Source organism: Otoolea muris (assembly GCF_943193115.1).
GTDB lineage: Bacteria > Bacillota > Clostridia > Lachnospirales > Lachnospiraceae > Otoolea > Otoolea muris.
In genome coordinates this window covers 56,250-113,920 of sequence record NZ_CALPCY010000008.1, presented here as the reverse complement: position 1 = coordinate 113,920, position 57,671 = coordinate 56,250, and the positions used below count along the sequence as shown (strand labels likewise).

Here is a 57,671-nt window from a genome sequence, read left to right as displayed (position 1 = left end):
TCCACTTTTTGACAAAAAAAATGCCGCTGCAGGGGAAACCGCAACCAAGCCTGTCAAAGGTACACTGCAAAGCCTTATTGAACGAGCGCCAACAGTGATTTCCGACCTCCAGATACGTTTCAGAAAATATTCAAGTTTGGACATAAGCAATATTACAACAAGGCTTAATAAAATTCCAAAAACTATTACACAGGCTATTGTAGGAGCCGCGCCAAAGCGTTCTGCAAGCTTTTCAAGCATAATTTTTACCTCTCAACTATAATCCCATAAATAAGTAAAAACACACCCTCCCCCGGAATCAGATGGACTTTAACAGACGTAATCTTTTACAAAACATCCCATATACCCCAGGCAGCGCGGAAAATCATCTCCGTATGGGCTGATCATAACCGAAACAGGAAGCCGCGGCAAATGTTCGTTTCACAGCTTCCTGAATAATTGATACATATAGCAAACTCCTGTTTTTAAAGAATGTCAACGTCTACCCGTTTTTAAGCGGGGGCTGCTGGTAAAGCTTACGTTCAATCTGCCGCCGTTCAATCGCGATCTGTTTCAATACAGCCTCCTCTTTCGCAACGGCCTCAATCCGTTCTAATATGGAGAGCTGGTCAAAAAGATATCCGTTATATTCTTTTTCGGTTGTTGGCATACTGTTTTCACCTCCTCCTGAGCGGCTGAAAAGAAGCCTTGTCTCTGCACTTGTATTATACCACCTTTCATCGTTAATTGCTATCCCTTCCGCAGCACCATTTCTGGCGCCGTGTAAAAATATTTTGCAAATACATATTTTTATCCCCCGTTTTCTTTCAATAATCCTGTCTGTAATTCCAATTCATACACTCTATATTACCCCAAAAGTGGTTATCGTTATTTTCCACTTCCATAAAATCAATTTCTGAAGGTAAAAACTTACGTATCTTTTTAATATCTCCGGCATCATAACTTATGTTATTTAAAACATTTATGGAATGCTTTTCTAAAATTACGCTCAAATTGTATCCGTATTTTTTAATATGCGCATTGCTGCAGTCAAATCCTGCCAATACTAAATGATATAATAGTAACCCGGCATTCCATACGCTGACATGGCCACCGACAATAAGTTCTTCAAGAGGCGGAACAGTAATTGCCAGAATACCATTTTCTTTTATCAAAGAATGAATCTTTTTCAAAAAATTGTGAGGGTTAAGCTGGTGTTCCAGCACATGTGCGCACCAAACGCAATCCCACTGTTGCGTACTTTCAAATTTGTTGATATCCTCTACAATAAGACTTATTTTGCTGTCCTTTTTTCTTCTTTTAAAATATATGGAATCACCATAATCTATTGCGGTAACAGCTTTTCCATTTTTTAAAAAAATTTCACTGTGCAGGCCCTGCCCGCATCCTATATCTAAAACAGAATCAAACCGGAAATTTTTCAGCAAAAAGTCAAGCGCCTCATCAGCGCTTAGCGGAGCGCAAATTGAACCCCAATTATTTTTTATGTGATAATCAAATGTAGCCATAGATGACGTCTCCGATACACCTACAATATCGCGCAGGTTATCTAACATTGATTTTTTATATAAAAAACTGGATACAATGAAAAAAGCATTTTTATTATCACATTCTTCGTAGCGGATTGCTGATACTCCATCCCCATTTTTGTCAATAAATTTTTTCACGGGTATTTCATTTTCATTCAAAAGCTTTGCAAGCTCCTGCCCATGTTCACCTGCGCCAACAATGTAAAGATCTATTCCGGCATTGCTGATTTCCTTACATTTATGAATAAAATCCTCTTTATTACTAAACTCCATTTTTTCTCCTTTTTAAGTTAATGTACTCTCGGAATCTCGCTGTGCCTGATTTTGTGAGATGATTTTTTGTCAGATGTGCACAAATTTATGAGGCGTACGTGGAGCGTACGTTGATTAAATTTGGGTGCATCTGGCGGAAAATCAGCCGCAAAAGCAGGTGCAGAGAGATTCCGAGAGTACATGTTACTATAAACTTACTTAGAGCTCCGTTTTTCAGCCATTTTATTGTAATCGCCTACGGAAAAGAAACCATTGCCGCATTCCTCCCCGCAGAGGAATATTTTTACTCAAAATGCCCCTTTCAAAAACCTTCCGGAAGATCCTCACCGCTGATGGCCCCTGCGTCCATGGCTGCTATCTTTTCTTCCGGAATCCCGCATTCCAGCAGAGATTTCCGGATCTCATCCACAATATCCCGATCCAGCACCGCGATCGCCACGTAGTCAAACTCTGCCTCAAGAAGCCCCTGCATGCCCTGCACCATATGGCCCTCCAGCATCCGGCCCCCGCTGTAGCTGTCCGCCCAGCAGGCCAGCTCGTACTCCTCTGACTGAGCAAGCATCCTTATTATCTGCACCCCAACCGTCCCCGCCCCGTACACAGCCACCCGGCTGCCTTTTTTCACCTGGGGGTACGGGTACAGAAACTCACGCGGCCTTTCCAGAAGGATGCTGTAATCACAGTTCATGATATACCAGATTTCCAGAAACACCATATGTAAATACAGCTCGCGGCTGCAGCCGTGCGCGGCCATCTGTTCCTTCGCGATCCGGAACCAGATCTTAAGCCCCTCAAGGGACGCCCTGTTCAGCGTATGCGTGATCGAGTCCTCCCGCATCACATAGTGGTATCCCGCTTCCTTCATCAGGAACACAGTCTTTGCCTTTGGCATACAGAGGATGAGGTGCGCATGATCCTCTCCCATCGATATCCGGTCATCCATTTTCGCACGCATTCTCTGAAACAGTTCCCGCTTAAATCCCCAGCACCAGAGCGTCCCGCGCAGCGGACGCCTGAAACAGCAATCCGTACGGATCAGCAGAGGAAACAGTTTTTCCATCACCTCTGCGCCTTCATATAGGCCCTCCGGTATATCTGACTGAATGAAGGAGCTCCTGCCCTCATATTCCTTGTAATACCCCTCCATATACACCATGTCAGCGCCCGTCCTGGCTCCCCGCTCTGCAAAATTCCGCATCCGGTCCGGCTCGATCCAGTCATCCCCGTCCACGCTGCACACATAATCCCCTGACGCCTGCATGGCCCCGGCTGTCCTGGCGCTGACCAGGCCGCCGTTTTCTTTGTGAATCACGCGTATCCGGCTGTCTCTGCCGGCATAGCGGTCACAAATACCTCCGGAAGCGTCCGACGATCCGTCGTCAACCAGGATGATTTCAATATTCCTGTATGTCTGATTGATAAGGCTTTCTATACAGCGTTCTATGTACCTCTCTATGTTGTATACAGGCACAACAATACTTATCCTGCTGTTCTCCATCCGCCTGTCCTCCCGCTTTTGCTAACAGTTCAGACAGGCTGGACTGTTACAGCTTTTGCGTATCCGGCAATGACGATTTTCCGCCCCCGGCCTGAATTTTCCAGGCCGGTTCCTCATGTATCCGGAAATCCGTCCCGCAGCTTCTTATATAATTCATATCTCATCCAGATATACAGCGCGCTGTTCATATACTGCGGTTCACAGCCATGCCTGAAATCCTCGTCTGCAAAACGCAGCTCTTTTGGCAGGGAAAGCTCCATCACCTTCACCCCGGCCGCCCTGCACCGGCTGAGGAAATCATCCTCCATCTCAGCAAACATCTCGTTGTTTCGCCGTATTTCCTCAATTCCGTCAAATTCCCGCGTGCTGTCCATGTTCCCGTACCGCTCGGACATCCGGTTCCTGACTAACACAACCGAAACCAGTTCCCGTTTGGAGCTCAAAGCTTCCTCCAGCTTCCGGCGCGCCCGTCTCCACAAATCCATAAACTCCGGCGTCCCGCTTGCAATCCTTCGCTTCACTGGCGGCGCGCCCTCCGCGCCCAGATATGCCTCGCTTTCCGTCATGTATGCGCCTCCCTGCATCTCAAGAACCGGGTTGCGCTCTTCCAGGAAATCCATAAACAAAATGGTCTTTTCCGTCAACTGGCTGATGGCTTCTGCAAAAGCCCCGCTTATATCCTGTTCCACCTGCCGCTTCCTGAGACGGTTATCGTGCCTTACCTCAACAGCCTCATGGTACGACATGGCTGCCGCCAGGCCGGAAAAAGCGAAATGCTCCAGCTTTTTTAAGGGCGCGGTCGTGCTCTGTACGATCCAGCGCAGCGCAAAGCTCCCCATACAGATGTGTCTTTTAAATTCATACAGATGCCGACAGCCAAACTGCTCCTCCAGAAAATCCTTTCTGATTCCCTGTAATAACCGCAGGGCTTCCTCATTTCCCGCCTCTCTTGCGAGCTGTTCCCGCCAGAACACATCATGCGCAATATAGGCTTCAATCGCCAGGCGGTACCGCTTAAAGATCCCCCTCTCCCGGGCCTGTGAAAGGCCAAATTCGAGGGTTCTTCTAAAATCTCCCAATATGCGGATCATGACGTCATGTGACAAATCATCCTTATGGTTGCGCCTGTAAAACACGCCGATTTCCGGAATCAGAACGATTTTCTCCGTTTCGGGGACCAGCACAATATCGTATCCCCAGTCCTCATAACTGAAAATCTCCGGCTGGAACAGTTGCTTTTTTAACAGCCATTCCCTGTTGAAAATTTTTTTCCAGACCACGGGCGCTTCCCCCAGGAGAACCATGATGCGTCCCAGGTCGCCCGTATATGTCCCGGCAGGAAGCGTGGTCGTTTTTTCAATTTTTTCGTTATCTGCTTCAAAATAGCCGATACTGGAGACGTAATCCGCCCCGGTCTCCCCGATCGCCTGGCACAGGGTTTCGATAAAATCTTCCTTAAGCCAGTCGTCTGAGTCCACATAGACGACGTAATCGCCTGACGCCATGCGAAGCCCCTTATTCCTCGCCGCGCCGAGCCCCTTTCGCTCGTCATTGATAACCAGCCGTATCCTTTTATCCCGTTCGCTCCAGCATCTTAAGCGTTCCAGGCTGTCATCCGCTGACTCGTCATATATGACGAGAATTTCCTGCTCCCGGTACGTCTGGCCGCAGATGCTTTCCATACACTGATCGATATATTCCCCCACATTGTAGACAGGGACAATCACACTCACCTTTTTCATCTTACTGTCTGTCTCCCCTCTGTCGGACTGTAAACCGCGATATCAGCATACAACCGAAAACCCCAGCTTCCTCCCGTCTTCCTCAAACATCCGCACCGTCTCCAGGGAAAATTCCTCCAGATCCTTCCCCAGCTCCTTAAGCTTTGAGAGGATGCCCCCGGTCACGGTGATGATATCCGCCCCGCTCCGCTCGGCTTGGATGACGTTGAACACCTCGCGGCAGCTTGCCCATAAACTCCAGACCCCTTTTTGCCGGCAGAGCTGCGCGGCCCGCTTCATGATCTCTTCCGGATCCGTTCCCGTGTCCGCGATCCTGCCCGCAAAGACGGAAACAATGCCCGGGACGCCGTCCTCCAGCGCCTCCAGCACGCCTTCCACCTGCCGGATGCTGAACACGGCCGTCACATTCAGGCGCACGCCCTCCTTTGACAGCTCCGAAATCAGCGGCGCGCTCGACTCCCCGCGCGTGTTTGTCACCGGGATCTTTACATAGACATTTTTCCCGTACCCGGACAGCGCCAGCGCTTCCTTTTTCATGCTCATGAAATCATCTGCAAATACCTCAAATGAGATCGGCCTGTCCGGGATCACTTCCACAGCCCGCTTTGCAAATTCCGTGTAATCCCTCACGCCGGCTTTCCTCATCAGCGTCGGGTTTGTCGTAAATCCCTTTATCCACCCGTTTTGGGCCGCTTCTTCCATTTCCCTGATATCCGCGCCGTCCGCAAAGACGGCGATCTTCAAATCTTCAACCTTCACTTTTTTGTCCCCTGTCTGCTAATGTCAGGTAACCGCTCTGGCTTCTCCTCCCGGTTACGTTTATCACGTCCCGCCTCTTCTTTGGCTCAGGCAATCGCATTCACCAGAAGATGCCAGATGATTCCCTGCCATCCTTCCGCATGCGGCGTTATCCTCTCATCCGCTATCACCGGAATGCGGATGCATGCGTCTGACACCTGTCCGGCGTATCCCCCGTCCCTTGAAACGATGGATATGATCCCCGCCTTCCTCTCTCCGGCCAGTTTCAGCGCCTCCACGATATTGCCCGACGCCTTCTCGTTTCCGCCTCCCACGGATAAAACAAGGACGATGTCCCTTTCTGACAGCCGGGACGTTTTCAGCCATTCCGAAAAGGTCGTATGCCATCCCTCGTCGTTCGCCCTTGCGCTGAACTCGGATACATTGTCCGTGGGGGCGTAGGATTCGATCCCGCCTATCTTGCGGAAATCGTTTACCGCATGGGACGCGTTCGCCGCGCTTCCCCCCACGCCAAGGATGAACAGCCGTCCGCCCCGCTCCCTGGCCGCTGTCAGAAGCCGCGCGCCCTTTTCTATCTCCTCCTGCGAAATCTGCCCTGCTATCTGAATCGTTTCTTTCAGGTAGTTTTCGATATATTCTTTATACATTTGCTTCCTTTCTTCACCGTTCCCCGGAACGTATTTGAAACATGTCCTTAAGTATCCTCCCTTAAGATTCCCTCCAGCTCACGGATGTCTTTCAGCACCCGGTCCGGCCGGTTCCCCTCAAGACGGTGGCACACGTCGCATTTATACTCCCCTAAAAGGGCTGTCTTTAAGCCCGCCCTTTTTCCCGCCAGGACATCCGTATAGGAATCGCCTGCCATCCATGAGTGTTCCATATCGATGTTATATATTTTCAGTATATCTGTGATCAGGCCCGCCTTTGGCTTGCGGCACCCACACCGGCGGATCAGGAACGGGGCCTGCGTCCTCCTGTCTCCCGCCGGGTGATGGGGACACAGGCTGGAGGCTTCCACGCGGATTCCCTTCTCCTGCAGATCACGCGCCATCCATGTGTTGAGATCATACAGAGCTTTTAAGGATACCTTTCCCTTTGCCGCCGCCGGCTGGTTTGTGACAATAAAAAGCAGATATCCCATGTCGGAAACCGCTTTCAGCGTGGAGATGACATCCTCCCTGTACCGGAATTCCTCTTTTGTGAACGGGGAGTCAAGCTGCTCTGTCTCCTCATGAAAGCAAAATTCATTGATCACCCCGTCCCGATCCAGAAACAGCGCCCGGTTTGCCCGGCAAAACCGCTGCTTTGCATAGGCCGCGAATTCATCCCGCGAGGCCGGGCTCCCAATCTCATAAAACCGTTTACAGACTTCCTGGCCCGCCAGCTTCCCTGCCTTTGAAAGGGCGGTCAGAACCTCTGACAGATCGCACGGTTTCCCCGGTTCAATACCTGCCAGAACCTCCTTTGACAGCATGGATACGCCATAATCGATATACTGCATATCTGCGCTGCGCTCTGCCTTGTCGTACAGAAAGAGCGTCCCGTCCCGGAAGATCACGTTGCTCGTATCATACCGGCCCTCATTTTTAAGGACCGCCATCACGCCGGCTTTCCCCGCCTCCCTTTCCAGGCGGCTCCGGTATACAAGCTCCCGGTAATCCATATCCATAAAGGAGTCCCCGTAGAGCAGGATAAAATGCTCATCGAGCATCGCCTCCGCCTTCTTTAACGCCCCGCCTGTCCCTAGCTGCGTCCGGCCGTCGCGGGAATAACGGATCTCCAAGCCCTGCCCGGATCCGTCGCCATAGTATTCTTCGATCTGATCCGCCTGATGCCCGACCAGAAATAAAAAACGCCAAAATCCCCATCTCTTTAACAGCATCAGCTCGTAATCAAAAAAAGGACGTCCGTTGATGTCAGCCATTGCCTTGGGCCGATCCGTAAGCCCCAGGCGCGTCCCCAGCCCTCCCATCAGTACCACAACCTGCGTATCCGCCGCCGGATCCCTGTTCCAGTCCTGCCTTGTCATCACAGCCGCTTTGCCCCCTCTTTATCAAACCGGAAACGGATTTCCTTAAGCCCTAGGCGTCCCATGGCCCGGCGCAGATCCGCCTTGTTTTCCGCGTAAAACATCAGGAACCCGCCTCCCCCGGCCCCGATCAGCTTTCCGCCGATCGCCCCGTTTTTTAAGGCGTATTCATACCACCCGTCGATCTCCGGGTTGCTCATCCCCCCGGACCGCTTTTTCTTGTATTCCCAGTGGACATTCATGATATCCGCAAACCGGCGTAAATCTCCTCTTTCCAGGGCCTTTCGGCTCTCCATTCCCATCTCCTTCACAAAATCGAGGTTTTTAAGCATTTCCTCATCATGGCCCCGGCTTTTTGTATCCTGCTCTTCCAGAAGCTTCCCGGCCCGGTGGGAGTAACCGGTAAAAAACAGCATCAGATTGTCCTCCAGGTCATAGAGCGTCTCCTCCGTCACGTTTAAGGGCTCTACCTCCACAAAGCCGTCTTTGCGGATCGTCATGCAGTTGATCCCGCCGTAAGCCGAAATGTACTGATCCTGCTTGCCGATGGGCTCCCCCAGCCGGCCTATCTCGATCTCGCAGGCTTCCTCGGCGAGCTGCCTGGTCCCTGTGATATCCCCCTTATAACTGTGGAGAGCCTTAAGGAGCGCTGCTGTAAAAGCGCCGGAGGATCCCAGCCCTGTCCCTGCGGGGATATCCGCCATGGAACAGATCTCAAGAGGTTCTTTTTCAAGCCCCAGCATCTTAAGCGCCTCCCTGGCGATTGGGTGCTCCAGCTCCCCGGCCTCCTTAACGCGCTCCAGCTTTGAATATTTCAGCAGGATCGTCTGGTCAAAGGTGCGGTTAATCAGGATATAGACATACCGGTCGATGGCGGCGGAGAGCAGGAAACCCTCCCTCTTTTCGTAGTAAGAAGCCAGATCCGTCCCCCCGCCTCCCAGGGTGATCCGAAGCGGGCTGCGCGTGATCAGCATGTCCCCCTCCCTTTTTTCACAAAAGCCACGCTCTGCGTGTCGCCGATCGGCGTAAAGCCGGCATGGAACCGTTCTGAGAACTCCTCGATCGCCTTCTTTGTGCCCGCATAGGCAAAGGAAAAATAATCATGCACGAAAATATACCCGTTCTCCGCCAGCCTGGGCCAGAAATATTCGAGCCCGGCCAGAATCGGCTTGTACAGATCCACATCGATATTTACAAATGCATAGCGCTCGTCCTCCAGCCCGGCCGCCGTCTCCGGAAAATATCCTTTCCGTATCACACAGCGCTCCGGGTGCGGCATCCGGCCCATCACATACTCCACGGAGGTATTAGACAATTTTCCCACGGTGTCTAACAGGAGATTGTTCTCGGTCTCATAATTCATATCCTCCTCCGGAAAGCCCTCAAACGTATCAAACAGGTAGAGCTTCCGGTCAGGGAACACGGTATTAATGACCTTTGCGAAATCCCCCCTGTAAACGCCCAGCTCCGCCACCGCCCCGGAAACCTCCTTATCCTCAAGGATCATGGCAATTTTCTCCAGGCAGTCGCGCCTGGCGCGGGTATTTAAGTCCACAAACCGGCAGATAATGCGCTCCTCCGGGAATCCGTTTTGGATCAAATATTCCACCACATCCTCATAACCGGTCAGGATCCCCATCACCACAAGGTCAGGCCGCGCTTCTAAAATCGCTTCCCTGCCCTTCACCTCCAGGCCGTCAATCCGGCTCCCGATCAAGGCCGGGTTCCCGTCAACAAAGTATTGGACGGCATACTGGCGCTTTACCTCCTCATACACGTGCTTTGCAGTTGTCGCCGCTCCGTAGATCACAGCCGTTTTCATTGTTTTTCTCCCTTCATGCCCTGATACATGGATGAAACTGACATCTCAATTGCCTGAGGAGTTGTATAGCGGTTCGCCCATCCGAGTTTCCTGATTTTCGCACTGTCCAGCCGCACGACCGGTACATCCCCCTTCCAGCCCCGATCGCCTCCGGTATAGCGGTATTCCACATGCCCAAGGCCCATAATCCGGGCTGTGATATCCGCAATCTCCGTCACAGTGATGTGGTCCAGGGTGGCGACATTGTAATAGGTATATCCCCGCAGCGCCTTCCTCTCCACAGTCCTTAAAGCGTCTGTAATATCATCAATATAGATGTACGATTTGCTCTGCGTCCCGTCCCCCAGGATCTCCAGCTCCCCCGGGTCTTTTGACAGCTTTTTCAGGAAATCATAGCCGACGCCGTGGGTCTGGTTCGGTCCGACCACATTGGCAAAACGGAAGGCGGCGGCGTCCATATCAAACATATGGCAGTAGGAGCATATCAGGGCCTCGCAGGCCAGCTTGCTCGCCCCGTACGTAGAGGAAGGCAGCAGCGGAGAAAAATCCTCGTCCGTAACCGTAGCGCCCACATCGCCGTACACGCCGCTCCCGGATGCATAGAGCAGCTTTTTTACCCTGTTCTTTCGCATTGCCTCAAGCACGTTATTGATCAGAAATGTCCCTTCCCAGAAGTCAATATCCGGCTGTGAGACAGCCTTTGAGATATCAGGGTTTGAGGCCAGGCTGTATACAATATCCATCCCTTTCACAGCCTCTGCCAGCTTCCCGGCGTCCTTTATATCTGCTTTTATGATATGTACCCGCGTGCTTCCCCGTATCTCCCCCAGATGTTCTTCCCTTCCGGAAGAAAAATTGTCATAGATATACAGCTCTGCCTCCGGCTCCTCGTGAAACAGGCGCTTTGCGACGTGGCTGCCGATAAAGCCGGCCCCTCCGGCGATTAAATAGTTCATCTCTCCTCTTCCTCCCTGTATCTGTTACCGCCGATCATCCCAGAGAAATCCGGACAATTTTTTTATAGACCGTGCCGGAACTCCCTTTTCCAGCAATTCCTTCTCGATCTCGTCTTCATACGTTGTGCTGCATATATAAATGTCCCCGCAGGCCGCCAGCTTTTCCGCCGTAGGATACAAAACGGCATAACCCCTGTGGCCCGTCCCGGCTTTTCTTATATTGCCGTCAAAAATGTTTGTTACAGCCCTCTCGCCATCTATCCTGTACAGCTCATCCAGCAGTTGATCGCAAACCGCACCGCACCCGTAAAGAGCTGCTCCTGAGCGCTTTATTTCATCAGCCGCCTTTTTAAAGTCGATCCGCTTCATATTCTGGTACGCTCCCTGATTGGGATATTTTACCGGCTTTTCGCCGCCCGCTTTCTCAGCGAAACATATGAGCGCTATCTGATCCGCGTTTTTCACAGCCTTTAATGACGCAATATAGCTGTCCAGTTGTTCCGGCGTCCGAAAAATGCGCAAATCATCTGAAAAAAACGTTACATAAGGCCCTTTGTTTTTTGTTCCCTGGCATATCAGAAATTCCAGTTCAAGCAGCTTCACAAAAAAGCTGTTTGTACTGTAATAATCCTGGAAAAATGTAGGCGATATGGAATAAAACCCGTGATTGATCCACCCGTCTGAAGGTGAAAGATGCATAATCAATCCCCCTTCTTTCACCATGCCGGACATATTTTCCATGGCCTTTGCTATATCAAATACATGCTCCAGAGTCCCGCCATTGATCACATAGTCAAACGAACCTTTCAGCGAATCCGGCAGCGGATCATTCAGATCAAATATAATATCCGCGCCTTCATATTCAGAGTAATCCACCGCGTGAACCTCCTGAAATCCCAGCATTTTAAAAAAATCACAGGAATCGATCTCCTTTTGGCTGCTGATCCGTTCCGCCAATGCTCTGTCATATGGATATCCCAACTCCCTGATAATCGACAAAAAGGGATCCATCTCCAGGCTGATATACTGCTTTCCCATCATAGCCAGCGTCTTTCCTTCTATCCCCCTCTTTTCCGCTATCTGTAAAAACTGAACAATCTCCGATGCCAGTAAACCCATCTCTTTCCTCTCCTCCAACAAGTTTAAAAAACAGGTCAATGTATAGTGAAATTCTGTTTCTCTTTTTGTGTTTTACCGGATAAACCGCCCTTTATCCAAGCGGCTTTGCAATCGCCACGGACGTCCTGTCCGGCAGGCAGACATATCCCGTATGGTTTTCCATGCAAAACTGCTTCACAGCCTCTCCTATCCCATCATAAATTCCATAATCATGCACAAAAATATATCCCCCCGCACTCAAACGCGGCCAGAAAAACATGAGCGCGTCATAGGTGGGCTGGTAAATATCCATATCCAGGTTCACAAAGGCAAATGTATCCTCAACGCCCTCAAATGTATCCGGCACAAACCCCTTCTTAACTATAACCTGGCCGCGGTACGCCATCTTGCCCATAACGAGATCGACAGACGTATCCTTTAACATATGGATCCATTCGTCCGTCTGGGCCACATTATCCCTGTGTCCCGCTACCTGGCCTTCCTGGAATCCCTCAAAGGAATCAAAAAGATACAGCTTCCTGTCAGGAAACAGGACATTCATCCATTTTGCAAAATCCCCCTTGTAAACGCCTGCTTCCGCTATATTTCCCGGAATCTTATCTCGGTGAATCTCCCTGGATGCCAGAACCAGGGAGCCAAACCTCCCGTCGCCGTAAAAATCACCGATATACTCATCACGGACATACCGCCTCAGTTCACTCCTGAGCTCCGTATAATATCTCTGGTTGTTAGATGCCACCAGCACAAAGCCTTTCCCATTTTCCCACTCCATTTCAGATAAATCTGAAGCAGACAGTATTTCTTCATTTTCAATGCTTGCTTTATTATCAACTGCTGTAACATTCTCTATCCCGCATTGGTTTTTCAGCATATCATATATTTTTCTCCCCAGATCTCCGTATGGATAGATGAAGATTTTCCCTTTTCTCTCCCTGTTTTCTTCCGCCTTACATGCTTCCTTATGGCTGTAACTGTCCATTTTATTTCTCCTTTCATTTCATCTGCTTTACCCGCCTGTAAAAAGTCCCCCGTGAAAAGCCGCACAGCCTCGCCGCTTCCTCCACGCTGATCTCCCTTGCCGCCCATCTTCTGTAAACACGGGAAAAATCATCCGGCGTCGGCAGGGGGCTTCTCCCAAATTTCCTTCCCTCCCGCTTCGCCTTCTCAATCCCCTCCCGCTGCCTGCGCCTGCGCGCAGCCTTTTCTGATTCTGACACATAGTCCAGTAAATCCAGCACAAGATCCGCAATCAGGCTGCCATACTGCAGCTTTCCGCGCCTCGTGTCCACAAGGGGCATCTCGAGAATCGATATGTCAATCCGCTTCACCTTTGTCAGCAGCCCCCACTGATCCCGGATCGACGGATAACTGTCCCCAAGGGCGCTCAAGCTCCGGATATACAGAAGATCCCCCGGTTTCAAAAGCTTAAGAAGTCTCCTGTAGTGCAGGCTGCCTTCCCCATCCCCCGGGCCTGCATCATCCACAAAAATATGATCCTCCTCTACCTGCATCTCCCGCATGACAGCGGCCTGCTCCCCGGCATCCGCCCCACCCGGGATAATCCGGCAGTATGCATATACCTCCCCCATCCATCACACCTCCATCTCTCCTGCGCCGGAGTCTGCATAACCGGAATCCGTTTCACAATATAGGCTTTGTGAATATATCGGATTTATCCAGTTATGTATACATTTTTGAATTCCTTTTTTCTTTTCTAAAACATGTCTATTTTATACTATTATCGGCCGGAAATCAAGAATAATAAGCACATTTTTTGTTAATTCTGACAGAATACAATCAGGAAATCCCTTATAAAGAAATGTATACATTTTTGAATTCCTTTTTATTTATAATATACTCCCGGAATCTCTCTGGGAGTACATTTATGCTGAACAGCGCCCTGTTAATGAATTTGTTCTTTAAAGCCTCCCTGTACTGGCTCACACTTCCATAAGCCCCAAAAAATGTTGCGGCGTTACAGCTTTCACCCGGGAATGCCGAAAGTCTTCCACATTCCTCGTGACAATAAAATCCGCTGAAATTTCTTCTGCGCATACATCCTGCAGGCAGTCTTCAAAATCCGAAAACTCAAAATTTTCTATCGCGCCACATACTTTCTCATGGCTCGCCCCCGTCACCTGCAGCACAAAACATAACCTTTTCAGCATCTCCCGCCTGGCAGTCTCCGAATGGCTCTTTCGCAAAATATAGAAAATATTGGGCAGGCTGTGAAATGCAATATAGCCCTGCGCACGCCCGGCCGCACAGATACGGATCACATTTCTGGCGTCATTATAGTAAGGTTGCCTCATCGTCAGAAAATCCAGTGCTACATTTGTATCAATCAATATGACCATACCGTTCATCCCTGGCCTGCTCCAATTCCCTGTCATAATCTAATTCCTGCGATACAGGAACCAGCATCTGTTCCAATTCTGAGAAGGCCCTCATTTCAGGCGTTGTGGTTTCCTCTTCCACAAAGCGCCGTTCAGGGCTAAACGTTTTGCCTTTCAGCGTATGCATATATCGTATAATATTCGGCATCTGTTCCTCCGGCATCTGTTCCATTAATTGAATGGCTTCCCGTCTCAATGCTGTCATTTTCCATCACCTCTTAATCTGCTCATACACTTTCATGGCGCTTTCTATTCCAAACCGGTCAAAATAGTAGTCCATAATATTGTCCAGATCAGAAACTGCGGCTTCCAGATATTTAACCTTCATATCTTCGCCTAAACCTTTCATCCAGTTCATCCTGCGTATAAGTCTTTGCCCCATGAATCCTTGCGTTCTCGGCAGCCAGCACCCTGCTTCTCATCAACAGCAGTTCTTCTCTCTGCTCAAATGCCTCCAGGCTCATAAACACGCCGTCTCCCGTGCCATTGATTGTAATATAAACAGGTTCTCCGATACTCTGGCCAATTCCGATATTTCTTTGTACTGGTTTCTTAAATCAGCAGAAGAACGTATATTCATCATCACCACTCCATTCATGTATAATTTTAATATAATTATACACTCATTTATCAAATATTACAATACTCTGTAACTCTTGAGCCTTGCACAATAAACCACATATATTCAGGCCGTTTTCATAATAGTTTTTTAACGCCATATAAAAAAGAGCAGTCCCCCCGAAATCAGACGGACTGCAGCAAACTTAATCTTTTACAAAACATTCCATACGCCTCCGGCATCGCTGAGAATGCCGCCCGCATTTACTCCCGTAAAAATACCGGAGCCTCTCCAGCGTGGATTTCTCAAAGTCAACATCCATCGCGACAATTGCATATGTTAATTCAAACGTCCGGTACCTGACATAGTCCTCCTCATATCCCGAAAAGCGTGCGGTTGCCAAACGAGATTTCTTATCTGTCAAATAATATTTCTTTCAAAAACCTTCCGGAAGTTCCTCTCTGCTGATGGCGCCTGCGTCCATGGCTGCTATCTTCTCTTTCGGAATCCCGTATTCCAGCAGGGATTTTTCAATCTCATCTACAACATCCCGATCCAGAACCGCGATCGCCACATAATCAAACTGCGCCTCCAGAAGCCCTGATACGGGCTGCACCGTATGGCCGTCCAGCGTCTGGCCTGCGCTGTAACGATCCACCCAGCAGGTTACCTCATAATCCTCTGCCTTATCCAGCGCTTTTACAAACAGCGTCCCAACCGTCCCCGCCCCGTACACAGCCACCCGGCTGCCTTTCGTTACCTGTGGATACGGGTACAGATATCCCCGTGGCTTTTCCAGCAGGACAGCGTAATCGCAGTTCATGATGTACCACATTTTCAGGAATACCATATGTAAATTCAATTCATCCCTGCAGCCATGCGCATCCATTTGCTCATTTACCAGCCGGAACCACAGCCTAACTCCCTCAAGGGATGCCTTATTCAGCGTATGCGTGGCTGAACTCTCCCGCATCACATAATGGTATCCGCGCTCCCTCATCAGGCAGACAGTTCCCGCTTCCATCAGGCAAAGGATAATATGCGCATAATCCTCCCCCATAGATACTCTGTCATCTATTTTGTCCCACATGCTCCGAAACATCTCCCTGCGTATCCCCCAGCAGACCTGCATGGCGCGTATCTGGCGCCTGAAGCAGGACGATGTTTCAATCAGCATGGGAAATACCCGCTCCATAATCTCATTTCCCGAATAAATCCCATCCTCAACGCATGTTTCCACCAAAACGCTCCTGTTCGTATAATCCTTATAATACCCCTCCATATAGATCATATCCGCGCCTGTCTGCGCCGCCCGCTCCGCAAAGCGCCGTATCCGGTCCGCTTCGATCCAGTCATCTCCGTCCACGCTACACACGTAATCCCCGGTCGCAAGCCCCGCCCCGGCCCTCCTGGCGCTGACAACTCCGCCGTTTTCTTTATGCAGCGCGATTACCCGGCTGTCCGCCGCGGCATACCGGTCGCAAATCTCTTTAGAAGCGTCGTCAGAGCCGTCGTCTATCAGAATGATCTCAATATTCCTGTAAGTCTGGCCAAGCAGGCTTTCGATACACCGCTCCAGGTAAGCCTCCACATTATAGACAGGTACAACGATACTGATCTTACCGTGTTTCATCTCCTTACCTCCGCTTTTGTACAGTAATCTCATCTGCTGCACGGCCCTGCCGCACAGTTATATATGATCCAATCCATCCCTGAATTTTTTGTATAATTCATACCCGAGATACGTATAAAGCGCCCCGTTCATATATTGCGGTTCACAGCCATGCCTGAAATCCACATCTGTAAAACGCCATTTCTCCGGCAGGGCGATATCCGTAACCTTCACCAAGGCTGCTTTGCAATGCTCCAAAAAATAATGTTCCATTTCAGAAAACATCCTGTTTTTTTGCCTTATCTCCCCGATTCCCTCAAATTCTCTCGTCCAATTCAGATTTCCATAACGTTCGGACATCCTGTTTTTTACTAAGACAACCGATACAAGCTCCCGTTTCCGGCGCAGTTCCTCAACCAATTCCAAGCATTTTTGTTGCCACAAACCCATAAATTCCTGCGTTCCGCTCAAAATCCTCCTATATGTCACCGGTGTTCCGTCCGCATCCAGATACGCCTCGCTTTCTGTCATATATGCGCCGTCCTGCATTTCAAGGATCGGGCAGCGCTCTTCCAGAAAATCGATAAACAAAATCGTCTTTTCCGACAGATTACGGAGTGTCTCATAAAAAATCCCGCTTATATCCTGTTCCACCTGCTGTTTTCTGAGAAGGTTTTTGTGCTTTATCCCAACATGCCTATATGGTGTAAACGACGCTATGATACTGGAAAAAGCAAAATGCTCCAGTTTTTTTAAGGGCGCTGTTGTGCTCTGTACGATCCAGCGAAGGGAAAAGCTCCCCATACAGATATGCCTTTTAAATTCATACAGATTCCTGCATCCGAACCGTTCTTCCAGAAAATCTGCACTGATATCCTGTAATAATCGTAAAGCTTCCCTGTTTTCTGTTTCCACCGCCAGTTGTTCACGCAAAAAGACATCATGTACCATATATTTTTCAATAGCCAGACGAAATTTATCCAGAGTCCCCCTCTCCTGAGCCTCATTCACCCCAAATTCAAGTGTTTTCCTGAAGTCCCTGCATATCCCAACCATAGTATCATGAGCCGAATCATCTTTATGGCTGGTTCGGTAAAATACTCCCGTCTCCGGAATCAAAACGATTTTTTCCGCCTCCAGGACAAGGGCAATGTCATATCCCCAATCCTCATAATAGAACGTCTCAGGCTGAAACAGATTTTTTTTAAGCAGCCATTCCCTGTTGTAAATTTTTTTCCATACAGCCGGCGCTTCCCCCAGCAGGATCAGCATCTTGTCCGTATCACTTCTGTATGTCCCGGCCGGCAGCGTAGTATATCTCTCTTTTTTTCCGTTCCCTACTATAAAATAACCAAGGCTGGAAACGTAGTCGGCCCCCGTCTCTTCAATCGCCTGGTACAGCTTTTCAATAAAATCCTCTTTCAGCCAATCATCCGAATCCACATAGACAACGTAATCGCCTGTTGCCAGGCGAAGCCCCTGATTCCTCGCCGCGCCGAGCCCCTTTCTCTCGTCATTGATAATCAGCCGTATCCTCGGATCCCGTTCACTAAAATATCTGCAGCGTTCCAGGCTGTCATCCCCTGACTCGTCATATACAACGATAATTTCCAGGTTCCGGTACGTCTGGCTGCAGATACTCCCCATACACTGGTCGATGTATTCCCCTGTATTATAGACGGGGACGATCACACTCACTGTTTTCCTCACCACAACTCACCCTCTTTCATCCCCATGAACCAGAAAATTTATGGATGCAGTATGTATTACGCGTTATATTCCGGTACCCTGTGTCCCAGTCTAACGGGCAGAACACCTCCTGTGGATATAAAGTTACCTCTTCCAAATCAATGTATTTGTTTTCCAGGCATATATGGAACTTCTGTTCGGTCATCTCGGTGATAGCCGCCACATTTGTCGTCAGATCAAACCCTTTTTCCGTAACAAAATGCCGATCATTATAGTACGACATCAGGTATCCGATCCATTTGCTTCCTTTTTCACCGCCGATGATCCCGGTAGGGATATATTCCCTCTCCTGAAACCCGGAAAAGGCCCTGTGCCCTAAAAACGGATCAAGCGGCTTAAAAAGTTCGACATCTGTATCCAGATAGATTCCTCCATAATGCCAGATACACCAAAGCCTTATATAATCACTAACAAACGCATATTTTTTATTCTCATACGCCTCATTTACATAAGCGTTGCTCTTAATGTCAAAATTACTCTCATTCCATAAAATAATTTCAAAATCCGGACAGAACTTTTTCCAGCTTTCCAGGCACAGCCGTTCCGTTTCCGGTAATTTACCGCCTCCGACCCAGCACCAGTGCAGCCGTTTGGGAATTCTCGGCGCCTGCTTCCCGTTTTCTGCAATTATTCCTGGCAGCCTTATGTCCTCGTGATAATAATTTAACACAGAGGGCCATATGCAATATTCCGCTTTACATCCGCTTAACTCATGTTCCAGTTGATTAACAATTTCCCCCGCATACCTTCTGGAGGTAATCACAAAAAACCAGGGCGGGACCGTTTCCTTTTTTAGCTGTCCCAATGAGCAGATACGGATTTCCCTGCCTCTTACTTTGATATATGTATTCTGTTTTTCAGGAGAATTATCAATCACAGCGCTCACAGACTTTTCAAATTCAAAGCGTTTGTACCTCTCTCCGAAAAACGAATCCATAAGCCAGTCTCCGGCCCCAAAACATACGGCTTTCCTTTGCCTGCACAGCTCCCCCAGCTCTTCCACTGTACATCTTACTTCCTTCATCATAAACCCTGCTATCTTTCTGGCTGTCCGCCTTTTTTTCACAATAATACAGGTCCCGCCCCAATCGGCAATCGGAATCAGCGCAAGCTGCCTCCTGTTTCTTTTTCATATCTGTGAATGGCTTCTTTCATTGGGAACCGCATACAGGACCAGCTCATGGTTTCGGTTAAGATTTTGAACCCAGGGAGTATATTTTCTCAGATAAAACCTGTAATCCTGTAATTCCTCCCGGAAAAATTGCGGAATTTCCACCAAATCCTCTTTTTTATGATACACACATACCGCAATAACCGGGCGGTCTTCCTTTATGAGCCGTTTTATTGCCTTTAACATCTGCAGTTCATTGCCTTCTATATCCGCATTAATGAGCGTACATTGGTCATTTCCCAGTATCTTATTAAAATCTGTATTCTCATCTATAAATTCATTAAACATATGAACCTTTTCCCTTTTATCCTTCGGCAAAAGGGAGACATGATCCCTCATACGCCAGTAAGATCCTTCGCTACCCTCCACGGCACAGATCTTTTTTGCGTTTAAATTCCAGCTAAAGAATGACACCACGCTGTCCCCTGTCGCCGCGCCGCAGTTAATCCACACCTCGTCGTCTAAATGCCTGTATAACTCCTCTTTTTCATTCCCATAAAAATATTTATATCTGGTCGGGATCTGTTCGCCCTTATACATGCTGTTTGTCATATAGCTTTCCAGATAATCCCGCAATACTTCCCCTGATTTCTCATCCTGCAAACTGGAAGCAAAGCATTTCAGCTCTTTTACATGGCATTTATAATATTCCGCGCGGTTCGCGTCTATCCAATCGCAGGTGTTTGTGGTGAGAATATTCCTGGTATCTTTGCCAATCACATAAAATCCTTTTGTATCAGCTTTTCTCAGTATTTCCATAAATTTCATCTGCGCCGCTCCGCTGCAGTAATACGTGCAGATAAACACAAATTTATTTTTTACTTCTCTCTGGCTGATAAATTCTTCTGGTGAAATGACCGTGATCCCCCCGATCGTACGCCCCGCTTTCTTCCTGTCGGCATCAATGATATTTACAACCTTTAAACCATATCCTGTAAACATACGGACAAAGGTGTAAACATCTGTTCCCGCGCCGTATAAATAAACATTTGCATCGTTTATAAGAGCCAGCGAAATGGTGACCAAAAGATCGCCGTCAATTCCAAACTGTTCGTGCAATGCGTCATTTCTCATCAAATCATCAATTTGAACCTCTATGGTTTTCATATCCACACCTCTCCTGAATTTATGCCTTTTTTACATGGATTTCTGTCCGGAGTAGATTTGGGGAATTAAAATAATATGCTGCCAGGGTCAGCACACGACCGAAAACCCCAGCTTCCTCCCGTCTTCCTCAAACATCCGCACCGTCTCCAGGGAAAACTCCTCCAGATCCTTCCCCAACACAGGCAGCTTTGCGAGGATATCCCCGGTCACGGTGACGATATCCGCCCCGCTCCGCTCGGCCTGGATGATGTTGAACACCTCGCGGCAGCTTGCCCATAAACTCCAGACCCCTTTTTGCCTGCAGAGCTGCGCGGCCTGCTTCATGATCGCTTCCGGATCCGTCCCCGTGTCCGCGATCCTCCCCGCAAATACGGATACAATTGCCGGGACGCCGTCCTCCAGCGCCTTCAGCACGCCTTCCACCTGCCGGACGCTGAACACGGCCGTCACATTCAGGCGCACGCCCTCCTTTGACAGCTCCGAAATCAGCGGCGCGCTCGACTCCCCGCGCGTGTTTGTCACCGGGATCTTTACATAGACATTTTTCCCGTACCCGGACAGCGCCAGCGCCTCCTTTTTCATGCTCATGAAATCATCTGCAAATACCTCAAATGAGATCGGCCTGTCCGGGATCGCTTCCACGACCCGCTTTGCAAATTCTGTGTAATCCCTCACGCCGGCTTTCCTCATCAGCGTCGGGTTTGTCGTAAATCCCTTTATCCACCCGTTTTGAGCGGCTTCTTCCATTTCCCTGATATCCGCGCCGTCCGCAAAGACGGCGATCTTCAAATCTTCAACCTTCACTTTTTTGTCCCCTGTCTGCTAATGTCAGGTAACCGCTCTGGCTTCTCCTCCCGGTTACGTTTATCACGTCCCGCCTCTTCTTTGGCTCAGGCAATCGCATTCACCAGAAGATGCCAGATGATTCCCTGCCATCCTTCCGCATGCGGCGTTATCCTCTCATCCGCTATTACCGGAATGCGGATGCATGCGTCTGACACCTGTCCGGCGTATCCCCCGTCCCTTGAAACGATGGATATGATCCCCGCCTTCCTCTCTCCGGCCAGTTTCAGCGCCTCCACGATATTGCCCGACGCCTTCTCGTTTCCGCCTCCCACGGATAAAACAAGGACGATGTCCCTTTCTGACAGCCGGGACGTTTTCAGCCATTCCGAAAAGGTCGTATGCCACCCCTCGTCGTTCGCCCTTGCGCTGAACTCGGATACATTGTCCGTGGGGGCGTAGGATTCGATCCCGCCTATCTTCCGGAAATCGTTTACCGCATGGGACGCGTTTGCCGCGCTTCCCCCTACGCCAAGGATGAACAGCCGTCCGCCCCGGTCCCTGGCCGCTGCCAGAAGCAGCGCGCCTTTTTCTATCTCTTCCTGCGAAATCTGTCCTGCTATCTGAATCGTTTCTTTCAGGTAGTTTTCGATATATGCTTTATACATGCGCTTCCTTTCTCTTTATATCTGCTTCCTTTTTCTCCGTCTCCACTGTGTTCCGCAGCCGCCCGCGGAATGCAGCCTGTCACGGTTTTTTCCCGTTCTGCTCCCGCGCAGCTTTTTTACCGCCCCCGGAGCGCGTCTGAAACAGGCTCAGATATCCTCTCTTAAGATTCCCTCCAGCTCACGGATATCCTGCAGCACCCGGTCCGGCCGGTTTCCTTCAAGCCGGTGGCACACGTCGCATTTATACTCCCCTAAAAGGGCTGTCTTTAAGCCCGCCCTTTTTCCCGCCAGGACATCCGTATAGGAATCGCCTGCCATCCATGAGTGTTCCATATCGATGTTATATATTTTCAGTATATCTATGATCAGGCCCGCCTTTGGCTTGCGGCATCCACACCGGCGGATCAGGAACGGGGCCCGCGTCCTCCTGTCTCCCGCCGGGTGATGGGGACACAGGCTGGAGGCTTCCACGCGGATTCCCTTCTCCTGCAGATCACGCGCCACCCATGTGTTGAGATCATACAGAGCTTTTAAGGATACCTTTCCCTTTGCCGCCGCCGGCTGGTTTGTGACAATAAAAAGCAGATATCCCATGTCGGAAACCGCTTTCAATGTGGAGATGACATCCTCCCTGTACCGGAATTCCTCTTTTGTGAACGGGGAGTCAAGCTGTTCGGTCTCCTCATGAAAGCAGAATTCATTGATCACCCCGTCCCGATCCAGAAACAACGCCCTGTTTGCCCTGCAAAACCGCTGCTTTGCATAGGCTGCGAATTCCTCCCGCGAGGCCGGACTCCCGATCTCATAAAACCGTTTACAAACCTCCTGCCCCGCCAGCTTCCCCGCCTTGGAAAGGGCGGTCAAAAGCTCTGACAGATCGCACTTTTTCCCTGGTTCTAAGCCTGCCAGAACCTCCTTTGACAGCATGGACACACCGTAATCGATGTACTGCATATCTGCGCTGCGCTCTGCCTTGTCGTACAGCAGGAGCGCCCCGTCCCTGAAGATCACATTGCTCGTGTCATACTGGTTCTCATTTTTAAGGACTGCCATCACGCCGGATTTCCCGGCCTTTCTCTCCAGCCGGTACCTGTATACAAGCTCCCGGTAATCCATATCCATAAAGGAATCCCCGTACAGCAGGATAAAACGCTCATCGAGCATCGCCTCCGCCTGTTTTAGCGCCCCGCCTGTCCCAAGCTGACTCCGGCCGTCGCGGGAATAACGGATCTCCAAGCCCTGCCCGGATCCGTCGCCATAGTAATCTTCGATCTGATCCGCCTGATGCCCGACCAGAAATAGAAAGCGCCAAAATCCCCATCTCTTTAACATCATCAGCTCGTAATCAAAAAAAGGGCGTCCGTTGATGTCAGCCATTGCCTTGGGCCGGTCCGTAAGCCCCAGGCGCGTTCCCATTCCTCCCATCAATACCACAACCTGTGTGTCCGCCGCCGGATCCCTGTTCCCATCCTGCCTTGTCATTACAGCCGCTTTGCCCCCTCTTTATCAAACCTGAAACGGATCTCCTTAAGCCCCAGGCGTCCCATGGCGCGGCGCAGGCCCGCCTTGTTTTCCGCATAAAACATCAGAAATCCGCCTCCTCCGGCCCCGATCAGCTTTCCGCCGAGCGCCCCGTTTTTTAAGGCGTATTCATACCACCCGTCGATCTCCGGGTTGCTCATCCCCCCGGATCGTTTTTTCTTGTATTCCCAGTGGACATTCATGATGTCCGCAAACCGGCGTAAATCTCCTCTTTCCAGGGCCTTTCGGCTCTCCAGTCCCATCTGCTTCACAAAATCGAGATTTTTAAGCATTTCCTCATCACGGCCGCGGCTCTTTTTATCCTGTTCCTCCAAAAGTTTCCCCGCCCGGTGGGAGTAACCGGTAAAAAACAGCATCAGATTGTCCTCCAGGTCATAGAGCGTCTCCTCCGTCACGTTTAAGGGCTCTACCTCCACAAAGCCGTCTTTGCGGATCGTCATGCAGTTGATCCCGCCGTAAGCCGAAATGTACTGATCCTGCTTGCCGATTGGTTCCCCCAGACGGCCTATCTCAATCTCGCAGGCTTCCTCGGCGAGCTGCCTGGCGCCTGTGATATCCCCCTTATAGCTGTGGAGCGCTTTGAGGAGCGCGGCTGTATAAGCGCCGGAGGATCCCAGCCCTGTCCCGGCGGGGATATCCGCCATTGAGCAGATCTCAAGAGGTTCTTTTTCAAGTTCCAGCATCTTAAGCGCCTCCCTGGCGATTGGGTGCTCCAGCTCCCCGGCCTCCTTAACGCGCTCCAGCTTTGAATATTTCAGCAGAATCGTCTGGTCAAAGGTGCGGTTTATCAGGATATAGACATACCGGTCGATGGCGGCGGAGATCAGGAAGCCCTCCCTCTTTTCGTAGTAAGAAGCCAGATCCGTCCCCCCGCCTCCCAGGGTGATCCGAAGCGGGCTTCGCGTGATCAGCATGTTCCCCTCCCTTTTTTCACAAAGGCCACGCTCAGCGTGTCGCCGATCGGCGTAAAGCCGACATGAAACCGTTCTGAAAATTCCTCGATCGCTTTCTTTGTGCCTGCATAGGAAAAGGAAAAATAATCATGTACGAAAATATATCCGTTCTCCGCCATCCTGGGCCAGAAATATTCGAGCCCGGCCAGAATCGGCTTGTACAGATCCACATCAATATTTACAAATGCATATCGCTCATCCTCCAGCCCGGCCGCTGTCTCGGGGAAATACCCTTTCCGTATCACGCAGCGCTCCGGGTGCGGCATCCGGCCCATCACATACTCCACAGAGGTATTGGACAGCTTTCCCACGGTATTTAAGAGGAGATTGTTCTCGGTCTCATAATTCATATCCTCCTCCGGAAAGCCCTCAAACGTATCAAACAGGTAGAGCTTCCGTTCAGGGAACACGGTATTGATGACCTTTGCGAAATCCCCCCTGTAGACGCCCAGCTCCGCCACCGCCCCGGAAACCTCCTTATCCTCAAGGATCATGGCAATTTTCTCCAGGCAGTCGCGCCTGGCGCGAGTATTTAAGTCCACAAAGCGGCAGATGATGCGCTCCTCCGGGAATCCGTTTTGGATCAAATATTCCACCGCATCCTCATAGCCGGTCAGGATCCCCATCACCACAAGGTCAGGCCGCGCTTCTAAAATCGCTTCCCTGCCCTTCACCTCCAGGCCGTCAATCCGGGTTCCAATAAAAGCCGGGTTCCCGTCAACAAAATATTGAATGGCATACTGGCTCTTAACCTCCTCGTACACACGCTTCGCCGTTGTTGCCGCTCCGTAGATCACAGCCGTTTTCATTATTTTTCTCCCTTCATGCCCTGATACATGGATGAAACCGACATCTCAATTGCCTGCGGCGTCGTATAGCGGTTCGCCCATCCGAGTTTCCTGATTTTCGCACTGTCCAGCCGCACGACCGGCACATCCCCCTTCCAGCCCCGATCGCCTCCGGTATAGCGGTATTCCACATGCCCAAGGCCCATAATCCGGGCTGTGATATCCGCAATCTCCGTCACGGTAATGTGATCCAGGGTGGCAACATTATAATAGGTATATCCCTGCAGCGCCTTCCTCTCTACAGTCCTTAAAGCGTCTGTGATATCGTCAATATAGATATACGATTTGCTCTGCGTGCCATCCCCCAGGATCTCCAGCTCCTCCGGGTCTTTTGAAAGCTTTTTCAGAAAATCATAGCCGACGCCGTGGGTCTGGTTCGGTCCGACCACATTGGCAAAACGGAAGGCGGCGGCGCTCATATCAAACATATGGCAGTAGGAGCATATCAGAGCCTCGCAGGCCAGCTTGCTCGCCCCATACGTAGAGGATGGCAGCAGCGGAGAAAAATCCTCGTCCGTAACCGTAGCGCCCACGTCGCCGTACACGCCGCTCCCGGATGCGTAGAGCAGCCTCTTTACCCCGTTCTTCCGCATCGCCTCCAGCACGTTATTGATCAGGAACGTCCCTTCCCAGAAATCGATATCCGGCTGTGAAATCGCCTTTGAGATATCAGGGTTTGAGGCCAGGCTGTATACAATATCCATCCCTTTCATAGCCTCTGCCAGCTTTCCGGCATCCTTTATATCTGCTTTTATAATATGTACCCGTGTGCTTCCTCCTATCTCCCCCAGATGCTCTTCCCTTCCGGAAGAAAAATTGTCATAGATATACAGCTCTGCCTCCGGCTCCTCGTGAAACAGGCGCTTTGCGACGTGGCTGCCGATAAAGCCGGCCCCTCCGGCGATTAAATAGTTCATCTTTCCTCTTCCTCTCTCAAAATAAAACCGCTGCGCGAACAGCGCGTCCTTCCTGTCTGCTACCTCTGATCCTTCCAGAGAAATCCGGACAATTTTTTTATGGACCGGGCCGGGATTCCCTTTTCCAGCAATTCCTTCTTGATCTCATTTTCATACGTTGTGCTGCATATATAGATTTCACCGCAGGCCGCCAGCTTTTCCGCCGTAGGGTACAAAACGGCATAACCCCTGTGGCCCGTCCCGGCTTTTCTTATATTGCCATCAAAAATATTGGTCACCGCCCTCTCGCCATCTATCCTGTACAGCTCGTCCAGCAGTTGATCGCAAACCGAACCGCACCCGTAAAGAGCTGCTCCTGAACGCTTTATTTCATCAGCCGCCTTTTTAAAGTCGATCCGCTTCATATTCTGATACACTCCCTGATTGGGATATTTCACCGGCTTTTCGCCGCTCGCTTTCTCAGCGAGACATATGAGCAGTATCTGATCCGCGTTTTTCACAGCCTTTAATGGTGCAAGATAGCTGTCCAGTTGCTCCGGCGTCCGCAAAAGGCGCAAATCCTCTGAAAAAAACGTTACATAAAGCCCTTTGTTCTGAATGATCTCCGGTGCAAGTAAACCCATTTCTTTCCTCTCCTTCAACATACCTCAGAACCAGGTTTCCGCTCACATAAAACCGGCCCGCCTGATTATCAAACACTGTATTCTTCAAACGAGTTCATTTCCGTTTCTCTATCTGCTTTACCCGCCGGTAAAAGGTCCCCCGTGAAAAGCCGCACAGCCTCGCCGCTTCCTCCACATTGATTTCCTTGGAAGCCCATTTTTTATATACGCGGGAAAAATCATCCGGCGTCGGCAGGGGGCTTCTCCCAAATCTCGTCCCCTCCCGCTTCGCCTTCTCGATCCCCTCCCGCTGCCTGCGCCTGCGGGCCGCCTTGTCCGCCTCTGACACATAGTCCAGCATATCCAGCACAAGATCCGCGATCAGGCTGCCGTACTGAAGCTTTCCGCGCCTGGTGTCCACCAGGGGCATCTCCAGAAGGGAAAGATCGATCCGTTTTATCTTTGTCAACAGGCCCCACTGTTCCCGGATCGCGGGATAGCTGTCCCCAAGGGCGCTTAAATTCCGGATATACAGGAGATCTCCCGGCCTCAGAAGATTGAGAAGCTTCCTGTATTTCAGGCGTTCGCTCCCCTCCTCAGTTTCCACATCCGCAAAAATACGATCCTCCTCTACCTGCATTTCCCGCATAACGGCGGTCTGCTCCCCTATGTCCGCTTCGCCGGGAACAATCCGGCAGTATGCATAAATCTCCCCCATTCATTGCACCCCCATCTATCGTTCGCCAGATTCTATAAATAACCGGAATATGTGTCATAATATATGCTTTATGAATCAGACGTTTTTGTCCAGTTATGTATACATTTCTTTTTCAATGCTCCTTTCATGAAATTCCGTCAGAATTAACAAAAAATATGCTTATTATTCTTGATTTTCGGCCGATAATAGTATAAAATAGACATGTTTTAGATAAGAAAAAGAAGTTCATAAACGTATACATTTTTAAACCATCTTAAATATCCTCCATCGCGGCGCACGTTTTCCATAACAGCCCCGTACCCTTTACTTTCCCTTGCAGGGCACAGGGCCTTCTCTTTCCTGCTATGGCAGACCTATTCTCCCGTCCTGTCAGAAGCCGGGCGCGCCTTTTCCATTTACTTCCCCCTCTTTCTCCGGTTCGCCTTATTATAAAACGTCGTCCTGGTAAAATTGCACCTCTTTGCCGCCTCCTCTGCCGACATTTCCTTTGCCAGCCATTTATTATAAATCTCCTCAAAATCCTCCGGCACAGGCTTTTCCGGCCTGCCGAAGCGCACTCCCTTAAGCTTCGCCGCCTCGATCCCCTCTCTCTGCCTCTCCTTTATGTTTTTCCGCTCGTTTTCGCTGATAAAGGATAATAGCTGCAGCACAAGATCCGCGATAAAGGTTCCCAGCAGATCCTTCCCGCGCCTTGTATCCAGAAGGGGCATATCCAGCACCGCGATATCCACCCCCTTTTCTTTTGTCAGAATCCGCCACTGTTCCAGTATCTCCTCATAATCCCTTCCCAAACGATCAATACTCTTGATATACAGCAGATCATCTTTCTTCAGTTTTTTTAGAAGCCTCTTATACATCGGCCGGTTAAAATCCATGCCGGACTGCTTATCTATGTAAATATTCCTCCTCGGCACATTTACGCCTGCCATGGCGATCAACTGCCTGTGTTCATTCTGGTCACGCGAGCTCACACGTACGTATGCGTATACATTACCCATTCTTCTTTCCTCCTAAGTAAAATTCTATTCTGCGGTTTGCTTCCCTCGTCCCGCAGCCGTTTCGCTTCTCCGAACCGTCGCGCTGTCTCCATCCGGGCAAACCATCCTTTATCATAAAACATACTTTCTTTTTCTCCAATATCCGACAAATCCGCGATATATCATTCTTTTTATATTTTTTCTTGTATTACATACCTTAACACAACGGATACGAACATTTTTTATATGTATAAATGGGTAAAATGGATAGATATTACAAAAAATAAGAGTAAATAGATAGGTATCTGCGCTGCGGCGCATGTTCGAGGCAGCGTAAAGTATTTCTTTGCCGGGGAAAAATGCCCATTCACAGATCAAAAAGAACCGCAGATGAAGTTCCCTTCACCTGCGGTTCTTTTATTCCCTGTACCGTCTTACTGCAGCCATCCGGCCGCAGTCCTCATCTGACAGCTTACTTATAATTCACGATCTTCCCAAAGTCCTCCTTCAGGGAAGCGCCGCCTACCAGGCCGCCGTCGATGTCCGGCTGTGCGAACAGCTCGGGCGCGGAAGCGCCGGATACGGATCCGCCGTACTGGATGCGGATGGCCTCCGCCGTGGCATCGTCATAGATCTCGCCGATGCATGCGCGGATCGCGCCGCATACTTCCTCGGCCTGCTCGGTGGTCGCCACCTTGCCGGTGCCGATGGCCCAGATCGGCTCATAGGCGATCACAGCCGTCTTTGCCTGTTCCGGCGTCACATTCAGGAAGGCGATCTTGATCTGCTGGCGGATCCAGTCAATCGTGATCCCCTGCTCTCTCTGCGTGAGGGACTCGCCGCAGCAGATGATCGGCGTCAGGCCGTGCTCAAATGCCTTTAATACCTTTTTGTTGACCGTCTCGTCTGTCTCCGCGAAATACTCTCTTCTCTCAGAATGGCCGATAATCACGTATTTCACGCCTGCGTCCACCAGCATGTTCGGGGAAATCTCGCCTGTAAACGCGCCCTTTTCCTCAAAATACATGTTCTCAGCGCCCACGGCGATATTCGTTCCCCTGCAGGCTTCCACAACGGGAATGATATCAATGGCCGGCACGCAGAATACGACGTCCGACTCTTCTGTCACCACCAGTGGTTTTAATGTATTTACCAGCTTTACCGCCTCGGAGGGCGTCATATTCATCTTCCAGTTGCCGGCGATAATCTTTCTTCTTGCCATCTTGCAATTCTCCTCTTTTCATGATTCGCAGCCATTTATATTACATCTGGGCTGTTCCTATGTTTTTTTATTTATCGTTCGCAGCCGCCACGCCCGGAAGCTCCTTGCCCTCTAAGAATTCAAGGGAAGCTCCGCCGCCCGTGGAAATGTGGGTCATCTTGTCGCCAAAGCCGAGCTGGTTGACAGCCGCCGCGGAATCTCCGCCGCCGATGATGGTCGTCGCTTCTGTCTCTGCCAGGGACTCTGCCACTGCGATGGTTCCCTTTGCCAGGGTCGGGTTCTCAAATACGCCCATGGGGCCGTTCCAGACAACGGTTTTCGCGGATTTCACCGCCTCCGCGTAGAGCTTTGCCGTCTCGGTTCCGATATCCAGGCCCTCCATGTCGGCCGGGATCGCGTCAGAGGAAACAACCGATACCTCGATGGGCCCGTCGATGGGGCTCGGGAAGGAAGCGGCGATGGTGGTGTCAATGGGAAGAAGAAGCTTTTTGCCGAGCTTTTCCGCCTTTTCCATCATCTCCTTGCAGTAGTCAAGCTTCGTATCGTCAACCAGGGACTTTCCGATCTCCTTGCCCTGCGCCTTTAAGAAGGTAAACGCCATGCCGCCGCCGATGATCAGCGTGTCGCATTTCTCCAGAAGATTGGAGATCACATTCAGCTTATCCGCAACCTTGGCGCCGCCTAAGATGGCCACAAACGGGCGCACCGGGTTGTTGACCGCATTTCCGAGGAAATCGATCTCCTTCTGCATCAGATAGCCCACAACCGCGGTGTCCACATACTGTGTCACGCCTACATTTGAACAGTGCGCCCGGTGCGCGGTTCCGAAGGCGTCGTTTACATACACCTCGCAGAGAGAGGCCAGCTCCTTGCTGAACGCCTCGCCGTTCTTCGTCTCCTCTGCCCTGTAGCGCGTATTTTCCAGTAAAATAACCTCGCCGTCCTTCATCTCCTGAACCGCTGCCTTCGCGTTCGGGCCTACCACCTCGGGATCTGCCGCAAATTTCACTTCCTGGCCCAGAAGCTCTGTCAGGCGCGCAGCCACCGGCGCGAGGGACAGCTCCGGCTTCGGCTCTCCCTTGGGTTTGCCCAGATGCGAGCACAAAATCACCCGGCCGCCGTCCGTTACCAGCTTCTTAATCGTCGGAAGCGCGGCCACAAGGCGGTTCTCATCCGTGATCTTTCCATCCTTTAACGGTACGTTGAAATCGCAGCGCACCAGAACTCTTTTACCCTTAACATTGATATCGTCAACTGACTTTTTATTCAGCATGGGAATCGCTCCTTTCCTCTGTCGCTGTGCCCGCCCTCACGCAGGCCGGGCGCAGCAGGCTTTCATTTCCATAAAAATGAGCCCGGCCCTGCGGACCGGACCCATCTTGAATCCTCAGAAACCTGCCCCGCAAAACGCCCGCGCGCCCTGCGCAGGCTGTCACGGGGCTGTCCCTGTCTTTCTTATGCTAACTCTGCAAAGTATTTGATTGTGCGAACCATCTGGCTTGTGTAGGAATTCTCGTTGTCATACCATGAAACAACCTGCACCTGGAATAAATCGTCGCCAATCGCGGAAACCATGGTCTGTGTCGCATCGAATAAGGAACCGTAACGGATACCTACGATGTCGGAGGAAACGATCTCGTCCTCATTGTAGCCAAAGGACTCGGTAGCGGCCGCCTTCATGGCTGCGTTGATAGCTTCCTTGGTCACGTCCGCCTTCTTCACAACTGCGGTTAAGATCGTGGTGGAACCGGTCGGAACCGGAACACGCTGCGCGGCGCCGATGAGCTTGCCGTTTAATTCCGGGATAACCAGGCCGATCGCCTTGGCAGCTCCTGTGGAGTTCGGAACGATGTTCACAGCGCCGGCTCTCGCTCTTCTCAGATCGCCTTTTCTGTGCGGGCCGTCCAGGATCATCTGATCGCCTGTGTAAGCGTGGATGGTAGCCATGATACCGGACTGGATCGGAGCATAGTCGTTGAGCGCTTTCGCCATCGGGGCAAGGCAGTTCGTCGTGCAGGACGCGGCGGAAATGATCTTGTCATCCGGTGTCAGCGTATTGTGGTTTACATTAAATACGATCGTCGGCAGGTCGTTTCCGGCCGGAGCGGAAATAACCACCTTCTTAGCGCCTGCGTCGATGTGCGCCTGCGCCTTGGCCTTGGATGTGTAGAATCCGGTGCACTCTAATACAACGTCCACGCCGATCTCTCCCCACGGAAGCTCAGCGGCGTTCGCTTTTGCATAGATCGTGATCTTCTTGCCGTCAACCACGATGTTATCCTCGCCGGCCTCTACCGTATGACCCTCGTATCTGCCCTGTGCGGAATCATACTTTAAAAGGTGCGCCAGCATAGCCGGGTTCGTTAAGTCGTTGATTGCCACTACCTCGTAGCCCTCAGCGCCAAACATCTGTCTGAATGCCAGACGGCCGATACGGCCAAAACCATTGATTGCAACTTTTACTGCCATGACTTCATTCCTCCTAAGAATTTTTGATTCATGATTGTTAAATATTAATCAACCCTACTCTGTATTGTAACCAATTACTGTCAAAATAGCAAGGGTTTTTTTGTATTTTTTTCCGTTCCGGATACTGTTTTGGTAACAGTTCAGATAGGTCTGCGCAATGCTTGCGCTGGCCGTACGAAAACGTAGCGGCAGCAGGCGTCTGCCCCATCGCGAAGCGATTTTCATGGGCAGATGCCGTAACAGTTCAGGTTGCCTGAACTGTTACCTGTTTTGTAACAGTTCAGATAGGTCTGCGCACCTGCTGCGCTGGCCGTACGAAAACGCGGCGGCAGCAGGCATCCGCCCCATCGCGAAGCGATTTTCATGTCCAGATGCCGTAACAGTTCAGATTGTCTGAACGGTTACGCTGTTTTTTCTTGCGCATTCCCCCGTTTTTTTATATAATTTTCTAAAATCCCTCTTACCCTGTCCACAGATGATCCCCCGGAGGTGTGCCATGACCCAGGCCCGCGCCCAGACCGCGCTTGAACGAACGCTGTACCATTTCTTTTTGTTTTTATCCGCCTTTATGATCCTCCTCTCCCTCGCGAGCACGCTGTATTTTGACATCAACCGCGAGCGCAGGGACATGGATCGCGTGATAAGCGGCGCGGCCGCCTATATTGCCTCCATGCCTGAGGTCGCCGCCATGCTGGAGGACGGCTACCCGGGCCAGGAGGCCGCCGCGCACCTTGACTCCTTAAGCGCGACGATCCCGGATATCAGCGTGATCGTCATCTGCGACAGCCGCGGCCTGCGCTTTTACCACACAGACCGGCTGAAAACGGGCGAAACGTTCGTGGACGGCGACGAGGCAGCCATACTGGCCGGTTCCGAGCCTTATATTTCCACAGGCTACGGCACAAAGGGCTCCCAGCGCCGGGCCTTTCACGCGATACAGGGCGGGGACGGCCAAATCATCGGCTTTGTCATGGCCTCGGTTTTCACCTCCGCAATTTCGGCCAGACGCCATGTGATCCTTCTGGTCCATGCCGCGATTTTCCTGTTCATGATTGCCGTCAGCATATTTCTCGCCGGCGCATCCATGCGGCTTTTGCGCAAATCGCTCAGGGGCTTTGATCCAGAGGAGCTGATCCGCCTCTATACCAGGCAGGACGAGGTCATGAATTCCATTGACGAGGGCCTCATCGCCACAGATACGCACGGCCGTATCCTGTTTTCCAACCAAAAGGCGGCGGAGCTGTTTTCGCCGGAGGGAGGCTCGCTTTCCGGACGCCGGATCCGCGATCTTTACCCCGGCTCGCGCTTTGATCATGTGGCGTCCGCCGGGGAGGCCATCCTGCGCCGCTCCTGGTCCCTTAGCGGCCATACCGTCCTGATCGACGAGATTCCCGTGCGCGATCAGGAAAGCCGCGCGGTACGCGGAACACTGGTCGTTATCGCGGACCGCACGGAGCTCATGAGGCTGTCCGATGATCTGTTCGGCGCGCGCAGCATGCTGGACACGCTGCGCGCCTTTAATCACGAGTTTTTAAATAAGCTTCATGTGATTCTCGGATACCTACAGACAGGGGAAATCAGCCGGGCCATTGATTTCATCTCCAACAGCACCCTGGTCACGAGCCGTTCGGTCCGCGAGACGGCGGATCGCATCCGGGAGACGCGGATCTGCGCCCTGGTCATCGGAAAAATGATGCACGCCGCCGAGCTCGGCATCCGCTTAAGCGTCGCCCCGGACAGCTCCTGCCTGGAGCGGGATCTCATTCTCCCCGTAGACGCCTGCATTACCATCATCGGAAATCTCCTCGAAAACGCCATTGAAGAGCTGAGCGCAGGAGGAGACGGGGACGCGGCGGCGCAGGCAGGCGGGCCGGAAAGCGCCAGTCCGGAAAACGGCGGGCCCGGAAAAGAAATTATCCTTGGCCTGTACAGCCAGCCGGGCTGCTTTATGATCACCTGTGAGGACACAGGGCGCGGGATCGCCCCCGGGATTCTCCCGCATATTTATGAAAAAGGCGTTTCCTCCAAAGGAGAAAACCGGGGAACCGGCCTTTTTCTCATCCGACAGCTTGTGACGCAGTATCACGGCGATATCACGATCGACACAGAACCCGGCGAGGGCGCGTGCTTTACCCTCGCTTTTACCGGAAAGGAGGGCGCAGATGTACCAGGTAATTATCATTGAGGATGACCCCATGGTCGCTTCCATCAACCGCAGATATGTGGAAAGCCTGCCGGGCTTTGGCGTCGCCGCGGTCTTTAAAAACGGCGGGGACGCGCTTAGATACTTAAAAGACAGCGACGCGGATCTCATTATCCTTGATTATTATACCCCTCTTATGAACGGGGACGAATTCATTGACCAGCTCCACGCCATGGGCAAAACGCCGTCTGTGATTATGGTCACCTCCGCCTCCGACACGGATATCGTGCAAAAGCTCCTGTCCAGAGGCGTGGTGGACTATCTGGTAAAGCCCTTTGAATTTGGGCGCTTTAAAACCGCTTTAGAGCGCTTTTCCGCCCTTTTTGAAAAGCTCCGGCATACCCGCGAAACGATGGGGCAGCAGGAGATCGACTCGCTTCTCTGCCTCCAGGGCTCTCCCGGCGCCTCCCGTCCCCAGCTTGCCAAGGGGCTGAATGAAGCCACGCTTTCCAGAATACGGGAATTTCTCATCGAAAATCCCGGGGCGGGTTATTCCAGCGAGCAGATCGCGGAGCAGGTGCATTTATCGAGAATTACGATCCGCCGGTATATGAATTACATGGTTGAAACCGGGGAGCTGAAAAGCAGCATCGATTACCGGACCGGCGGCAGGCCCTCGATACGGTATCAGTGGGTGGGATAACTATCGATACAAGTATTATAGAAAACGAAAAGCGGTCTGAAATTTCAACCCTTCTTTCGGCCCTGGCTTTCTTCATTCCGCTATTGTAATCAATTTGTGCCGTCTCACGCATATTATACAACCGGACCACTTCCTTATCGTTAGCCAGAAATACCATCTTTTCATTTTACCACTGGCTGACGGCATACCCGTCATACCATAAAAAGGGCCGCCCAACCGGCAGCCCCGCGTGTACGTATACAGTTCCCCGCAGCCGTTCAGGAATCCCAAACGGCTGCTCATATGGCAGTCTCCCGCCCTATTCCAGATAATCCAGCGCATCCACCGGCTTATCCTCATGCTTTAATTCAAAATACACATTTGTCCCTTCAACCGAATAATACTTCGTGGGCTCTGACACATAGCCGATCTTGCTTCCCTGGGACACATACTGATTTTTGGCCACCTGAATATCCTTGAGCTGGCCGCATACGGCCGTGTATTCTCCGCCAAGATCCAGTACCACAAAGTTCCCGATCTCCTCATTTGCGCCTACCTCGAGCACCATCGCGTCAGCCGGAGCGCTCACAGGATCGCTGACCTCGCCCTGGATAATCAGGGCCGGATTGCATTTGTACTGATCCAGGGTGGGGAAATAAGTAGTGGTTTCCATGCTGAAATCCAGAATCACATTTCCTCTGACCGGCCAGCCGAGCTTATCCGCGCCGTTGTAGTTTAACGGAACAGCCCTGGAAGCGTTTGCCTTCTCGGCCCGCTCCGCGCCCGTCTCTTTTGTGGCAGCGGCTTTATTCTCTGTGGAATAATCCGCGTCGGAGCTCCCGGCAGCCTTGGCCGTCCCGGCCTGCGCCTCCTTCGTCTCCTTTTCTTTTTCCTTTTCCGGCAAAACGGCGGCCGGCGGCTCTTTTGCAAGAAGTCCCTGTGTCTCCGGAACCTCCAGGTAGGGATTCTGATCATTTTGGGGATTGCCCCTGCGAATCCTTACCGCTCCTGCTGCCGCAACAATAGTCAGCAGGCCCAGCACCATCATGACAAGGAGCAGTTTGTCCTTGAACAGTTGATTGATTTTGTTTTTCACGTTTATCACCTCGGTAATAGTCTTACCCTGCCGAGGTTTTTTATTCAGAAACAATCACAATATTTTTATAATAAAATCCCAGGATATCCTCTGCCTTCCAGCCCTCTTTCGCCTTCCGCTCCGCCCCGTACTGATCAAGACCGAAACCATGCCCGATCCCCTTTGTCGTGCAGCGGATCTTCCCCTCCGCTTCCTCAAATCGGTAGGCGGGCGAAGGAAGGCCCAGCGCGTAGCGCACCTCGTCGCCTGTGTAGCTCTTGTCTCCCACCTGGATGGACTCCACATAGCCGGCGCTGTCCTTTTGTATGATCTGGATCCGCTCAAATACCTCCTCCGGCGCGACGCCCGGCGGATCCGGCATGGCGTTCAGACGCCCCGCCAGCTCCTCCCTTGTAAAAAGGAAGATACCCATAAAGTTTTCCCCCTGCAGATCATCCGGCTCCTTAACAGACGCCAGATAGGGGTGCAGCCCGTCTCCGGCCCTCGTCCCGCCGGCGCTTAAGCGGTGAAACAGGGGATCAATGTATTCGCCCTGACAGCGGATCACCTGCCCGGCGGTCTCCTGCACCGCGCTCCTGAGCCTCTTATAGTTTTCCAGATACCGCTCCCGCCCCCACATGGCCTCCATCTGCCCCTGTTCCAGATAGTCCATGTCCAGGGCAGATTCCGCGATCGTCTCCTTTCCCTCCATCTGCCGGCAGAGCGCCGTCCGGGCCGCGATGGCCTGGGCCTTGAGGGCCTCCATCTCATAATCGGCCGGGATCTGCACGGCCAGAATCCCGATCAGATACTCCTCGCGCTCAATCGAACGCGAGGCCCCGTCCCGGTCCAGGAGAATGGTCTTACCGCTCTGCGAAATCCGCGTTGTGCTTCCCTCCACACGGCCTGTCCACGACAGGGTTGTGATATATGGGATCAGAAGGGCCAGAAGGCATATGGCTGCTGTTTTACGCATAAACATGACTCCGTTCTATAGAATGATGGTTTTATGTGATACCATTCTATGACGGAGCCATGAATCTTATTCGTTTATCCTATTGTAATCCCATCCAGCTTCCACACAGGCAGCCACCCCCGTTTCAGCCGTATCGTCCCTTCAAAGCTCCTGCGCTCCACCGGTGTCAGCGCTTCATTTCCCTTTTCCAGATAAAAATCCACCTCTGCCCTGTAGCGGAACGAAACCGTCTTTCCCTGCCCCGCGCCTTCCTCCGCACGGTCAGATCCGCCCGCCTCTTCGCTCTCCGTAAGCTCCACGGACACGACGCTTGTGCGCTCCACCGCAGCCTTCATTTCCTGGAACAACAGGATATGGGGAATCCCGACGCCCGAAAGCGCTTCTCTCCCGGCGGCGGTCGCGCGCCGGCCCCAGCGGACCTCATAGATTTCCGCCAGATCCGCCTGTGAGAGCTCCCGGAGCATGGGAGCGCGGTTTGCCTTATAGAGCTCGGTTATCATCTCCCGCCCCTGCCGGACAGCGGACAGGCAGTGCCAGATGAGGCAGGCGGCGGCGATGAGGAACGCGCAGGCGGCGATGCACACGGGCACGGAAGCAGGAAGGCCGCCCGGCCCTCCCATGCCGCTCCCCCGCCGTTTTATCCATCTCATATCAGTTTAACTCAACCTTTACCTTTTTTAAATGCCAGATATCGCGCACATACTCCTCGATCGTGCGGTCTGAGGAGAATTTGCCGGCGCAGGCCACATTGAGCAGCGCGGCCTTTGCCCACCACTTCTCGTCGCGGTAAGCGGCCTCCACCTTTTTCTGGGCCTCTGCATACGCCCGGAAATCCTTGAGGATAAAGTACATATCCGCCTTTGAGCTGCTCTGTGTATTTAGCAGCGAGTTGTAGATATCGCGGAACAGCTCCGGATCCTGCGGCGCGTAGTAGCCGTTGATGAGCTGCATCAGCACGCGGCGGATATCCTGATCCGTGTTAAAGATCTCGACCGGATTGTAGCCGCCGTGATTCTCGTACTGGATCACCTCGTCTGAGGACAGTCCGAAGATGAAGGCGTTCTCCTCTCCCACTTCTTCCACGATCTCCACGTTCGCGCCGTCCATGGTGCCCAGGGTCAGCGCGCCGTTGAGCATGAATTTCATGTTTCCGGTGCCGGACGCCTCCTTGCTGGCAGTGGAAATCTGCTCGCTGACGTCTGCGGCTGCGAAAATCATCTCCGCATTCGATACCTTGTAATCCTCGATGAATACGACCCGGATCTTGCCGCCGATGGATTTGTCACTGTTGATCACATCCGCCACGGCGTTGATGAGCTTAATGGTTTTCTTGGCGATCTGGTAGCCGGCGGCTGCCTTGGCGCCGAAAATAAAGGTCCTGGGAACCATATCCATGTTCGGGTTGTCTTTTAACTGGTTGTAGAGGAACATCACATGCAGGATATTCAGGAGCTGGCGCTTGTACTCATGCAGGCGCTTAACCTGTACATCAAAGATCGAGCGCGGATCCACGTCGATCCCGTTGTGCTCCTTGATGTATTTTGCAAGACGCAGCTTATTCTGGTATTTGATGTTCATAAATTCCTGCTGGCATTTTTCGTCACCCGCGTAGATGGCCAGCTTATGCAAATGCGTAAGATCCGTGATCCACTCGTCGCCGATCTTGTCTGTCACCCAGCCGGCCAGAAGCGGGTTTCCATGGAGCAGGAAACGCCGCTGGGTAATGCCGTTTGTCTTATTGTTAAATTTCTCCGGCATCATCTCATAGAAATCCTTTAATTCCTGCTTTTTTAGGATCTCGGTGTGCAGCCTTGCCACGCCGTTGACGGAGTAGCCGGCCACAATCGCCAGGTGCGCCATCTTAACCTGTCCGTCGAAGATGATAGCCATCTTGCGGATCTTCTCGTAATCGTTCGGATACTTCTCCTGAACCTCCATCAGGAAGCGGCGGTTTATCTCCTCCACGATCTGGTAAATACGCGGAAGCAGCCTTGAGAAGAGCTCGATCGGCCATTTCTCCAGAGCCTCTGCCATGATCGTGTGGTTCGTATAGGCGCAGGTCTTGGTCGTAATCTCCCAGGCCTCCTCCCAGTTTAAGCCCTCCTCGTCCAGAAGGATGCGCATCAGCTCCGCCACGGCGACGGTCGGGTGCGTATCATTCATCTGGAACGTCACCTTCTCCGGGAGCTTATGGATATCGCTGTTATTCTCGCGGAACTTCTTAAGCGCCACCTGGAGGCTGGCGGAGATGAAGAAATACTGCTGTTTTAAGCGCAGCTCCTTGCCGGCATAGTGGTTGTCATTGGGGTAAAGCACCTCCACCAGGTTCTTGGCCAGGTTTTCCTGCTCCACGGCCTGCTGGTAATTTCCCTTGTCAAAGGCGGCCAGGCTGAAGGTGTTGACCGGCTGCGCGTCCCAGATGCGCAGGGTGTTGACCACATTGTTTTGGTAGCCCACGATCGGCATGTCATACGGCACAGCCATCACGGACTGGTAGCCCTCCTGCACAAAGACGTTGCGCTGTCCGTCCTGCACGGTCTTTACATAGCCGCCGAATTTTACCTCGCTGGCGTATTCGGGGCGGCGCAGCTCAAAGGGATAGCCGTGCTTTAACCACTCGTCCGGAACCTCGATCTGGTAGCCGTTCTCGATCTTCTGCTTAAACATGCCGTAATGGTAGCGGATGCCGCAGCCGTAAGCCGGATAGCCGAGCGTGGCCAGGGAATCCAGGAAACAGGCCGCCAGACGGCCGAGTCCGCCGTTTCCAAGAGCGGGATCCGGCTCCTCGTCCTCGATCGCGGTCAAATCAAAGCCGAGATCGTCGAGAGCCTCCTTAAATTCCTTCCACACGCCTAAGTTTATCATATTGTTGCCCAGAGCGCGGCCCATCAGGAATTCCATGGACAGGTAGTACACCTTTTTCACATTTGACTCGTCGTACGTCTTCTGCGTGGCAATCCAGCGGTCAATGACCACATCCTTTACCGCGTAAGCCGCGGCCTGGTACACCTGCTGCGGCGTAGCCTCGTCGATCGTCCGGCGGAACTGGCTCTTTACATTGTCAATAATGCTCTGCTTAATCGCTTCCTTATTAAATCCTTTCATGTTCTCCTCCTCAACCTATCTTTTCCACACCCAGCGTAACGGTCTCCCCGTTGATATTCCATTCCTTCACGTATCCGCCTGTCCGGCCGGACTCGATCCCGTCCGCCATGACCTCGCCCATGATCTCTTCGGCGCGGCCGTTTAAGATCGCCTCGATCTTCTCATTTCCCTGGTGGTATAAGCGGATATGATCCATGACCTCAAAGCCGGCCTCCTTGCGCATGGTCTGTACCTTGCTGATGATCTCGCGCACAAAGCCCTCTTCGAGAAGCTCCGGCGTCAGATTTGTATCCAGCACCACCGTCACGGTATTATCGCCCTCAGACACAAAGCCCTCCACCTGGGCGGCGTCGATCAGGAGATCGTCTCTTGTCAGCTCCACCGGCGTCCCGCCGAAATCAAAGGACAGCTTCCCCTCCTGACCCAGGGTGTCCATAGCCGCATTTCCGTCAATCCCTGCCAGGGCCTTGCGGATATTTCCAAGCTGCTTGCCGTATTTCGGCCCCACCGTCTTAAGCTGCGGCTTGAAGCTGTAGGACGTGAACGCGCGCACGTCGTCCGTGAACTCCACGCTCTTGACATTCAGCTCATCCTCAATGATCGCCTGATAAAAGGCCGGGAGAGCTTCCTCTGCCTTTACAAACATGCGGCCAATCGGCTGGCGGTTCTTAATATTCGCCATATTTCTCGCCGCGCGGCCCAGCGTCACGATCTTTAACACCTCGTCCATGCGCGCCTCAAGCTCTTTGTCAACCGCCGCCTCGTCCGCTGCGGGGAAGTCGCACAGGTGGATGCTCTCCGGCGCGGTTTTGTCGATGCTTCTCACCAGGTTCTGGTAAATGTCCTCTGTCATAAACGGGATCATGGGCGCCGCCGCCTTGCAGACCGTTACCAGGGCCGTGTAGAGCGTCATGTAGGCGTTTATCTTATCCTGCTCCATGCCCTTTGCCCAGAAGCGCGCGCGGCTCCTTCTGACATACCAGTTGCTCATGTCGTCCACAAAGCCCTGCAGGGCCCTCGCTGCCTCGGGGATCCGGTACTCTCCCAGGCAGCTATCCACCTCTTTTACCAGGGTATTCAGCCTTGATAAAAGCCATTTATCCATAACCGCGAGCTTTTCATACTCCAGCTTATAGTTTGTCGCGTCAAAGCCGTCGATATTCGCGTAGAGCACAAAGAACGCGTATGTGTTCCAGAGCGTGCCCATGAACTTGCGCTGGCCCTCGGTCACCGCCTTCCCGTGGAAGCGGTTCGGCAGCCACGGCGCGCTGTTGACGTAAAAATACCAGCGGATCGCATCCGCCCCGTACGTTTTAAGCGCGTCAAAGGGATCCACGGCATTCCCTTTGGATTTGCTCATCTTCTGCCCGTTCTCATCCTGCACATGGCCCAGGACGATCACGTTTTTATAAGGCGCTTTATTAAACAGGAGCGTGGAAATGGCCAGCAGGGAATAGAACCATCCTCTCGTCTGATCCACGGCCTCGGAGATAAAGTCGGCCGGGAACTGCGCCTCAAACAGCTCTTTATTTTCAAACGGATAGTGGTGCTGCGCAAACGGCATCGCGCCGGAGTCGAACCAGCAGTCAATCACCTCCGGCACGCGGCGCATCACGCCCCCGCATTTCGGGCAGCGGATGGTTACCGCATCGATATACGGCCGGTGCAGCTCGATCTCGTCCGGGCAGTCGTCAGACATGCTCTTTAATTCCTCAATGCCGCCGATCGAATGCTGATGGCCGCACGCGCACTCCCAGATGTTTAAGGGCGTGCCCCAGTAACGGTTGCGGCTCACGCCCCAGTCCTGCACATTCTCCAGCCAGTCCCCGAAGCGCCCTTTGCCGATGCTCTCCGGAATCCAGTTGATGGTGTTATTGTTGCGGATCAAGCCCTCCTTCACGGCCGTCATTTTGATAAACCACGACTCGCGCGCGTAATAGATCAGCGGCGTGTCGCAGCGCCAGCAATGGGGATAGCTGTGCTCAAATACAGGCGCGGAGAATAAAAGGCCCTTTTCATCAAGGCTCTTTAAGATCATGGGATCCGCCTTTTTACAGAACACGCCGGCCCACGGCGTCTCCTGCGTCATCTCGCCTTTCGCATCCACAAGCTGCACAAACGGCAGATCGTAGCTGCGGCCCACCTTCGCGTCATCCTCGCCGAACGCCGGGGCGATGTGGACAACGCCGGTGCCGTCCGTGAGCGTGACATAGCTGTCGCATGTCACAAAATACGCCTTCTTGTTCTGCTTTCTGCACAGATCCACGGCGCAGTCAAATAACGGCTCATATTCCTTATATTCCAGATCGCGTCCGGTAAAGCGCTCCAGCACCTCATACGCGCCCTCGCCCAGGACCGCGCCGCACAGCGCCTCGGCCATGTAGTAGATCCGGCCCGCTTCCGCTTCATTTACATCCTTTACCTGAGCCTTTACATACGCCTCGTCCGGGTTTACGCACAGCGCCACGTTGGAAGGCAGCGTCCACGGCGTCGTCGTCCAGGCCAGGATATGCGCATCCTCGCCCTTTACCTTAAAGCGCGCGATGGCCGAGCGCTCCTTCACGTCCTTGTACCCCTGCGCCACCTCATGGCTGGAGAGCGGCGTCCCGCAGCGCGGGCAGTAGGGGACGATCTTAAAGCCCTTGTAGAGAAGGCCCCTGTCCCAGATCTGCTTTAAGGCCCACCACTCGGACTCGATGAACGAATTGTGGTATGTCACATAAGGATCGTCCATATCGGCCCAAAAGCCAACCGTACCGGAGAAATCCTCCCACATGCCCTTATATTTCCACACGCTCTCCTTGCAGTGCTCGATGAACGGCTCAAGCCCGTACTCCTCAATCTGCTCCTTGCCGTCCAGCCCCAAAAGCTTTTCCACCTCCAGCTCCACCGGAAGCCCGTGGGTATCCCACCCGGCCTTTCTCGGGACCATATATCCCTTCATCGTGCGGTATCTGGGGATCATGTCCTTGATGACGCGGGTCAGCACATGGCCGATATGGGGTTTTCCGTTGGCGGTCGGAGGTCCGTCGTAAAAAGTATACGCCGGGCCGTCCTTTCGGCTCTCCATACTCTTTTCAAAAATCCGGTTTTCCTTCCAAAATGCCTCGACGTTTTTTTCCCGTTCCACAAAATTCAGGTCTGCAGAAACCTTTGTATACATGCTATCTCCTCCTGATACAAAATTCCTGATACAAAAAAAGCCCCATCCGTAACAGGACAGGAGCCTTCTCGCATTTACCACCTATTACTGCATACAAGACGCGGGCTCTGCCCGATCAATATGCGCTCCTGATAACGGGGGATGCCGCCGGAGCCTACTTGCATATGCGTTCGGTCCGGAACTCCGGAGTGATCTTCATAACCGCACGACTGGCAGCGGGCTCTCACCGTCCCCGCCTCGCTTTGGCGTTTGTTTCGGAAATTACTGTCTCCTTCATTGTCTTTTTCCGCTTATCATTGTATCTATTTTCCAGCGGGTTGTCAAGAGTCAGGTTTTGGTTTGGGCCGGTTTTGGCGGCGGTTTCGGTCTTCCTCTCCCTTAACAGGCGGATGATATTGTTAATACTTTGTCATTCTTTTGCCTTTTCTCCTGTTTAATGGTATAATGTAACTATTTAACGGACTGATTCGGCCCGGATTACCGGAAATATCACCAATGCAGGCAGCGGGCCGTAAACGGATGACCTCTTAAGGAGGCGCACAAGGAGAATATCATGTACCAGAGAAATCTTACCTTACTGACCGACCTGTATGAACTGACCATGATGCAGGGCTATTTCAAGGAAAAGTATGCCAATGAAACCGTGGTTTTTGACGCCTTTTACCGCAGCAACCCGGACGGGAGCGCGTATTCGATCTGCGCGGGGCTGGAGCAGGTGGCGGATTATATTAAAAATCTCCACTTTGAACTCGCCGATGTCGAATATTTGCAGCGCACCGGATTATTTGACAGGGATTTTCTTGATTATCTGCTCCATTTTAAATTTTCGGGCGATATCTATGCCATTCCGGAGGGAACGGTTGTATTTCCCCGCGAACCGCTGATCAAGGTGATCGCGCCGATTATGGAGGCGCAGCTTGTCGAGACGGCGATCCTCAATATTCTGAACCATCAGAGCCTGATTGCCACCAAGACCTCGCGCATTGTCTATGCGGCGCGCGGCGACGGAATCATGGAATTCGGCCTGCGCCGCGCCCAGGGACCGGACGCGGGGATCTACGGGGCCAGGGCGGCGATGATCGCCGGCTGTATCGGCACCTCCAACGTGCTGGCCGGGCAGCTTTTTAATGTTCCCGTCAGGGGGACGCACGCGCATAGCTGGATTATGAGCTTTCCGGATGAACTGACCGCGTTCCGCACCTATGCGAAGCTCTACCCCACGGCCTGTATCCTGCTTGTGGATACGTATGATACGCTCGATTCCGGCGTCCCGAATGCCATAAAGGTGTTTAAGGAAATGCGCGGGGCCGGGATCCCCCTTACCTCCTACGGGATACGCTTAGACAGCGGCGACCTGGCCTATCTCTCCAAAAAGGCGCGGCAGATGCTCGATGAGGCGGGCTTTCCTGACGCTGTCATTTCCGCGTCAAATGATCTGGACGAGTACCTGATCGACAGCCTGAAAATTCAGGGAGCGACGATCACCTCCTGGGGCGTGGGGACCAACTTAATCACCTCCAAAAACTGCCCTTCTTTTGGCGGCGTCTACAAGCTGGCGGCGATCAAGGACAAAAAGAGCGGGAAATTTATTCCGAAAATTAAATTATCAGAAAATTCAGAGAAGGTAACGAACCCGGGCAATAAGACGATCCAGCGGATCTATGACCGCAAGACTGGGAAAATTATTGCCGATCTGATCTGCCTTGCGGACGAGATCTTTAATGAGGGAAATTCTCTGCTGCTCTTTGACCCTGTCGAGACCTGGAAAAAGACGCATTTAACGCCCGGCTCCTACCGGATGCGCGAGCTGCTCGTGCCTGTCTTCCTGGAAGGCCGGCGCGTGTACGAGTCCCCGCGCGTTATGGACATCCGCGATTACTGCAAACGGGAGCTGGATACGCTGTGGGACGAATCCCGCCGCCTTGTCAATCCGCATGAAGTCCATGTGGATCTGTCGAATGAGCTGTGGCATATGAAAAATCAGCTTTTGGACAGTTATCATTTTGAAGAATGAGCCGGGCGGCGTTTGTGGCGCTCCTGCTTTTAGGCAATATTTTACACGCAGGAGGAACCGGGCAGCCGCCGTATATTTCCTCCCCTGCCGCAATCTGTCTTAACCCCGCCCCCGCAGAGGAAGCTGATTTGCTTCCCTGGGAGAACGGGGATGCCGTCCGTCCGGCTCAGGATATGCATGCCTTTCCTATTTCAGCCGGAAACGGCGGCGGAAACCTTTTTGTTGTGATGAAAGCAAAGCCAATCCCGGGTACTGAAAGCATGCTGGAAGCGCAGGGGCATCCTCTGGATATATATATCTATCAGAACGATGGAGAAATCCGGCTGATCCAGCAAATCCAAACTACAGCGAACTATGATTATTTCCAATCCGTACAGCTTGCGGATGTGGATTTTGACGGAGATATGGATTTTTACTGGCCCTCCTCGAAAGGTAACGCCTCATATTCCGGTGTCTATTGGATTTGGGATGAGGGAAGCCGCCAGTTTATATCGGATCCCTACCATCTGGATCGGCTTTCACACCCCTCATTTGACGCAGAACGCCGTCTGATTCGGTCAGATTATGTTATCAACTGGCAGGCAGGAGCGACGGACTATTGGAAATATGAGGACGGGAACTTAATATGCATCCGTTCGATCTGCGCTCACTATCCGGACGAGCCGGCCGGAACCCAGACGCTTTCCGTAACAGACTGGATTAACGGACAAAGTGTTGAAGTCTATCATGCGGAATATGCTGAGGAAGACGGAACGATGGAGGAAGAATTCGCAAATCTCATGAAATGGCACAATCTGAATTACCATGGTGAAAAAGACAGGCGCATAAAGTGGAGAAAACGGATAGTGCTGTCATAAAACCTCAACATGCCTCTGCGGCTTCTGTCGCAGAGGCATGTTTCAGATATGCTTCATCAGTATATTGTTTCCTTCAAAATGTCTGCTCTCTAATCCTGTCCAGGAAAATTTTGCATTGCCGCCCAAACAGGTTTACTCATCCCAGTTATGGTACGTCGCCTGCACATCGTCGTCCTCATCCAGAAGATCCAGAAGACGGTTCATCTTCTTAATGGCATCCTCGTCCGTAAGCTCCACCCAGTTCTGCGGGATCATCGTCACATCCGCCTGCATCATCGGGATACCTTCCTTCTCAAGCGCCTCGCGCACAGCGGAGAAATCCTCCGGGGCGGTTATAACCTCGAAGCTGTCCTCTTCCTCGGCAAAATCCTCGGCTCCGGCATCCAGCGCAAACATCATCAGTTCGTCCGGATCCATCTCGCACTCTTCCTTGTCGATCAGAATCTGACCCTTTTTATCAAACATAAAAGACACGCTTCCCTGCGCCCCGACATTGCCGCCGCCCTTGGTGAAGGCGCTGCGCACATTGGCCGCTGTGCGGTTCTTATTGTCCGTCAGAGTGTCTACAATTATCGCAACTCCATTGGGGCCGTATCCTTCGTATGTAAGGTTCTCGTAATTGACCGATCCGGCGTCGCCCGCCGCTTTCTTAATGCCCCTCTCAATGGTGTCATTCGGCATATTGTTCGCTTTCGCCTTGGCAATCACGTCCCTCAGACGGCTGTTGTTCGCCGGATCCGCGCCGCCTTCCTTCACCGCCACAGCCAGCTCGCGGCCGATTACGGTAAAGATCTTGCCCTTTGCGGCGTCGTTCTTCTCCTTTTTGTGCTTAATATTCGCAAATTTAGAATGTCCTGACATAAACGCTACTCCTCTTCCATATTCATTGATCCTTGAGGTCAAAATCTATTTTAGCACGAACGGACAAGGTTGGCAAGGACTGTTCTGGATATTCGATGCGAAATCGTTACTGTTCACGGGTAGTATTCCGCGAGGTGTTTTTTGTGAGCGAAGGTCACAGAAAACCCGAGGGCAGCAGGCGCCAAAATGGGCAGGCTGCCCATTTTGTGTGCATCATGTTGCTGTGAACTGCACAGCCGTGAACAGTAACGCGAAATCTATGCGGGGGTGCGGTTCAGGTTTGAACAGTAAATATGCAGGCCATGGCTGATCGTTGGAAAGCCGCCAGTGACAGACGCCCTCTTCTACAGCAACGCCTCCCTGACTTTTACCAGATTCTCCCTCACAGCGATATGCTGCGGGCACGCCTCCTCGCATTTTCCGCATTTCACACATGCATCCGCATGTTTTAACCCATGCTTGCCCACGAGCCATTCCTCCTGATTCTTTGCCGCTCCCTTGTCGCCGTAAAGCGTCAGATAATTCATCGCTGTAAATGATCCCGAAATCCCGATATTCACAGGACATACTTTGGCGCAGTAATTACAGGATGTACAGGGAATCAGCGGGATTTTTCCAAGCTCCTCCTGCGCGCGTTTTACAGCCTCCTCCTGTTCGGCGGTAAATCCCGTAAAGTCTCTCATGCACGCCAGATTGTCCTCCATCTGCCCGATGCTGCTCATTCCGGAGAGAACCGTGATCACGCCCTCCAGGCTCGCCGCAAAGCGGACCGCCCACGACGCTGTGGAGCTTGCGGGCTCTGCTGCCTTAAAGATTTTCTCCACGGACTCCGGAGGCGTCGCCAGCATTCCGCCTTTGACAGGCTCCATGATGATGACCGGCTTTCCATGCTTTCTTGCCGTCTCATAACACCGCCGCGACTGAACCGCCGGATTCTCCCAGTCGGCATAATTAATCTGAAGCTGGACAAATTCGATCTCCGGGTGCGCATTTAAGAGCTCCTCCAGCTCTTCCGGCGTGGAGTGGAAGGAAAAACCGACGTGTTTTATGAGGCCCTCCTTCTTTTTCTCCTGCGCCCAGTTCCACATGTCAAATTCGTCAAAATAGCGCGTCCGCCCCTCGCCCAGGTTGTGGAGCAGATAAAAATCAAAAAATCCGGCCCCTGTCCTCTCAAGCGAAACGTCAAACTGCGCGTACGCCTCTTCTTTAGTCTTACAGTTGATCCACGCGGCATTCTTGGTGGCAAGCTGGTAGCGCTCCCTCGGGCAGCGCTCAACAAGCGCCTGACGGATAGCGTCCTCGCTCCCGGCATACGCCCAGGCCGTATCGAAATAGGTAAAGCCGGCCTCTAAGAACCGATCCGTCATCTCCTTCACCTGTTCCACATCGATAGCGCCGTCTTTCTGCGGCAGACGCATCAAACCAAATCCCAGCTTCCGGATTTCCTCGCCTAAATAAGCCATATACTCTCTCCTTTTATGTAGGATGTACTCTCGGAATCTCTCTGCGCCTGCTTTTGCGGCTGATTTTCCGCCAGATGCACCCAAATTTAATCAACGTACGCTCCACGTACGCCTCATAAATTTGTGCACATCTGACAAAAAATCATCTCACAAAATCAGGCGCAGCGAGATTCCGAGAGTGCATTAGGTTTTCACGAAACGGGTTTTCGTGCCTGTGATAAGTATAACAGCTTCATCTAACTATAAGTCAAGGACTTTTTTATTCCCGCGAGCAACGAGCCAAGCGGGCATGCCTGCATGCACATTTGGCGACTGCCACGAGGGTCAAATACCCCGCTGCTCTGCAGCGCTGCAAGTTTGACGCCCCGTTGCCTGCAGCGGGGTTGTTGACTTATCATCCGCTTATTTTGACTGATAACTCTTGCTGAATGAGTGCTTCACATCAATATCCGTGAGCACGCCTTTGCTGTACTGAAAACAAACGCTGTATTCCCCATCCCTTAAATAATGAAACCGGTAATCACCCTCGTCGTCATCCAGCTCCAGATCCGGATAAAGCTCTGTCAATTCCTCCTCCGTTTTTCCGATGGGGTTAATGCCGTTTATCGTAATATTCAAATCCTTATGCGTATCATCCAGCGCATAAAATCCCAGCTCCTCGATCACACACAGGCCCACCAGCTTTTTCTCGCTGCTCTCATTTACCAGGCTCAAAGAGGCATAGGAAATACCGTCTTTTTGCAAAAAAATGGAAGAAGTCCATGATTTGTCCGGCAGCTCGACAATCATTTTCTGCACATTATCCGTGGTAAATCCATCCTCCTTCAATGAGCCCGGAGTGGACTCTCCCACCACCACAGAAACCCCGTCAATCAGCACCTCCGGAGGAGTGCCCGGATCCTTGGCGCAGCCTGATAAAAAGATAAGAGCGCCTAAACATCCGCTGAGAAACAATTGTCTGAAACCTTTCATTTTACATAACCTCCCTCTTACAAGTGTTTTTACAGGCCGGATGTTTTTTCCTGCCTGCTTTATTGTATCGGTAAGCGTGTTTTTCGTCAACAGCAAATCAAATCCGGCCGATGTTCACCCTGATGTTATAGGCTTTAGCAACGGAAAGAGGGCCATGGCTGATCGTGAGAAGGCCGCCGACAAGAGCTTCTGTCTCCGAGCGGGAGCGGGGTTCCTTATGAATATAGAAACGGATGCCGGCGGCCTTCCCGCAATTTCCCATCAACATCTTCACAACACATATCCAAAACAGCCCCGCTACCCATCCGTCTCCGCCGCCAGATTCCGCAGCCATTTCTTCTTCCTGTAACGCAGATACCCAAACACCGCCTTATAAACCTCCTCCAGCGTCACCATTGCATACACCATCCAGATCGGCTGTTTCAATACCAGTCCCCCCAGAAAAGCCATGGGAATCCCGATCAGCCATACCCCGCTGCAGTCCAGAAACAGGCACACCCGTGTATCGCCGCCGCTGCGCAGCACGCCCACGATATTGGCGTAATTAAACATCTTGCACGGCATATAGAGCGAAAACACCAGCAGGCAGCGGCTCACATCCCGCGCCACCTCCCCTGTCACACGGTATAAGGCAATCACCTGCCACCGCGTGGCGGCGCACAGGCAGGCCACGGCCACGCTCAACAAAAACTGCAGGATCAGGAAGCTCTTTGCGTCCCGCTCGGCCTGCGCAAGCTTCCCGGCGCCCATCTCATTTCCCAGGATGACGGACGCCGCCGCACTCAGGCCCTGAAACAGGACGGCCATGATGTCCTGGATGGTCGTCGCGACCGTGATGGCCGCCACCGCGCCGTTCCCCATGCGGCCATAGGCCAGGGAGTACATCGTCACGCCAAGTCCCCATACAAATTCATTGCCAATTACCGGGGCGGCGGTGACAAAAAATTTCTTTACAAAGCCTGCGGGATAACCAAACAGCTCCCGCGGACGGCAAGCAATCGGCGAGCGGCCGAGGTATACCACGCCAAGCAGCGCGCTCATCTCCACGGCGCGCGCCGTCAGGGTCGCCGCCGCCGCGCCGGCCACTCCCATGGCCGGCGCTCCGAATTTGCCGAAAATAAGCGTATAATTCAGCGCTATATTGATCAGGATCGCGACGCTGCTGATCACGACCGGGGCCTTCACCTGCCCCACTGCGCGCAGCATGGCCACATACGTATTGCTCACCGCGATAAAGGGGTATGAAAAAGCCGCCAGCACGAGGTAGGAAGCTCCGATGCGGATCGTCTCCTCCCCGGTTGTGAAGATCCGCATCACCGCGCGCGGGCACAATACCGCGGGCAGGAAAAAGGCCAAGGCCGCGCCGGCCGCCAGCACAAGCGCCAGCCCCAGGACCTTGCGGATGCTCTTCACGTCCTGATTGCCCCAGAACTGGGCTGCCAGGATACCGGAACCGCTGACCACGCCGAATACAAGGAGCGTCATGACAAAAAACACCTTGTTGGCCAGCCCCACCGCCGCGATGGCCGTCGCGCCCAGGGAGCCGATCATCATGGTATCAATCATATTGACAACCGTGTTCAGCATGCCCTGCATGGCTACCGGAAAGGCAATTTTCACCGTTTTTGACAGAAAAACCCTGTCGTTCATCATTATTTTCGTGTCTTCCAGCAATTTATACATACGTCACCTGCCCTAATGTCGCCTGTTCTTCATCCCATGCCGCTATAAACATAGGCCCTCTCCGGCCGCCCGGAACGATTGCCAGCGGCCGGACGTTACTGCCCGGCCGCTTCCCCGTTTTCTTCCTCCTGCTCTTTTTTGTCTAAAACAGCGATCACCCTGTGAAGCATCTTATTTTCCACAGAGACCGCCTTAAACAGATATCCCCCATAGGCGGCCTCCGGCTGCTCGTCCTCCTTTGGAATGCGGTCAAGCCTTGAGATCAGAAAACCATTCAGCGTGTCGTAGTTGTCGCGATCCTCCTCGGAAAACCCGATTTCCAGCGCCTCAGCCACATCCTCCAGCGGGGTCAGGCCGTCAAAGAGGTAGCTGCCGTCCTCGCGTTTTACGATCAGCTCCTCTTCCTTGTCGTATTCATCCAGGATATTGCCCACGATCTCCTCCAGGATGTCCTCCATGGTCGCAATCCCGGCCGTCTGGCCGTACTCGTCCACCACGATCTCCATATGTATCTTCCGCGACTGCATTTCCTTAAACAGCGTGTCGATCCGCCTCGTCTCCGGGATAAAATGCGCCTCCCTCAAAAGCCCGGGCAGCTCCTTAATGGGCCGCGCCCGGTTCTCGTCCTGTTCCGCGTACACAAGCGCGTCCCGCAGATACAAAAGCCCCACAATGTCGTCGATGTCCTTTTCGTAAACCGGAAAACGCGAATTCCCGGCCTCGGTCAGGATATAGGCCACGGCCTCCTCCAGAAGCATATCCGCCTCCAGGGCGACCACATTGGTGCGGTGCGTCATGATATCGCCCGCCGTCTTATCGTTCAGCTCGAAAATATTGGTGATCATCTCCGCCTCGCGCGCTTCCAGGACGCCCTGCTCATGGCCCTCATTGACCATCAGCATAATATCCTCCTGCGTCACATTATCCGCGCCGGCGTCCGGATCGATCCCCATCGCCCGCAGGACCAGGCCCGAGATACATGACACCAGCGCCGTAAACGGCCTGAGGATCATCATAAAGAGCCGGACAATGGGGAAGGCCCCAAAGCTCCAGCGCTCCGGGTTTTTCGCCGCGCATTTTTTAGGAATCAGTATGCCAAAGCTTATAAGGGCCGCCAGGACCAGTATTCCGGAAACGGTCAGGGAAACGCCGTATACCAGGCGCTCATGGCTGCTCGCCGCCCCGACGGAAAACGCCCGGAACAGCCGGCCAAACCGCTCCAGCACATACGCCCCTGACACAATGCCGATCAGGTTCGTCATCACGGAAACCGTATTGATAAACTCCGCCGGCTGCTCCATCAGCTGCAAAAGCCGGCCCGCACGCTCGCCGCCTTCCTCTGCCTCCTTCTCAAGCGCTCCTGCATTCAGATTCTGGATGGCGGAGCCAAAACCGTACAGCGCGGCGTCTGCCGCAATAAACGCAGCCAGCGCCGCAAAGCTGAGGGGCCAATACCCATCGTCCATAAATCGTATATCTCCTTCTTTTCATTCGTATCGTCAAATATAGCATGTTTGGCGCGGTTCGTCAATGATAACCGCTTTATTCCGGAAAGCATAAGTAACTGTTCAGCCTTCGACTCCGCGAGGTGTTTTTTGTGAGCGAAGGTCACAGAAAACCCGAGGGCAGCAAGCGCGAAATTGTGCAGAAGGCACAATTTCTGTGCATCATTTGTTGCAGTTTAGCCGGAAGACTGAACTGTAACAAGCATAACAGCCCTTATGTAGCCAGATCCAAACTTACCATCAGAGCCCGATCCACTTCCTGCTGCAGCTCCTCGTCGATATGGCAGATCCTCTCCCTGAGGCGCTGCTTATCAATGGTTCTGAGCTGCTCCAGAAGGATGACCGAATCGCGTATCATATCGCACCGTTTCGTGTCCAGCTCCACATGGGTCGGCAGCTTTGCTTTGTTCATCTTTGAGGTAATGGCCGCACAGATCACGGTTGGGCTGTGCTTATTTCCCACATCGTTCTGTATCACCAGCACCGGCCGCACGCCGCCCTGCTCTGAGCCGACGACCGGCCGCAAATCTGCGTAATAAATATCTCCGCGCCTGATAATCACTTTTCTCACTCTCCGTCTGTCTATTCTCATTCTAAAGATATCCGGACACCCGCCGAACCGCAAAGCGCCATTTTACGGCCGATCGTCCCGACACACTCTAGTATTGACCCGTTTGAGACGGATTATTCGCTTCCCTTCAGGCATACGGTCATTTTTCCACAAAACCTGAACGGCAACGCCCGGATCCTCCTCCTGCATTAACATATGAAGAAAGGCCGGTTTACGTTCCCGTGAAAATAAGTCCCGCCGCTATTTCACAGAAAATCCTTGTAAATATCCCCTTGATAGTCCTTTGTGCCTGCCACACGGCCGTCCTTTATGTAGACGCGCGGCACGCGTTTTCCCAGCACGCAGGGGATCTCATAGCGAAAGCCCCCGGCCATCTGCGCGAGCTGCTCCATGGAAAGCGTCTCCCCGCCGTCGCTGCCCACCAGCGTCACGGGCATCTCTTCCTGCGCCTGCAAAATGCCGCTCACGTCCGCCATAAACTGATCCATGCAGATACGGCCCAGCACAGGGGCCCGTTTCCCGCCGATCAGGACATATCCCTTTCCGGATAAGCTTCTCGGATAGCCGTCCGCATAGCCGGCGCTGATTGTGGCGATGCGCATCGCCCTGTCCGCCGTGAAGGTTCCGCCGTAGCTGACCGGCGTCCCAGCCGCAATCTCCCGGATACAGGTGATAAAGCTGCGGATCTCCATGGCCGGGCGCAGGTTTAAGCCCCATGCAATCTCATCGGACGGGTAAATTCCATACATGGAAATCCCGGCCCGCACGGCGTCCAGGCCCATTCCCGGCCGGTTTAAGGCCGCCGCGCTGTTCGAGGCGTGACGGATCGGAATCCGCACGCCCCGCCTCTCGAGCTCGTCCGCAAACTCCATAAACGCCGCATACTGGCGGTCCGTCGCCCCCTGATCCGCCTCGTCCGCCCGGGCGAAATGGGTAAAGATCCCCTCGGTCTCAATGCCCGGCAGGGACGCGATCTCCGCCGCCTCCTCAATGCTCTGCGCGGTCGGCTGAAATCCGATGCGGCTCATCCCCGTATCCACAGCCAGGTGTATACCCGCACGGACGCCCTGCATGACGGCAAGCTCTGACAGGAGCTTTGCCTTGGAGAGCTGAAACAGCGACGGGCGGATATCGTATCTCAAAAAATCCGCAAGCTGGCGCGCCGGCGCGTTTCCCAGCACCAGGATCGGCTTTTTTATCCCATGCCGGCGCAGGAGCACCCCTTCCTCCAGGGCCGCCACCGCATAGCCCCACACATAAGGGTCAATGGCCCTGGCCACCGGCACGGAGCCGTGCCCGTATCCGTCCGCCTTCACAACGCCGATGATGCGCGTCCCCTCCGGAAGGCCGGCCGCCATGGCCTCCACATTTTTAACCACATTGTCCAGATTTATTTCCGCATAAATCCGGCTGTACGGTGCTTCCATCTTCTTCCTCCCTGAATCTTCTATCCCTGTATGTATGCCCGCATGGGCGGGAATGATGTTTCAAATACGCTCTAAAAGGGCGTTTGCCGTCTCGCTCGCCAGCAGGCCGTGCTCGCCCGATTTTTCCGCCGCGCGGCTTCCGGCCCGCCCGTGCAGCCACACGCCAAAGGAAGCCGCCTCGTCCTCCGGAAAGCCCAGCGCAATCAGGCCCGCGATGGTTCCGGCCAGCACATCGCCCGATCCGGCCTTGGCCATGGCCGCGGTCCCGCTGTTCCCGATGTAAACCGCGCCGTCGCGCCGCGCCGTCACCGTAGCCGCATCCTTTAAGACACAGGTCACGCCGCGCTCCTCGCTGTAGCGGACCGCCGCTTCGGCCAGATCTTCCCGAAGTTTTGCAATCTCCTGCCCTGTCAGACGCGCCATCTCCCCCGGGTGCGGCGTGATAATCACATTTTCCGTCAGGTAATCCGCCAGATACGGGTAATCCGCGACTGCGTTTAAGCCGTCCGCGTCCACAATGATCGGGACATAGGCGGATAACAGCACATGCTGTACAAGCTGTTCCACATACCGCCCCTTTCCAAGGCCCGGCCCCAGCACAATCACGCTGGCCCACGCGCATTCCTGCTCCACGAGCTCCTTAAAGACCTCCGGCTCACGGTCCGCCTCCTCCGGCGAATAGAGCGTAAGGATCGCCTCCGGCAGAAGCGTCTGTAATGCCTGCGCATTGCTTTTAACTGTTAAAATTTTAACCAGCCCGGCCCCCATCCTGTAAGCCGCCAGGGCGCTTAAATACGCCGCGCCGCACATCCCCTCGCTGCCCGCCGCAATCAGCACCTTTCCATACGTCCCCTTATGCGCCTCCGCCCGCCGTTTCGGAATCTGGGCCATATCCTTTTCCTCATAGCAGAAATACCGCCGCCCCGTATAGCGGTCGTACGGCGGAAAGCCGATGTCCGCCACAAAGACGCGCCCCGCAAAGCCGCGTCCCGGATACAGGGCCGTCCCGGCCTTCTCATAGCCAAAGGTCACGGTCAGATCCGCGCGCACCGCCGCCCCCAGCACAGCCCCTGTCCCGGAATGGATACCGGACGGGATATCCACAGCCACCGTAAAACCGGGGCGCGCAGAGTCGAAGAAACGGATCGCCTCCCGGAAGCTCCCCTCCACCTCCCTGGAAAGCCCGACCCCAAACAGCGCGTCAACCGCCGCGTCAAACGAATCATTCCTCTCTCCCGGCTCCTCAAAACGCCTCACAGGAATTCCCAGGTTGCGCGCAATCGCGATCTGGCTGCGCAGCTCCGGCGTCCAGCGGCTCCGATCCCCCACTGTCACAAGAAATACACTGCATCCGCGCAGATGAAGGATCCGCGCAATCGCCGCGCCGTCCGCCCCGTTGTTCCCTGTCCCGCAGAATACGGCCGTCTTCGCCGTGCAGAGCCCGCGTCCAAACGTCCGGGAAAACGCCTGCTCCATCTCATCCGCCACACAGAGCGCCGCCCGTTCCATAAGCACCATGGACGGGATCCCTATGGTATGGATCGCATAACTGTCAATCTCCTTCATCTGCTCGCCTGTTACCAAACGTCTCATCGCTGTTCCTCCTACCAGCCCTTCTCCCCTCTCCCACCACAAACGCGGCCGCATACTGCGCCGTATTCGTGACAGAGACATGAAACTCATCAATGCCAAGCTCCTCCGCCAGCTCCCCGGCCCTTCCGTACAGACGGACATACGGCTTTCCGAGCGGATCCCGCAGCGCCTCAATACACTCCGGCCCAAAGCCGCGAAAACCGGTCCCCAGCGCCTTGGCGACCGCCTCCTTAACGGCAAAATCGCCGGCCAGGCGGGAAATCCGCTTCCCGGCCTGCCGGCGCTCCTCCTCTGTGTAGATCCGCTTCAAAAAGCTTTCCCTGCCGCAGGCTTTTTTCATCCGATCCATCTCAACCAGATCCGTCCCCACACCTACTATCATCTCATTCCCCCGCCTGCTTCCCGGCACGGGCCTTAAGCTCCTGTTCCTTCTGATCCTGCATATTGCAGACGCGGTACGACAGGCGCATCAGGCTCTCTGACAAATGGACATTCTCCACCACCACATCGTCCGGAACCTGCAGATCCGTGTGGGCAAAATTCCAGATCGCCTTGATCCCGGCGCGCACCAGACGGTCCGCCACCTCCGGGGCCTTGGATTTCGGAATCGTAAGCGCCGCAATCTGCACCTCGTGTTCTTTGATAAACCGTTCCAGATCCTCGATCCCGCGTATCTCCACCCCGCGGACCACTAAGCCCACCAGGCGCGGATTCACATCAAACATCCCCTTGATCATAAACCCGCGCCGCTCGAAATTCGTATAATTGGCAATCGCCTGCCCCAAATTCCCGGCCCCGATGATGATCAGATTATGCTGGCGGTCAATCCCAAGGATCCTCGCGATCTCCGTATATAAATACTGCACATTATATCCATAGCCCTGCTGGCCAAATCCACCGAAATTATTTAAATCCTGGCGAATCTGGGATGCCGTGACTTTCATCCTGATGCTCAGCTCATTCGAGGAAATCCGCTCCACCCCCTCCTCCAGAAGCTCTCCCAGATAGCGGTAGTAGCGCGGCAGCCTCGAAATCACTGCTTTCGATATCTCCTTCTGTTCCACGGCTCTCATTCACCCTCTCTCTGTTTACATAATAGTATTATTATAACAGATGACAAATGATTGTCAAATGAATTCCCAAAATTTCACGGTGCTGAAACAGACGGGATACCGGCTGCCAGAGCGCCAGTAATTCCCAACATTCCTTGAAAATACCTTCTTTTTATACTATAATGTAATCCGACCCGTAACAGCGCCCCTTATCCGGCCTGTTACCCAACCGATTTTTACAGGAGGAAACCATGATTCTGTCTTGCAGCAACATTTCAAAAACCTTTGGTACGGACCAGATCCTGTCCCGCGTATCATTTCACATAGAAGAACACGAGCGCGCGGCCGTTGTCGGCATCAACGGGGCCGGCAAGTCCACGCTTTTTAAAATCATCGCCCAGGAGCTTCTCCCGGACGAGGGGGGCGTCGCGCTCTCAAAGGGAAAGACGCTCGGATATCTCGCGCAGCAGCAGGATATCTCCGGCAGCCGCACGATCTTTGACGAGCTG

General features: G+C 52.7%; 55 protein-coding genes (2 of these 55 cut by a window edge). 5 read left to right on the top strand and 50 right to left on the bottom strand.

Features of this window, described 5'->3' with window-relative positions:
* From NFS31_RS07405 to gap, 34 genes are all read right to left on the bottom strand, one after another.
* A protein-coding gene (locus NFS31_RS07405; RefSeq protein ID WP_251493106.1) for a hypothetical protein crosses the window boundary here: on the bottom strand, nt 1-240 show its start. 360 nt of this gene lie to the left of the window's left edge; the window shows 240 of its 600 coding nt (coding positions 1-240); it begins with the start codon at nt 238-240; its stop codon lies beyond the left edge, outside the window.
* 241 nt (nt 241-481) lie between these two features.
* The gene (locus NFS31_RS07400) at nt 482-649 is read right to left on the bottom strand and encodes a hypothetical protein (protein WP_251493104.1); all 168 of its coding nucleotides are present in this window, start codon (nt 647-649) and stop codon (nt 482-484) included.
* Between the two features lie 157 nt (nt 650-806).
* The gene (locus NFS31_RS07395) at nt 807-1,802 is read right to left on the bottom strand and encodes a class I SAM-dependent methyltransferase (protein WP_251493102.1); all 996 of its coding nucleotides are present in this window, start codon (nt 1,800-1,802) and stop codon (nt 807-809) included.
* A gap of 301 nt (nt 1,803-2,103) precedes the next feature.
* Nucleotides 2,104-3,300: a glycosyltransferase gene (locus tag NFS31_RS07390; RefSeq protein ID WP_251493100.1), complete on the bottom strand. Its 1,197-nt coding sequence runs from the start codon at nt 3,298-3,300 to the stop codon at nt 2,104-2,106.
* Between the two features lie 113 nt (nt 3,301-3,413).
* On the bottom strand, nt 3,414-5,042 hold the full coding sequence (locus NFS31_RS07385) for a glycosyltransferase (RefSeq protein WP_251493098.1): 1,629 nt from the start codon (nt 5,040-5,042) through the stop codon (nt 3,414-3,416).
* A gap of 42 nt (nt 5,043-5,084) precedes the next feature.
* Entirely contained in the window at nt 5,085-5,801 is a 717-nt protein-coding gene (locus NFS31_RS07380; RefSeq protein ID WP_251493096.1) for a transaldolase, read from the bottom strand.
* An 86-nt stretch (nt 5,802-5,887) separates the two neighbouring features.
* Entirely contained in the window at nt 5,888-6,448 is a 561-nt protein-coding gene (locus tag NFS31_RS07375; RefSeq protein ID WP_251493094.1) for an SIS domain-containing protein, read from the bottom strand.
* Between the two features lie 47 nt (nt 6,449-6,495).
* Nucleotides 6,496-7,830: an HAD-IIIA family hydrolase gene (locus NFS31_RS07370; protein ID WP_251493139.1), complete on the bottom strand. Its 1,335-nt coding sequence runs from the start codon at nt 7,828-7,830 to the stop codon at nt 6,496-6,498.
* The gene (locus NFS31_RS07365) at nt 7,830-8,804 is read right to left on the bottom strand and encodes a GHMP family kinase ATP-binding protein (RefSeq protein ID WP_251493092.1); all 975 of its coding nucleotides are present in this window, start codon (nt 8,802-8,804) and stop codon (nt 7,830-7,832) included. The genes NFS31_RS07370 and NFS31_RS07365 overlap by 1 nt, the downstream gene beginning before the upstream one ends.
* On the bottom strand, nt 8,798-9,652 hold the full coding sequence (locus NFS31_RS07360) for a TylF/MycF/NovP-related O-methyltransferase (protein WP_251493090.1): 855 nt from the start codon (nt 9,650-9,652) through the stop codon (nt 8,798-8,800). Before NFS31_RS07360 ends, NFS31_RS07365 begins: the two co-directional genes overlap by 7 nt.
* Nucleotides 9,649-10,608 carry an NAD-dependent epimerase/dehydratase family protein gene (locus NFS31_RS07355; RefSeq protein WP_251493088.1) on the bottom strand — a complete coding sequence of 320 codons (960 nt, stop codon included), beginning with the start codon at nt 10,606-10,608 and terminating at the stop codon, nt 9,649-9,651. Before NFS31_RS07355 ends, NFS31_RS07360 begins: the two co-directional genes overlap by 4 nt.
* A 24-nt stretch (nt 10,609-10,632) precedes the next feature.
* Entirely contained in the window at nt 10,633-11,727 is a 1,095-nt protein-coding gene (locus tag NFS31_RS07350) for a class I SAM-dependent methyltransferase (RefSeq protein WP_251493086.1), read from the bottom strand.
* A gap of 91 nt (nt 11,728-11,818) precedes the next feature.
* The gene (locus tag NFS31_RS07345; RefSeq protein WP_251493084.1) at nt 11,819-12,706 is read right to left on the bottom strand and encodes a TylF/MycF/NovP-related O-methyltransferase; all 888 of its coding nucleotides are present in this window, start codon (nt 12,704-12,706) and stop codon (nt 11,819-11,821) included.
* A 13-nt stretch (nt 12,707-12,719) separates the two neighbouring features.
* Nucleotides 12,720-13,316, bottom strand: a complete 597-nt coding sequence (locus NFS31_RS07340; RefSeq protein ID WP_251493082.1) for a recombinase family protein — start codon at nt 13,314-13,316, stop codon at nt 12,720-12,722.
* Nucleotides 13,317-13,667: 351 nt separating this feature from the next.
* The gene (locus NFS31_RS07335; RefSeq protein WP_251493080.1) at nt 13,668-14,093 is read right to left on the bottom strand and encodes a PIN domain-containing protein; all 426 of its coding nucleotides are present in this window, start codon (nt 14,091-14,093) and stop codon (nt 13,668-13,670) included.
* Nucleotides 14,068-14,328 (bottom strand): hypothetical protein, encoded by a 261-nt coding sequence (locus tag NFS31_RS07330; protein ID WP_251493078.1) that lies wholly within the window; start codon nt 14,326-14,328, stop codon nt 14,068-14,070. The genes NFS31_RS07335 and NFS31_RS07330 overlap by 26 nt, the downstream gene beginning before the upstream one ends.
* A 6-nt stretch (nt 14,329-14,334) precedes the next feature.
* A complete protein-coding gene (locus tag NFS31_RS07325; RefSeq protein ID WP_251493076.1) occupies nt 14,335-14,472 on the bottom strand; it encodes a type II toxin-antitoxin system RelE/ParE family toxin in 138 nt (45 codons plus the stop codon).
* A 646-nt stretch (nt 14,473-15,118) separates the two neighbouring features.
* Entirely contained in the window at nt 15,119-16,315 is a 1,197-nt protein-coding gene (locus NFS31_RS07320; RefSeq protein ID WP_251493074.1) for a glycosyltransferase, read from the bottom strand.
* 57 nt (nt 16,316-16,372) lie between these two features.
* Nucleotides 16,373-18,007, bottom strand: coding sequence for a glycosyltransferase (locus tag NFS31_RS07315; protein ID WP_251493072.1), 1,635 nt, complete (start codon nt 18,005-18,007; stop codon nt 16,373-16,375).
* Nucleotides 18,008-18,020: 13 nt separating this feature from the next.
* Nucleotides 18,021-19,070 (bottom strand): glycosyltransferase family 32 protein, encoded by a 1,050-nt coding sequence (locus tag NFS31_RS07310; RefSeq protein WP_251493070.1) that lies wholly within the window; start codon nt 19,068-19,070, stop codon nt 18,021-18,023.
* A gap of 102 nt (nt 19,071-19,172) precedes the next feature.
* Nucleotides 19,173-20,321, bottom strand: a complete 1,149-nt coding sequence (locus NFS31_RS07305; protein WP_251493068.1) for a nucleoside-diphosphate sugar epimerase/dehydratase — start codon at nt 20,319-20,321, stop codon at nt 19,173-19,175.
* Nucleotides 20,322-20,408: 87 nt separating this feature from the next.
* A complete protein-coding gene (locus tag NFS31_RS07300) occupies nt 20,409-21,125 on the bottom strand; it encodes a transaldolase (RefSeq protein WP_251493065.1) in 717 nt (238 codons plus the stop codon).
* An 86-nt stretch (nt 21,126-21,211) separates the two neighbouring features.
* Entirely contained in the window at nt 21,212-21,772 is a 561-nt protein-coding gene (locus NFS31_RS07295) for an SIS domain-containing protein (RefSeq protein ID WP_251493063.1), read from the bottom strand.
* 147 nt (nt 21,773-21,919) lie between these two features.
* Nucleotides 21,920-23,254, bottom strand: a complete 1,335-nt coding sequence (locus NFS31_RS07290; RefSeq protein ID WP_251493061.1) for an HAD-IIIA family hydrolase — start codon at nt 23,252-23,254, stop codon at nt 21,920-21,922.
* Nucleotides 23,254-24,228 (bottom strand): GHMP family kinase ATP-binding protein, encoded by a 975-nt coding sequence (locus tag NFS31_RS07285; RefSeq protein ID WP_251493059.1) that lies wholly within the window; start codon nt 24,226-24,228, stop codon nt 23,254-23,256. Before NFS31_RS07285 ends, NFS31_RS07290 begins: the two co-directional genes overlap by 1 nt.
* On the bottom strand, nt 24,222-25,076 hold the full coding sequence (locus NFS31_RS07280; RefSeq protein WP_251493057.1) for a TylF/MycF/NovP-related O-methyltransferase: 855 nt from the start codon (nt 25,074-25,076) through the stop codon (nt 24,222-24,224). The genes NFS31_RS07285 and NFS31_RS07280 overlap by 7 nt, the downstream gene beginning before the upstream one ends.
* Nucleotides 25,076-26,032 carry an NAD-dependent epimerase/dehydratase family protein gene (locus NFS31_RS07275; RefSeq protein ID WP_251493055.1) on the bottom strand — a complete coding sequence of 319 codons (957 nt, stop codon included), beginning with the start codon at nt 26,030-26,032 and terminating at the stop codon, nt 25,076-25,078. Before NFS31_RS07275 ends, NFS31_RS07280 begins: the two co-directional genes overlap by 1 nt.
* Nucleotides 26,033-26,091: 59 nt before the next feature.
* Nucleotides 26,092-26,655 carry a hypothetical protein gene (locus NFS31_RS07270; RefSeq protein WP_251493053.1) on the bottom strand — a complete coding sequence of 188 codons (564 nt, stop codon included), beginning with the start codon at nt 26,653-26,655 and terminating at the stop codon, nt 26,092-26,094.
* Nucleotides 26,656-26,749: 94 nt separating this feature from the next.
* Entirely contained in the window at nt 26,750-27,352 is a 603-nt protein-coding gene (locus tag NFS31_RS07265; RefSeq protein ID WP_251493051.1) for a recombinase family protein, read from the bottom strand.
* A gap of 395 nt (nt 27,353-27,747) precedes the next feature.
* Nucleotides 27,748-28,350, bottom strand: coding sequence for a recombinase family protein (locus tag NFS31_RS07260; protein ID WP_251493048.1), 603 nt, complete (start codon nt 28,348-28,350; stop codon nt 27,748-27,750).
* Entirely contained in the window at nt 28,343-28,465 is a 123-nt protein-coding gene (locus tag NFS31_RS26855) for a hypothetical protein (protein WP_275563877.1), read from the bottom strand. The genes NFS31_RS07260 and NFS31_RS26855 overlap by 8 nt, the downstream gene beginning before the upstream one ends.
* A 336-nt stretch (nt 28,466-28,801) precedes the next feature.
* Nucleotides 28,802-29,551, bottom strand: coding sequence for a triose-phosphate isomerase (tpiA, locus tag NFS31_RS07255; protein ID WP_251493046.1), 750 nt, complete (start codon nt 29,549-29,551; stop codon nt 28,802-28,804).
* A gap of 67 nt (nt 29,552-29,618) precedes the next feature.
* The gene (locus tag NFS31_RS07250) at nt 29,619-30,824 is read right to left on the bottom strand and encodes a phosphoglycerate kinase (protein WP_251493044.1); all 1,206 of its coding nucleotides are present in this window, start codon (nt 30,822-30,824) and stop codon (nt 29,619-29,621) included.
* Nucleotides 30,825-31,006: 182 nt separating this feature from the next.
* Nucleotides 31,007-32,020: a type I glyceraldehyde-3-phosphate dehydrogenase gene (gene gap, locus NFS31_RS07245; protein WP_251493042.1), complete on the bottom strand. Its 1,014-nt coding sequence runs from the start codon at nt 32,018-32,020 to the stop codon at nt 31,007-31,009.
* 496 nt (nt 32,021-32,516) lie between these two features.
* Between gap and NFS31_RS07240 the strand changes: the two genes are divergently transcribed.
* Both NFS31_RS07240 and NFS31_RS07235 read left to right on the top strand, forming a co-directional pair.
* The gene (locus NFS31_RS07240; RefSeq protein WP_251493040.1) at nt 32,517-34,205 is read left to right on the top strand and encodes a sensor histidine kinase; all 1,689 of its coding nucleotides are present in this window, start codon (nt 32,517-32,519) and stop codon (nt 34,203-34,205) included.
* On the top strand, nt 34,183-34,866 hold the full coding sequence (locus NFS31_RS07235; protein WP_251493037.1) for a response regulator: 684 nt from the start codon (nt 34,183-34,185) through the stop codon (nt 34,864-34,866). Before NFS31_RS07240 ends, NFS31_RS07235 begins: the two co-directional genes overlap by 23 nt.
* Nucleotides 34,867-35,164: 298 nt before the next feature.
* Here NFS31_RS07235 and NFS31_RS07230 read toward each other — a convergent pair whose 3' ends face one another.
* The 5 genes from NFS31_RS07230 to ileS all read right to left on the bottom strand — a co-directional run bounded on the left by NFS31_RS07230 (nt 35,165) and on the right by ileS (nt 43,164).
* On the bottom strand, nt 35,165-35,941 hold the full coding sequence (locus tag NFS31_RS07230; protein ID WP_251493035.1) for a M23 family metallopeptidase: 777 nt from the start codon (nt 35,939-35,941) through the stop codon (nt 35,165-35,167).
* A gap of 40 nt (nt 35,942-35,981) precedes the next feature.
* A complete protein-coding gene (locus NFS31_RS07225; protein WP_251493033.1) occupies nt 35,982-36,896 on the bottom strand; it encodes a SpoIID/LytB domain-containing protein in 915 nt (304 codons plus the stop codon).
* A gap of 74 nt (nt 36,897-36,970) precedes the next feature.
* Nucleotides 36,971-37,546, bottom strand: a complete 576-nt coding sequence (locus tag NFS31_RS07220; RefSeq protein ID WP_251493031.1) for a hypothetical protein — start codon at nt 37,544-37,546, stop codon at nt 36,971-36,973.
* A gap of 1 nt (nt 37,547) precedes the next feature.
* Nucleotides 37,548-40,001, bottom strand: coding sequence for a glycogen/starch/alpha-glucan phosphorylase (locus NFS31_RS07215; RefSeq protein WP_251493029.1), 2,454 nt, complete (start codon nt 39,999-40,001; stop codon nt 37,548-37,550).
* A 10-nt stretch (nt 40,002-40,011) separates the two neighbouring features.
* On the bottom strand, nt 40,012-43,164 hold the full coding sequence (gene ileS, locus NFS31_RS07210; protein WP_251493027.1) for an isoleucine--tRNA ligase: 3,153 nt from the start codon (nt 43,162-43,164) through the stop codon (nt 40,012-40,014).
* 553 nt (nt 43,165-43,717) lie between these two features.
* Here ileS and NFS31_RS07205 point away from each other — a divergent pair.
* Nucleotides 43,718-45,178: a nicotinate phosphoribosyltransferase gene (locus NFS31_RS07205; protein ID WP_251493025.1), complete on the top strand. Its 1,461-nt coding sequence runs from the start codon at nt 43,718-43,720 to the stop codon at nt 45,176-45,178.
* A gap of 14 nt (nt 45,179-45,192) precedes the next feature.
* Entirely contained in the window at nt 45,193-46,035 is an 843-nt protein-coding gene (locus NFS31_RS07200; protein ID WP_251493023.1) for an FG-GAP repeat domain-containing protein, read from the top strand.
* A gap of 132 nt (nt 46,036-46,167) precedes the next feature.
* Here NFS31_RS07200 and NFS31_RS07195 read toward each other — a convergent pair whose 3' ends face one another.
* The 11 genes from NFS31_RS07195 to NFS31_RS07145 form a co-directional block, all read right to left on the bottom strand.
* A complete protein-coding gene (locus NFS31_RS07195) occupies nt 46,168-46,896 on the bottom strand; it encodes a YebC/PmpR family DNA-binding transcriptional regulator (protein ID WP_251493021.1) in 729 nt (242 codons plus the stop codon).
* 344 nt (nt 46,897-47,240) lie between these two features.
* On the bottom strand, nt 47,241-48,359 hold the full coding sequence (locus NFS31_RS07190; protein WP_251493019.1) for an aldo/keto reductase: 1,119 nt from the start codon (nt 48,357-48,359) through the stop codon (nt 47,241-47,243).
* Between the two features lie 402 nt (nt 48,360-48,761).
* On the bottom strand, nt 48,762-49,331 hold the full coding sequence (locus tag NFS31_RS07185) for a hypothetical protein (protein ID WP_251493017.1): 570 nt from the start codon (nt 49,329-49,331) through the stop codon (nt 48,762-48,764).
* A 97-nt stretch (nt 49,332-49,428) separates the two neighbouring features.
* A complete protein-coding gene (locus tag NFS31_RS07180) occupies nt 49,429-49,665 on the bottom strand; it encodes a hypothetical protein (RefSeq protein WP_251493015.1) in 237 nt (78 codons plus the stop codon).
* Nucleotides 49,629-51,014, bottom strand: a complete 1,386-nt coding sequence (locus NFS31_RS07175; protein WP_251493013.1) for an MATE family efflux transporter — start codon at nt 51,012-51,014, stop codon at nt 49,629-49,631. Before NFS31_RS07175 ends, NFS31_RS07180 begins: the two co-directional genes overlap by 37 nt.
* Before the next feature lie 95 nt (nt 51,015-51,109).
* A complete protein-coding gene (locus NFS31_RS07170) occupies nt 51,110-52,480 on the bottom strand; it encodes a hemolysin family protein (protein WP_251493011.1) in 1,371 nt (456 codons plus the stop codon).
* Between the two features lie 253 nt (nt 52,481-52,733).
* Nucleotides 52,734-53,081 (bottom strand): type II toxin-antitoxin system PemK/MazF family toxin, encoded by a 348-nt coding sequence (locus NFS31_RS07165; RefSeq protein WP_160225591.1) that lies wholly within the window; start codon nt 53,079-53,081, stop codon nt 52,734-52,736.
* A 254-nt stretch (nt 53,082-53,335) separates the two neighbouring features.
* Nucleotides 53,336-54,517, bottom strand: coding sequence for an alanine racemase (gene alr, locus NFS31_RS07160; RefSeq protein WP_251493009.1), 1,182 nt, complete (start codon nt 54,515-54,517; stop codon nt 53,336-53,338).
* Between the two features lie 60 nt (nt 54,518-54,577).
* Complete coding sequence (locus NFS31_RS07155; protein WP_251493007.1) at nt 54,578-56,110, bottom strand: NAD(P)H-hydrate dehydratase; 1,533 nt, start codon at nt 56,108-56,110, stop codon at nt 54,578-54,580.
* Nucleotides 56,070-56,492: a holo-ACP synthase gene (gene acpS / locus NFS31_RS07150; protein ID WP_251493005.1), complete on the bottom strand. Its 423-nt coding sequence runs from the start codon at nt 56,490-56,492 to the stop codon at nt 56,070-56,072. The genes NFS31_RS07155 and acpS overlap by 41 nt, the downstream gene beginning before the upstream one ends.
* A 1-nt stretch (nt 56,493) precedes the next feature.
* Nucleotides 56,494-57,174: a redox-sensing transcriptional repressor Rex gene (locus NFS31_RS07145; protein ID WP_251493137.1), complete on the bottom strand. Its 681-nt coding sequence runs from the start codon at nt 57,172-57,174 to the stop codon at nt 56,494-56,496.
* A gap of 239 nt (nt 57,175-57,413) precedes the next feature.
* Between NFS31_RS07145 and abc-f the strand changes: the two genes are divergently transcribed.
* Nucleotides 57,414-57,671, top strand: the beginning of a protein-coding gene (gene abc-f, locus NFS31_RS07140; protein WP_251493003.1) for a ribosomal protection-like ABC-F family protein. The gene runs 1,728 nt beyond the window's last position; the window shows 258 of its 1,986 coding nt (coding positions 1-258); it begins with the start codon at nt 57,414-57,416; the stop codon falls past the right edge of the window.

Coding starts and splice junctions, on each gene's coding strand:
- acpS (WP_251493005.1), bottom strand. CDS start 56,492: ATGATAGTAGGTGTGGGGACGGATCTGGTTGAGATGGATCGGATGAAA.
- NFS31_RS07180 (WP_251493015.1), bottom strand. CDS start 49,665: ATGGCTGCGGAATCTGGCGGCGGAGACGGATGGGTAGCGGGGCTGTTT.
- NFS31_RS07205 (WP_251493025.1), top strand. CDS start 43,718: ATGTACCAGAGAAATCTTACCTTACTGACCGACCTGTATGAACTGACC.
- NFS31_RS07285 (WP_251493059.1), bottom strand. CDS start 24,228: ATGCTGATCACGCGAAGCCCGCTTCGGATCACCCTGGGAGGCGGGGGG.
- NFS31_RS07395 (WP_251493102.1), bottom strand. CDS start 1,802: ATGGAGTTTAGTAATAAAGAGGATTTTATTCATAAATGTAAGGAAATC.
- NFS31_RS07290 (WP_251493061.1), bottom strand. CDS start 23,254: ATGACAAGGCAGGATGGGAACAGGGATCCGGCGGCGGACACACAGGTT.
- NFS31_RS07175 (WP_251493013.1), bottom strand. CDS start 51,014: ATGTATAAATTGCTGGAAGACACGAAAATAATGATGAACGACAGGGTT.
- NFS31_RS07320 (WP_251493074.1), bottom strand. CDS start 16,315: ATGAAACACGGTAAGATCAGTATCGTTGTACCTGTCTATAATGTGGAG.
- NFS31_RS07325 (WP_251493076.1), bottom strand. CDS start 14,472: ATGAAAGGTTTAGGCGAAGATATGAAGGTTAAATATCTGGAAGCCGCA.
- NFS31_RS07335 (WP_251493080.1), bottom strand. CDS start 14,093: ATGAACGGTATGGTCATATTGATTGATACAAATGTAGCACTGGATTTT.
- NFS31_RS07390 (WP_251493100.1), bottom strand. CDS start 3,300: ATGGAGAACAGCAGGATAAGTATTGTTGTGCCTGTATACAACATAGAG.
- NFS31_RS07330 (WP_251493078.1), bottom strand. CDS start 14,328: ATGACAGCATTGAGACGGGAAGCCATTCAATTAATGGAACAGATGCCG.
- NFS31_RS07185 (WP_251493017.1), bottom strand. CDS start 49,331: ATGAAAGGTTTCAGACAATTGTTTCTCAGCGGATGTTTAGGCGCTCTT.
- NFS31_RS07365 (WP_251493092.1), bottom strand. CDS start 8,804: ATGCTGATCACGCGCAGCCCGCTTCGGATCACCCTGGGAGGCGGGGGG.
- NFS31_RS07385 (WP_251493098.1), bottom strand. CDS start 5,042: ATGAAAAAGGTGAGTGTGATTGTCCCTGTCTACAATGTGGGGGAATAT.
- NFS31_RS07225 (WP_251493033.1), bottom strand. CDS start 36,896: ATGCGTAAAACAGCAGCCATATGCCTTCTGGCCCTTCTGATCCCATAT.
- NFS31_RS26855 (WP_275563877.1), bottom strand. CDS start 28,465: ATGATAAAGGATGGTTTGCCCGGATGGAGACAGCGCGACGGTTCGGAG.
- NFS31_RS07355 (WP_251493088.1), bottom strand. CDS start 10,608: ATGAACTATTTAATCGCCGGAGGGGCCGGCTTTATCGGCAGCCACGTC.
- NFS31_RS07190 (WP_251493019.1), bottom strand. CDS start 48,359: ATGGCTTATTTAGGCGAGGAAATCCGGAAGCTGGGATTTGGTTTGATG.
- NFS31_RS07155 (WP_251493007.1), bottom strand. CDS start 56,110: ATGAGACGTTTGGTAACAGGCGAGCAGATGAAGGAGATTGACAGTTAT.
- NFS31_RS07340 (WP_251493082.1), bottom strand. CDS start 13,316: ATGGGGGAGGTATATGCATACTGCCGGATTATCCCGGGTGGGGCGGAT.
- NFS31_RS07295 (WP_251493063.1), bottom strand. CDS start 21,772: ATGTATAAAGCATATATCGAAAACTACCTGAAAGAAACGATTCAGATA.
- NFS31_RS07265 (WP_251493051.1), bottom strand. CDS start 27,352: ATGGGGGAGATTTATGCATACTGCCGGATTGTTCCCGGCGAAGCGGAC.
- NFS31_RS07375 (WP_251493094.1), bottom strand. CDS start 6,448: ATGTATAAAGAATATATCGAAAACTACCTGAAAGAAACGATTCAGATA.
- NFS31_RS07215 (WP_251493029.1), bottom strand. CDS start 40,001: ATGAAAGGATTTAATAAGGAAGCGATTAAGCAGAGCATTATTGACAAT.
- NFS31_RS07220 (WP_251493031.1), bottom strand. CDS start 37,546: ATGAGATGGATAAAACGGCGGGGGAGCGGCATGGGAGGGCCGGGCGGC.
- ileS (WP_251493027.1), bottom strand. CDS start 43,164: ATGTATACAAAGGTTTCTGCAGACCTGAATTTTGTGGAACGGGAAAAA.
- NFS31_RS07275 (WP_251493055.1), bottom strand. CDS start 26,032: ATGAACTATTTAATCGCCGGAGGGGCCGGCTTTATCGGCAGCCACGTC.
- NFS31_RS07360 (WP_251493090.1), bottom strand. CDS start 9,652: ATGAAAACGGCTGTGATCTACGGAGCGGCGACAACTGCAAAGCACGTG.
- NFS31_RS07345 (WP_251493084.1), bottom strand. CDS start 12,706: ATGGACAGTTACAGCCATAAGGAAGCATGTAAGGCGGAAGAAAACAGG.
- tpiA (WP_251493046.1), bottom strand. CDS start 29,551: ATGGCAAGAAGAAAGATTATCGCCGGCAACTGGAAGATGAATATGACG.
- NFS31_RS07270 (WP_251493053.1), bottom strand. CDS start 26,655: ATGGGTTTACTTGCACCGGAGATCATTCAGAACAAAGGGCTTTATGTA.
- NFS31_RS07305 (WP_251493068.1), bottom strand. CDS start 20,321: ATGAAAACCATAGAGGTTCAAATTGATGATTTGATGAGAAATGACGCA.
- NFS31_RS07170 (WP_251493011.1), bottom strand. CDS start 52,480: ATGGACGATGGGTATTGGCCCCTCAGCTTTGCGGCGCTGGCTGCGTTT.
- NFS31_RS07280 (WP_251493057.1), bottom strand. CDS start 25,076: ATGAAAACGGCTGTGATCTACGGAGCGGCAACAACGGCGAAGCGTGTG.
- NFS31_RS07240 (WP_251493040.1), top strand. CDS start 32,517: ATGACCCAGGCCCGCGCCCAGACCGCGCTTGAACGAACGCTGTACCAT.
- NFS31_RS07350 (WP_251493086.1), bottom strand. CDS start 11,727: ATGGGTTTACTGGCATCGGAGATTGTTCAGTTTTTACAGATAGCGGAA.
- alr (WP_251493009.1), bottom strand. CDS start 54,517: ATGGAAGCACCGTACAGCCGGATTTATGCGGAAATAAATCTGGACAAT.
- NFS31_RS07310 (WP_251493070.1), bottom strand. CDS start 19,070: ATGATGAAGGAAGTAAGATGTACAGTGGAAGAGCTGGGGGAGCTGTGC.
- NFS31_RS07235 (WP_251493037.1), top strand. CDS start 34,183: ATGTACCAGGTAATTATCATTGAGGATGACCCCATGGTCGCTTCCATC.
- gap (WP_251493042.1), bottom strand. CDS start 32,020: ATGGCAGTAAAAGTTGCAATCAATGGTTTTGGCCGTATCGGCCGTCTG.
- NFS31_RS07195 (WP_251493021.1), bottom strand. CDS start 46,896: ATGTCAGGACATTCTAAATTTGCGAATATTAAGCACAAAAAGGAGAAG.
- NFS31_RS07260 (WP_251493048.1), bottom strand. CDS start 28,350: ATGGGTAATGTATACGCATACGTACGTGTGAGCTCGCGTGACCAGAAT.
- NFS31_RS07370 (WP_251493139.1), bottom strand. CDS start 7,830: ATGACAAGGCAGGACTGGAACAGGGATCCGGCGGCGGATACGCAGGTT.
- NFS31_RS07250 (WP_251493044.1), bottom strand. CDS start 30,824: ATGCTGAATAAAAAGTCAGTTGACGATATCAATGTTAAGGGTAAAAGA.
- NFS31_RS07400 (WP_251493104.1), bottom strand. CDS start 649: ATGCCAACAACCGAAAAAGAATATAACGGATATCTTTTTGACCAGCTC.